The sequence below is a fragment of the Pseudomonas silensiensis genome (genome assembly GCF_050434865.1).
GTDB classification, from domain to species: domain Bacteria; phylum Pseudomonadota; class Gammaproteobacteria; order Pseudomonadales; family Pseudomonadaceae; genus Aquipseudomonas; species Aquipseudomonas fluorescens_W.
Window position 1 is genome coordinate 112,044 of the sequence record NZ_JBNDJH010000014.1, and the last position, 57,671, is coordinate 169,714.

Genomic DNA, 57,671 nt, shown 5'->3' on the forward strand with positions numbered 1-57,671 from the left:
TCTGGCGGATGCCCATTCGCAACTGGTGGTACTGGTGACCAGCTACGTGCTTTGGGCATTTTCCCTACCGGTGGCGTTCAGCATTCTGACCATTCTGTTGCTGCGCATGGCGCTGCATAAATTGCCCCACGAAAACATGGCCGCCTCCAGCTGGCTGGCGCTTGGCCCGATTGGCACCGGGGCGCTGGGCATGTTGCTGTTGGGCGCCGACGCGCCGGCGATCTTCGCTGCCAACGGCCTGCCGGGCATCGGTGAAATCGCCGCAGGGCTAGGGTTGGTGGCCGGAATCACCCTGTGGGGCTTTGGTCTGTGGTGGATGTTGATCGCGGTGCTCATCACCCTGCGTTACCTGCGCGTCGGCATCCCTTTCAACCTCGGCTGGTGGGGCTTCACCTTCCCGTTGGGCGTCTATTCCCTGGCGACGTTGAAACTGGCCAGCACCTTGAATCTGACATTTTTCAGCGCCTTCGGCTGCGTGCTGGTGGTGTTGCTGGCGGTGATGTGGCTGATCGTCGCGAAACGGACAGTGCAGGGCGCCTGGCGGGGCGAGCTATTTGTCTCGCCGTGCATTGCAGGTTTAAAGAAATAACCTGCAACTTTTAGGTAATGTGTGGCCTTGATCGTCGTTGGATATTCCAATCACTGCATCCACGCCACTCTCTACCCAAGATCAGGGACACACGGAAGATGAGTCACCCCTCACAGTTCACCTTGCTTCGCACCCGGCGCTTCCTGCCGTTCTTCGTCACGCAGTCGCTCGGGGCGTTCAACGACAACATCTTCAAGCAGTCGCTGATCCTCGCCATTCTCTACAAGCTGACCATCGACGGTGATCGCTCGATCTGGGTCAACCTGTGTGCGCTGCTGTTCATCCTGCCGTTCTTCCTGTTCTCGGCGCTGGCCGGGCAGTTCGGGGAAAAGTTCGCCAAGGACGCGCTGATTCGTCTGATCAAGCTTGGGGAAATCGCCATCATGGCGGTGGGTGCGGTCGGATTCATGTTCGATCACCTGTCGCTGATGCTGGTGGCGCTGTTTGCCATGGGCACGCACTCGGCGCTGTTCGGGCCGGTGAAATATTCGATCCTGCCCCAGGCCTTGCATGACGAAGAGCTAGTGGGTGGCAACGGCCTGGTGGAAATGGGCACCTTCCTGGCGATTCTCGCCGGGACCATCGGTGCCGGGATCATGATGTCGTCCAGTCATTACGCGCCGATCGTCTCCACGGCGATCATCGGTGTTGCGGTGCTCGGCTATCTGGCCAGTCGCAGCATTCCTCGGGCCGCGGCCGCCTCCCCGGAAATGCGTCTGAACTGGAACATTTTCAGCCAGTCCTGGGCCACATTGAAACTGGGCTTGGGGCAGACCCCCGCAGTGTCGCGCTCGATTGTCGGCAACTCGTGGTTCTGGTTTGTCGGGGCGATTTATCTGACGCAGATCCCAGCCTATGCCAAGGAGTGGATGCACGGCGACGAAACCGTGGTGACGCTGATTCTTACGGTGTTCTCGGTCGGCATCGCACTCGGTTCGATGCTTTGCGAGAAACTGTCCGGACGCAAAGTCGAGATCGGTCTGGTGCCGTTCGGCTCTTTCGGTCTGACCGTGTTTGGTTTGCTGCTGTGGTGGCATTCCGGTGGAATTCCGGACAGCGTTACCGGCCACGGCTGGATCGAAGTCCTGGGTTTTGGCCACGCCTGGCTGGTGTTGATCGACATTCTGGGGCTTGGGGTGTTCGGCGGTTTCTACATCGTGCCGCTGTACGCGCTGATTCAGTCTCGTACCCCCGAGAACGAGCGGGCGCGGGTGATTGCCGCCAACAATATTCTCAACGCGCTGTTTATGGTGGTCTCGGCGATTGTCTCGATCGTCTTGCTGAGCATGGTCAAACTGTCGATCCCGCAGCTGTTCCTGGTGGTGTCGCTGCTGAACATCGGCGTCAACGCCTACATCTTCAGCATCGTCCCCGAGTTCAGCATGCGCTTCATGATCTGGCTGCTCAGCCATTCCATGTACCGCGTGGAGCATCGCAATCTGCAGCTGATCCCCGATGAAGGTGCGGCATTGCTGGTGTGCAATCACGTGTCCTTCGTCGATGCCTTGCTGATTGGCGGCGCGGTGCGTCGGCCGATTCGCTTTGTGATGTATTACAAGATCTACAACTTGCCAGTGCTGAACTTCATCTTCCGCACGGCCGGGACCATTCCGATCGCGGGGCGTGAGGAAGACATTCAGATCTACGAAAAAGCCTTCACGCGCATTGCTCAGTATCTGAAGGACGGCGAGTTGGTGTGCATCTTCCCTGAGGGAAAATTGACCGCCGATGGCGAGATCAACGAATTCAAGGGCGGGCTGACGCGGATTCTCGAGGAGACGCCGGTGCCGGTGATTCCGTTGGCATTGCAGGGTTTGTGGGGGAGCTTCTTCAGCCGCGATCCGCAAAAGGGCGTGTTTCGCCGGTTATGGTCACGGGTGACGCTGGTGGCAGGGCCTGCGGTGTCGGTTGAGGCGGCAGAACCAGCCCGGCTGCAAGGGTTGGTGGGGGAATTACGCGGCGCTGTGCGCTAACGCCTTTCGCTGCGGGCCGCTAACCAAGCGTGCCCGCGCCGGGCGTTCAACCCGCCATCGCCAACCGGTTGCGCCCCTCGCGCTTGGCCACATACAACGCACTGTCGGCTCGTCGCAACAGGCTGTCGGCAGACTCGCCGGGCAATAGCGTCGAGCAGCCAAGGCTGACCGTCAGCTCGATCGCATGGCCGTCGGCCGAATATTCCTCTGTTTGCACCGCAAATCGTAGCCGCTCGCCGATCATGGCTGCCGCATCACGAGTCGTGTTGGAAAGCAGGATCATGAATTCCTCGCCACCAAAGCGGAAGACCATGTCCACGTTACGCAACTGGTTTTTGATCGAGGCAGCAACGGCCTTAAGCACGCCATCCCCGGCGCTGTGCCCGTGGTTGTCGTTGATGTGTTTGAAGTGATCGATGTCCAGCATCAGCAGCGACAAGGGTTGCAGATGCCGACGCGACATCTCGACTTCCCGTTGCAGGGTCTGATCCATGGCAATGCGGTTGCCGGTGTCCGTGAGCGGATCACGCAAGGCACTTTGGGTCGCGGCGCGGTAGAGCAGGGCATTGCGCATCGGATACATCAATGCGGACAGCAGCGACTCGAGGTTGCCTTGTTCCTGCTCACTGAAGCGATGATTGCGGCGGAATATCAGTTCACCCAGGTGCTCGCCTTCATGGCTGAGGTTGTAGCTGATCGAGTGATGGCCGTGAAGGCCGAACTCCAGGCGCAAATCGCTGACCTTGTGCTGGTAGATCAAGGCGTCGAGCGGTACAAGTCGTTGAATCTCGCGGAAAAAGAGCCCAAGAATGCGTTGCGGCTCGAGACTGGTTTGTAGCTGCAGGCTCAACTTCTGGCGTAGCTGCGCAAGGTTGACAGGCCTCTCCCGAAGGGGAACCTGCTGACCAAAGCCCAGGCGTTGCAATTTGGCAACATCGAAGTCAATTGCGTTGGTCTGGGAAGGTGATTTCATATGGCGTGCGCCCCTAAGCAGTAAGGCTGTCTTACAGGCTGGGTGAGAGCGGCTTTGGGCTGCGCGTCATACTGATCCATCAGTCCCGTAGGACGTTTGGCGCAAGTTTAGTCCGCTTTGCCGAGGATGAGTAACTCATCGGCTCAGGCGTCCGCCCGTTTGCTTTCACACTGCGTGTCTGAGCAAATTTAGAGCGAAAGTCGTGCCATCAGTTCAGTCTAATAAAAAACGTTATAAATCAATGCGTTGAATGTTCTTTTGAATTTTTTCCCGAAAACGGTGACAGTTGTTTGACTTGCCGACGGTGTGGTTGCGACGCACTTCGAATGCCGCGACGAGAAGCCGTCGCGGCATAAAAGCGACGCGCGGGCGTTACTGAGCGTTGAACGCCTGGCCATTGATGCCGGTGCTGTCCGGACCCATCAGGTAGAGGTAGACCGGCATGATCTCCTCGGGCGTCGGGTTGTTCAGCGGGTTTTCACCCGGGTAAGCCTGGGCGCGCATGCTGGTGCGTGTGGCGCCCGGGTTGATGCTGTTGGAGCGCACCGGTGCCACGGTGTCGACCTCATCGGCCAGGGTTTGCATCAAGCCTTCGGTGGCGAACTTGGACACGCCATATGCGCCCCAATACGCACGACCCTTGCGGCCGACGCTGCTGGAGGTGAACACCACCGAGGCGTCCTGGGACAGCTTGAGCAGCGGCAGCAGGGTGCTGGTGAGCATGAACATGGCGTTGACGTTGACGTGCATGACACGCATGAAGTTTTCGCCGGACAGTTGCTCGATCGGCGTACGCGGGCCAATGATCGATGCGTTGTGCAGCAAACCGTCGAGATGGCCGAATTCGGTTTCGATCATCGCTGCCAACTCATCGTATTGATGGGGCAGGGCGGTTTCCAGGTTGAACGGGATCACGGCCGGTTGTGGATGGCCGGCGGCTTCGATTTCGTCGTAGACCTGAGTCAGGTTGGCTTCGGTCTTGCCCAGCAACAGCACTGTGGCACCGTGCGCGGCAAAGGTTTTCGCGGCGGCGGCGCCGATGCCACGGCCAGCACCGGTGACCAGGATGACCCGGTCCTTGAGCAATTCTGGACGGGCGGAATAATCAAACATAAAAAACCCTCAACACTATTAAGACGGACACCGGAACTGTGGCGAGGGAGCTTGCTCCCGCTCGGGTGCGAAGCAGCCGTAAAACCAGCAAGTGCGGTCTACCTGATCAGAATGCTGTTATAGATAGAGGGGACGCTTCGCGCCCCAGCGGGAGTAAGCTCCCTCGCCACAAAAGCCTCTGTAATCAGCAGCCACACAAGGCGCTATCCAGCACCTTGCGCAACTCCAGCGGATGATCGACCACCACATCCGCGCCCCAATGCCGCGGGTTATCGTCCGGATGAATGTAGCCGTAGGTCACGGCGGCCGTCTTGGTGCCGGCATCGCGACCGGATTCGATATCGCGCAAGTCATCACCCACAAACAGCACGCTGGCCGGATCCAGGTCGAGCATTTTGCACGCCAGGATCAACGGCTCGGGGTCAGGTTTGCTGTTCTTCACATGGTCCGGGCAGATCAGCAGCGCCGAGCGCTCGGCCAGCCCAAGTTGCTGCATGATCGGCTCGGCGAACCGCAGCGGCTTGTTGGTAACCACGCCCCAGATCAGGTTGGCCTTCTCGATGTCGGCCAGCAGTTCGCCCATGCCGTCGAAGAGTTTGCTGTGAACCGCGCAACCGGCGAGGTAACGCTCCAGAAACTCCAGGCGTAATTCCTCGAAACCCGGTGATTCCGGGTCCATGGAGAAGGTCACGGCGACCATCGCCTTGGCGCCGCCGGAGATCTCGTCGCGAATGTGTTTGTCGTTCATTGGCGGCAAGCCGCGATCGGCGCGCATCGCCTGACAGATCGCAATGAAGTCCGGCGCGGTGTCGAGCAGGGTGCCGTCCATGTCGAAAAGAACTGCTCTGATACGCATCGGCTTACTCCTCGCGCAGGGTCTGGATCATGTAGTTGACGTCCACGTCGGAGGCCAGTTTGTAGTGCTTGGTCAGCGGGTTGTAGGTCAGGCCGATGATGTCCTTGACGGTCAGGCCGGCCATGCGGCTCCAGGCACCCAGCTCGGACGGGCGGATGAATTTCTTGAAATCGTGAGTGCCGCGCGGCAGCAGCTTCATGATGTATTCCGCGCCGACAATGGCGAACAGGTACGCCTTCGGGTTGCGGTTGATGGTGGAGAAGAACACCTGGCCGCCGGGCTTGACCATACGGAAGCAGGCGCGGATCACCGAGGATGGATCCGGCACGTGCTCGAGCATTTCCAGGCACGTGACCACGTCGAACTGCTCAGGCATTTCTTCTGCCAGGGCTTCGGCGGTGATCTGCCGGTATTCGACGCTCACGCCGGATTCCAGTTGATGCAGTTGCGCAACCGCCAGCGGCGCTTCGCCCATGTCGATGCCCATCACAGTAGCGCCGCGCTGGGCCATGGCTTCGCTGAGAATGCCGCCGCCGCAACCGACGTCGAGGACTTTCTTGCCGGCCAGGTTGACCCGCTCGTCAATCCAGTTGACCCGCAGCGGGTTGATGTCGTGCAGCGGTTTGAACTCGCTTTCGCGGTCCCACCAGCGATGGGCCAGGGCTTCGAATTTGGCGATTTCGGCGTAGTCGACGTTGCTCATGGTTAAGTCCTCTAAAACTTGAAAAATCCTGTTGCCCCGGTGGTGAGTCCGGGGGGCTTACGATTCGGTATGGCCGCTGATGCGCTGGCCCCAGGCCTTGGCGGTGGCGCACAGCTGTTGTTCATCCAGGCGAGTCAGGCGACGGTCGTCGAGCAGTTGCTTGCCGGCGACCCAAAGGTGTTTCACGCAGTCACGGCCGGTGGCATATATAAGCTGCGAAACCGGGTCGTAGACCGGTTGCTGCGCCAGGCCGGAGAGGTCGAATGCGACGATGTCTGCCGCTTTGCCGACTTCCAGCGATCCCACTTCGGATTCAATGCCCAGCGCGCAGGCGCCATTGAGCGTGGCCATGCGCAAGGCGCGATGAGCATCCAGCGCAGTGGCCGAGCCGGCGACGGCTTTGGCCAGTAAAGCGGCGGTGCGGGTTTCGCCGAGCAGGTCCAGGTCATTGTTGCTGGCCGCACCATCGGTGCCGACCGCCACATTGACGCCAGCCTGCCACAAGCGCTCCACCGGGCAGAACCCGCTGGCCAGCTTCAGGTTGGATTCCGGGCAATGAATCACGTTGGTGTTGCTTTCTACCAGCAGCACCAGGTCTTCGTCGCTGATCTGAGTCATGTGGACGGCCTGGAAGCGCGGCCCCAGCAAACCCAGGCGACCGAGACGGGCCAACGGGCGTTCGCCGCGCTGCTCGACGGACTGCTGCACTTCATGAGCCGTTTCATGCACGTGCATGTGGATCGAGGCGTCCAGTTCTTCGGTGATCACCCGGATTTTCTCCAGGTTCTCGTCGCCCACCGTGTAGGGTGCATGGGGGCCGAAGGCGACTTTGATGCGCTCGTGGTGCTTGAGATCGCCAAATAATTCGACGCCCTGACGAATGGCTTCATCCGCCGTGCTGGCGCCCGGGATAGGGAAATCGAGGATCGGAATCGCGATTTGCGCGCGAATGCCGCTGTTGTGGACGCGCTCGCTGGCAACCTTCGGGAAGAAATACATGTCAGAGAAACAGGTGATGCCACCTTTGATCTGCTCGGCGATCGCCAGATCGGTGCCTTCACGTACAAAAGCTTCATCGACCCACTTGGCTTCGGCCGGCCAGATGTGGTTCTCCAGCCAGGTCATCAGCGGCAGATCATCGGCCAGGCCACGGAACAGCGTCATCGCCGCATGCCCGTGGGCATTGATCAAACCGGGGCAGAGCAACATGTCCGGCAGTTCGCGGACTTCGGTTGCGTTAAGCTTCAGCGCTGCCGAGCGTGGGCCGATGAATACGATGCGTCCGTCGCGGATGCCCAGGGCGTGCTCTTTGAGGACAACGCCAGCGGGTTCGACGGGTACCAGCCAGGTCGGCAGCAATAGCAAGTCGAGCGCAGCGGCAGTGTTCGGCATCGAGAATCGGTTCCAGAGCTTTTGTAAAGGATGGCGAAGTATACCCGAGCGTCTTCGCAGGGGGATCGCTATAATCGACGGCTTTTGTTCATGAGTACGGGGTGACGGATGCGCGATCGACTGTTGGCTGCGGAGAAGGTGAAGGCCATCGATTGGCGTGATGACGCCCTTTACCTGCTGGATCAGCGTATTTTGCCGTTCGAAGAAACATGGATCGCCTACACCAGCGCTGCTGGCGTGGCCGAGGCCATTCGTTCGATGGTGGTGCGCGGCGCGCCGGCGATTGGCATCAGTGCCGCCTACGGTGTTGTGCTGGCGGCCCGCGCGCGGTTTGCCGAGGGCGGTGACTGGCAGGCGGCGCTGGAAGAGGATTTCGCGCTGCTGGCCGACTCCCGTCCGACCGCGGTGAACCTGTTCTGGGCCCTGGGCCGCATGCGCGACCGGCTTGAGCGTCTGAAGCATCACGCCGATCCGCTGTCGGTGCTGGAGGCGGAGGCTATCGCCATTCACGAGAGTGATCGCGAAGCCAACCTGACCATGGCGCAACTGGGTGTGGACCTGATCCGCAAGCACCAGGGCAACGCCCAGGCGATTCTGACCCACTGCAACACCGGCGCTCTGGCCACCGGCGGTTTTGGCACGGCGCTCGGCGTGATTCGTGGCGCTTTCATTGAAGGCATGGTCGAGCGCGTCTATGCCGACGAAACCCGCCCCTGGCTGCAAGGTTCGCGGCTGACCGCATGGGAACTGGCCAACGAAGGCATTCCCGTCACGCTCAACGCGGACTCCGCCGCCGCCCACATCATGAAGACCAAGGGCATTACCTGGGTAATCGTCGGCGCTGACCGGATCACCGCCAATGGCGACGTGGCCAACAAGATCGGCACCTATCAGCTGGCGGTAAACGCCATGCACCACGGCGTGCGTTTCATGGTGGTGGCGCCGAGTTCGACCATCGACATGAACCTGGCCAGCGGCGATGACATTCCGATTGAAGAACGCGATGGTCGCGAGTTGCTGGAAGTCGGCGGCAAGCGGGTCGGGGCGGATGTCGATGCGTTCAACCCGGTATTCGACGTGACCCCGGCTGACCTGATCGATGCGATCGTCACCGAAAAAGGCATCGTCGAGCGCCCGGACACTGCGAAAATGGCGCAGTTGATGTGCCGTAAGCGTCTGCATTGATGTCCTTTGGTGCCTGATAAATCGCCATCGCGGGCAAGCCCGCTCCCACAAGGTTCTGTGTCGTACCGAAAATCTCGGGCATATCCTGAACCCTGTGGGAGCGGGCTTGCCCGCGATGGGGCCCGCAAAGTCAACAAATCAGCCTGAATTCTGTATTCGGCAACTCTCTAAGCCTCTCTCGTCCCCTTCAAGCCTGTCACCGGTCAACTAACTATGCTCCATGCGCATCAGGGGGATAGGTGCGTGGCGGCTCTTGTGATAACATCCGGCGGTTTCCAAGGTAGCCCGATGTGGCTGCCTTTACTGCGCAGATCCATGGCATAACTCGTTGATTTGTCGTAAGTCGGTGCATGGCACTCAGCCTGCAGCGGCGAGCTTCGTTCGTCCCATATGGATGTGACGAAGTTTCACCAGAAAAAGGAATCAGGCTTCTCATGGGCGAACTGGCCAAAGAAATCCTCCCGGTCAATATCGAAGACGAGCTGAAGCAGTCCTACCTCGACTACGCGATGAGCGTAATTGTCGGGCGGGCACTGCCGGATGCGCGCGATGGCTTGAAGCCCGTGCACCGGCGTGTGCTGTTCGCGATGAGCGAGCTGGGCAACGACTTCAACAAGCCGTACAAGAAATCTGCCCGTGTTGTCGGTGACGTGATCGGTAAGTATCACCCTCACGGTGATACCGCGGTGTACGACACCATCGTTCGGATGGCGCAGCCATTCTCGCTGCGTTACCTGCTGGTAGACGGTCAGGGCAACTTCGGTTCCGTGGACGGCGACAACGCCGCCGCCATGCGATACACCGAAGTGCGCATGACCAAGCTGGCGCACGAGCTGCTGGCTGACCTGCACAAAGAAACCGTGGACTGGGTGCCGAACTACGACGGCACCGAAATGATCCCGGCGGTCATGCCGACCCGTATTCCCAACCTGTTGGTCAACGGCTCCAGCGGTATCGCCGTGGGCATGGCGACCAACATCCCGCCGCACAACCTCGGTGAAGTCATCGACGGTTGCCTGGCTCTCATCGACAACCCTGAGTTGACCATCGATGAGCTGATGCAATACATCCCCGGTCCGGACTTCCCGACCGCCGCGATCATCAACGGTCGCGCCGGCATCATCGAAGCCTACCGCACCGGTCGTGGCCGCATTTACATGCGCGCCCGCTCGATGATCGAAGACATCGACAAGGTCGGTGGCCGTCAGCAGATCGTCATCACCGAACTCCCTTACCAGCTGAACAAGGCCCGTCTGATCGAGAAGATCGCCGAGCTGGTAAAAGAGAAGAAGCTCGAAGGCATCACCGAACTGCGCGACGAGTCCGACAAGGACGGTATGCGCGTTGTGATCGAACTGCGTCGCGGCGAAGTGCCTGAGGTGATTCTCAACAACCTCTACGCCCAGACCCAGCTGCAAGCGGTGTTCGGTATCAACATCGTCGCGCTGATCGACGGCCGTCCGCGGATCCTGAACCTCAAGGACCTGCTGGAAGCCTTCGTTCGTCACCGTCGCGAAGTCGTTACCCGCCGTACCGTGTTCGAACTGCGTAAAGCCCGCGAACGTGGTCACATCCTGGAAGGCCAAGCGGTTGCCCTGTCGAACATCGACCCGGTCATCGCCCTGATCAAAGCCTCGCCAACGCCGTCGGAAGCCAAGGAAGCGCTGATCAAGACGGCGTGGGAATCTTCCGCCGTGGTCGCGATGGTTGAGCGTGCCGGTGCCGATTCGTGCCGTCCAGAGACCCTGGACCCGCAATACGGTCTGCGGGAAGGCAAGTACTTCCTGTCGCCAGAACAGGCGCAAGCCATTCTGGAACTGCGTCTGCACCGTCTGACCGGACTGGAACACGAAAAGCTGCTGGCCGAGTATCAAGAGATCCTCAACCAGATCGGCGAGCTGATCCGCATCCTCAGCAGCGCCACGCGCCTGATGGAAGTGATTCGCGAAGAGCTGGAAGTGATCCGCGCCGAATACGGCGATGTGCGTCGCACCGAGATTCTCGATGCCCGTCTCGACCTGACCCTGGGTGACATGATCCCGGAAGAAGAGCGGGTCGTGACCATTTCCCACGGTGGCTACGCCAAGACCCAGCCGTTGGCTGCGTACCAGGCTCAGCGCCGTGGCGGTAAAGGCAAATCGGCTACCGGCGTCAAGGATGAGGACTACATCGCTCACCTGCTGGTCGCCAACAGCCACACCACGCTGCTGCTGTTCTCCAGCAAAGGCAAAGTGTACTGGCTGAAAACCTACGAAATCCCGGAAGCCTCCCGCGCGGCCCGTGGTCGTCCGCTGGTCAACCTGCTGCCGCTGGACAGTGATGAATACATCACCACCATGCTGCCGGTCGACGAGTACACCGAAGGTCACTTCATCTTCATGGCCACTGCCAAAGGCACCGTGAAGAAGACCCCGCTGGAATCCTTCAGCCGTCAACGCAGCGTCGGTCTGATCGCGCTGGAGCTGGACGAAGGTGACGTACTGATCTCTGCCGCCATTACCGATGGCGAGCGCGAAGTCATGCTGTTCTCCGACGGCGGCAAGGTCACTCGCTTCAAGGAAACCGACGTTCGCGCCATGGGCCGTACCGCTCGCGGTGTCCGCGGCATGCGTCTGCCGGAAGGCCAGAAGCTGATTTCCATGCTGATCCCGGAAGAAGGCAGCCAGATCCTCACTGCTTCGGCCCGTGGTTTCGGCAAGCGCACGGCGATCACCGAGTTCCCTGAGTACAAACGTGGCGGTCAGGGCGTTATCGCCATGGTCAGCAACGATCGTAACGGCCGTCTGGTCGGTGCAGTCCAGGTGCTCGACGGTGAGGAAATCATGCTGATTTCCGACCAGGGCACTCTGGTTCGTACTCGCGTCGACGAAGTCTCCAGTCTGGGTCGTAACACCCAGGGCGTGACCCTCATCAAACTGGCCAGCGATGAAACGCTGGTAGGTCTGGAGCGGGTTCAGGAGCCGTCGGAAGTCGAAGGTGAAGAGCTGGAAGAAGGTGAAGAGGGTGCAGTGTTCGACGGCGAAGTCGTGATCGACGAGGTTGTTGAAGATCAGCAACTCGACGCCGCCGCTGACGAAGAACCGCAGGAATAAGCGGACAAACGGGGGGCGGATGAGAATTCGCCCCCTTGTTGTTTGTCCGTAAAGAAATATCGACACCCATGGAGATCTCTGTAGGAGTGAGCCTGCTCGCGATCGCATCACCGCGAAGTTTCAGACATACCGCGGGCGCCTGCATCGCGAGCAGGCTCACTCCCACAAAAGCTGTGCTTCAGCAGGGACCCCTGTGTCGATTGATGTTGTGATTTATTGCGTGATTACCACCAAATCAGAGCGAGATTGGATGTGAGCAAGAGAGCCTATAACTTCTGTGCCGGTCCTGCGGCACTTCCCGAAGCTGTCCTGCAGCGCGCCCAGGGTGAACTCCTTGATTGGCACGGCAAGGGCCTGTCGGTTATGGAAATGAGCCATCGCAGCGATGAGTTCGTGTCCATCGCCACCAAGGCCGAGCAGGATCTGCGTGATCTGCTGAATATCCCCTCGAACTATAAAGTGCTGTTTCTGCAAGGTGGCGCCAGCCTGCAATTTGCTCAGATTCCTCTGAACCTGTTGCCGGAAAGCGGCACCGCCGACTATATCGATACCGGTATCTGGTCGCAGAAAGCCATCGAAGAAGCTTCGCGCTACGGAAACGTCAACGTTGCCGCTACCGCCAAGCCTTACGACTATTTCGCTATTCCCGGTCAGAACGAATGGAAGCTGTCGAAAGATGCGGCCTACGTTCACTACGCGCCGAACGAAACCATTGGCGGCCTGGAATTCAACTGGGTTCCGGAAACCGGTGATGTCCCGCTGGTCGCCGACATGTCTTCCGACATTCTCTCGCGTCCGATCGATGTTTCGCGCTTCGGCATGATCTACGCCGGCGCCCAGAAGAACATCGGCCCGAGTGGCATCGTCGTCAACATCGTTCGCGAAGACCTGCTGGGTCACGCCCGTTCCCTGTGCCCGACCATGCTCAACTACAAGGTCGCGGCTGACAACGGCTCGATGTACAACACCCCGCCAACCCTGGCCTGGTACCTCTCGGGTCTGGTGTTCGAGTGGCTGAAAGAGCAGGGTGGTGTTGAAGCCATCGGCAAGCTCAACGAAGTGAAACAGCGCACGCTGTACGACTTCATCGACGCCAGCGGCTTGTACAGCAACCCGATCAACAAGTCGGATCGCTCGTGGATGAACGTGCCGTTCCGCCTGGCTGACGACCGTCTCGACAAGCCATTCCTGGCCGGTGCCGACGAGCGTGGCCTGTTGAACCTCAAGGGTCACCGTTCCGTGGGTGGCATGCGTGCCTCCATCTATAACGCCGTCGACATCGTTGCGGTCAACGCACTGATTTCGTACATGGCAGAGTTCGAGAAGGAACACGGCTAATGTCTGAGCAAGAACTCAAGGCACTGCGCCTGCGCATTGATGCCCTGGACGAGAAAGTCCTGGAGCTGATCAGTGAGCGCGCACGCTGCGCCCAGGAAGTTGCGCGAGTAAAGATGGCCTCGCTGGCCGAAGGCGAAGTGCCGGTGTTCTATCGTCCTGAGCGTGAGGCTCAGGTGCTCAAGCGTGTCATGGAGCGCAACAAGGGGCCGCTGGGCAACGAAGAGATGGCGCGGCTGTTCCGCGAAATCATGTCCTCGTGCCTGGCCCTCGAGCAGCCGTTGAAAGTGGCGTACCTCGGCCCTGAAGGCACCTTCACCCAGGCCGCCGCGATGAAGCACTTCGGTCACGCCGTGATCAGCAAGCCGATGGCAGCGATCGACGAAGTGTTCCGTGAAGTGGCGGCCGGTGCGGTGAACTTTGGCGTGGTCCCGGTGGAAAACTCCACCGAGGGCGCGGTCAACCACACCCTCGACAGCTTCCTCGAACACGACATGGTGATCTGTGGCGAAGTCGAGTTGCGGATTCACCACCACCTGTTGGTCGGGGAAAACACCAAGACCGATAGCATCAGCCGTATCTATTCCCACGCCCAGTCCCTGGCCCAGTGCCGCAAGTGGCTGGACGCCCATTACCCGAATGTCGAGCGCGTGGCGGTGTCCAGCAACGCCGAAGCGGCCAAGCGGGTCAAGGGTGAGTGGAACTCGGCGGCGATTGCCGGCGACATGGCGGCAGGCTTGTACGGGCTGACCCGTCTGGCCGAGAAAATCGAGGATCGCCCGGATAACTCCACGCGATTCCTTATGATCGGCAGCCAGGAAGTGCCGCCGACCGGCGACGACAAGACGTCGATCATCGTCTCCATGAGCAACAAGCCCGGCGCACTTCACGAGTTGCTGGTGCCGTTCCACGACAACGGCATCGACCTGACGCGAATCGAGACGCGTCCTTCGCGCAGCGGTAAATGGACCTACGTGTTCTTCATCGACTTCGTCGGCCACCACCGTGATCCGTTGATCAAGGGTGTGCTGGAAAAGATCAGTCAGGAAGCAGTGGCACTCAAAGTGCTGGGTTCCTACCCGAAAGCAGTTCTCTAAGGGCGGTAGCAAATGAGTGGTGACTTCCTCGCTCTGGCACAGCCGGGCGTGCAACAACTTTCGCCTTACGTTCCGGGCAAACCCGTGGACGAACTGGCGCGCGAGCTGAACATCGATCCGGCCAACATCGTCAAACTGGCCAGCAACGAAAACCCGTTGGGCGCCAGTCCCAAGGCGCTGGCGGCGATTCGCGAAGAATTGGCCGAGCTGACTCGTTATCCGGACGGCAACGGTTTTGCGCTCAAGACCCTGCTGGCCGATCAGTGCCGCGTCGAGCTCAATCAGGTGACGCTGGGCAACGGTTCCAACGACATTCTGGAACTGGTCGCCCGTGCCTATCTGGCGCCGGGCCTGAATGCGGTATTCAGCGAACACGCGTTTGCGGTCTATCCGATCGTGACCCAAGCCGTCGGCGCTACGGCCAAAGTGATCCCGGCCAAAGACTGGGGTCATGATCTGCCGGCCATGCTGGCCGCGATAGATGCCGATACCCGCGTAGTCTTTATCGCCAACCCGAATAACCCGACCGGGACCTGGTTCGGCGCCGAAGCGCTGGACGAATTCCTGCAGGACGTACCAGAACACGTGCTGGTGGTGCTGGACGAGGCCTACATCGAATACGCCGAAGGCAGCGACTTGCCGGATGGCCTGGACTTCCTGGCGGCTTACCCGAACCTGCTGGTTTCGCGCACGTTCTCCAAGGCTTATGGTCTGGCGGCGTTGCGGGTCGGCTACGGCTTGTCCACGGCGGTGGTTGCGGATGTGCTGAACCGCGTGCGTCAGCCGTTCAACGTCAACAGCCTGGCCCTGGCCGCGGCGTGCGCTGCGCTGCAAGACACCGAGTACCTGGCCGAAGGCCGTCGCCTGAACGAATCCGGCATACAGCAGCTGGAAGCGGGTTTCCGTGAGCTGGGGTTGGGCTGGATTCCGTCCAAGGGCAACTTCATCTGTGTCGATCTGGGTCGTGTTGCGGCGCCGGTCTTCCAGGGTTTGCTGCGCGAAGGCGTGATCGTGCGTCCGGTGGCCAATTACGGCATGCCGAACCACTTGCGCATCACCATCGGTCTGCCGGCGGAAAACAGCCGCTTCCTCGAAGCGTTGACCAAGGTTCTGGCTCGTGGTTGATGTCACTGCACTGCAATCTGCTGAACCTATGATCGGTCGCCTGGTGGTGGTCGGTCTGGGGCTGATCGGCGGTTCGTTTGCCAAGGGGTTGCGTGAAAGCGGTCTGTGTCGCGAAGTGGTCGGGGTCGACCTCGACCCGCAGTCGCGCAAACTGGCGGTTGAGTTGGGTGTGGTGGATCGCTGCGAAGAAGACCTGGTGGCTGCTTGCCAGGGCGCTGACGTGATTCAGCTGGCCGTGCCGATCCTCGCCATGGAAAAAATGCTCGGCCGCTTGGCCAGCATGGACCTGGGCCAAGCGATTCTGACCGACGTCGGCAGCGCCAAAGGCAATGTGGTGCGGGCGGCAACCGAAGCGTTTGGCGGCATGCCGTCGCGTTTCGTGCCGGGTCACCCGATTGCCGGTTCTGAGCAGAGCGGGGTGGAAGCCTCTAACTCAGAGCTGTTCCGTCGCCATAAAGTGATTCTGACACCGCTGGATCAAACCGATCCGGCAGCCCTGGCAGTGGTCGACCGGTTGTGGCGCGAATTGGGCGCTGATGTCGAGCACATGCAGGTCGAGCGTCATGACGAAGTGTTGGCGGCGACCAGCCATTTGCCGCACTTGCTGGCGTTCGGTTTGGTCGATTCGTTGGCCAAGCGCAATGAAAACCTTGAGATCTTCCGTTACGCTGCCGGCGGTTTCCGCGATTTCACAAGAATCGCGGGGAGTGACCCGGTCATGTGGCACGACATCTTCCTCGCCAACCGCGAAGCTGTCCTGCGCACACTCGATACATTTCGCAGCGACCTCGACGCCTTGCGCGACGCGGTCGATGCAGGGGATGGGCACCAATTGTTGGGCGTGTTCACTCGCGCCCGGGTTGCCCGCGAACATTTCAGTAAAATCCTGGCCCGCCGGGCTTATGTGGACGCTATGAATTCCAACGACCTGATTTTCCTGGCACAACCTGGTGGCCGCCTGACTGGGCGGATTCGAGTACCGGGCGACAAATCGATTTCCCACCGTTCGATCATGCTCGGCTCCCTGGCTGAAGGCGTTACCGAAGTGGAAGGTTTCCTCGAGGGCGAAGACGCCCTGGCAACCTTGCAAGCCTTCCGCGACATGGGCGTCGTGATCGAAGGTCCGCACCACGGTCGCGTGACCATTCACGGCGTCGGCCTGCATGGCCTGAAGCCAGCGCCGGGCCCGATCTATCTGGGCAACTCCGGCACTTCGATGCGTCTGCTGTCTGGCCTGTTGGCTGCGCAGAACTTCGACAGCACGCTGACGGGCGATGCTTCGCTGTCCAAGCGTCCGATGAATCGCGTGGCCAATCCGCTGCGTGAAATGGGCGCTGTGATCGAGACCGCTGCTGAAGGTCGTCCGCCGATGACCATTCGCGGCGGCAACAAGCTCAAAGGCCTGACCTACACCATGCCGATGGCCAGTGCCCAGGTTAAATCCTGCCTGCTGCTGGCGGGTTTGTACGCTGAAGGCAAAACCACCGTCACCGAGCCGGCTCCAACCCGCGACCACACCGAGCGCATGCTGCGTGGCTTCGGCTACCCGGTTACCGTCAACGGCGCGACCGCGTCGGTCGAGTCCGGCCACAAGCTGACCGCGACCCACATTGAAGTGCCGGGCGACATCTCGTCTTCCGCGTTCTTCCTGGTGGCAGCATCGATCGCCGAAGGTTCGGAGCTGGTGCTTGAGCACGTCGGCATCAACCCGACCCGTACCGGTGTGATCGATATTCTGCGTCTGATGGGCGCTGACATCACCCTGGAAAACCAGCGTGAAGTCGGCGGTGAGCCGGTTGCGGATCTGCGCGTACGTGCAGCTAAACTCAAAGGTATCGAGATTCCGGAAGCGCTGGTTCCGCTGGCCATCGACGAATTCCCGGTGCTGTTCGTGGCCGCCGCCTGTGCCGAAGGGCGCACCATCCTGCGCGGCGCCGAAGAGCTGCGGGTTAAAGAGTCGGACCGGATTCAGGTCATGGCGGATGGCTTGCTGGCGCTTGGCGTCAAGTGCGAGCCGACCCCGGACGGGATCATCATCGACGGCGGCCAGATCGGCGGCGGCGAAGTGCACGGTCACGGCGATCACCGGATTGCCATGGCCTTCAGCGTGGCTTCGTTGCGCGCCACTGCACCGATCCGCATCCATGATTGCGCCAACGTCGCGACGTCGTTCCCGAACTTCCTCGCGCTGTGCGCGCAGGTCGGTATCCGTGTTGCACAAGAGGCTCAGTCGTGATTATCAAGCCACCGGTCATCACCATCGACGGGCCTAGCGGTTCGGGCAAAGGCACTATTGCCGGGATTCTGGCCAAGCGCCTGGGCTGGTGTCTGCTGGATTCCGGTGCGCTGTACCGTCTGCTGGCATTCGCCGCGCGTAACCATGGCGTCGATCTGACCAATGAAGAATCGCTGAAGCTGTTGGCCGCTCATCTGGACGTGCAGTTCGTCGGCGCGACCGAAGGTCATCCACAGCGGATCATTCTCGAAGGTGACGATGTCACTGATGATTTGCGCAACGAGCAAGTCGGCGCCTGGGCTTCCCAGGTCGCTGCGCTGCCGGCCGTGCGTGATGCGCTGCTCCAGCGCCAGCGGGCGTTTCAGGAGGCTCCGGGTCTGGTGGCCGATGGCCGCGACATGGGCACGGTGGTTTTTCCCGATGCACCGCTGAAGATATTCCTCACTGCCAGTGCCGAGGAGCGTGCGCGCCGTCGATACTTGCAGTTGAAGGGCAAAGTCGATGGTGTTAGTCTGTCGAGTCTGCTAGATGAGATACGTGTCCGCGATGAGCGTGACACCCAGCGAGCGGTAGCCCCGCTCAAACCGGCGGCTGACGCCATACAGCTGGATTCCACGGAATTATCCATCGAACAGGTGCTGGAACGCATCATGAGCGAGATCGCCATTCGCGATATCGCCGGGTGACCAAGAAACTCCGTAGGGGACCAGTCATAGTCTTGCGGTGTTTCTTCTAATGAACATAACCCACGTCGTCTGGGACGTGGAGATGGGCGTATCCTTCGCCCTTATTCAACAGGAATTAAAATGAGCGAAAGCTTTGCGGAACTCTTTGAAGAAAGCCTAAAAACCCTGAACCTTCAGGCAGGCTCCATCATCACCGGTGTTATCGTTGATATCGATTACCAAGCTCGCTGGGTAACCGTTCACGCTGGCCTGAAGTCTGAAGCACTCATCCCGCTTGAGCAGTTCTACAACGACGCTGGCGAACTGACTATCAACGTCGGTGACGAAGTTCACGTTGCTCTGGACTCGGTTGAAGACGGCTTTGGTGAAACCAAGCTGTCCCGTGAAAAAGCCAAGCGCGCTGAATGCTGGATTGTTCTGGAAGCAGCCTTCGCAGCCGAAGAAGTGGTCAAGGGCGTTATCAACGGTAAGGTTAAAGGCGGCTTCACTGTCGACGTTAACGGCATCCGTGCGTTCCTGCCAGGTTCTCTGGTTGACGTCCGTCCTGTGCGCGACACCACGCACCTGGAAGGCAAAGAGCTGGAATTCAAGGTCATCAAGCTTGACCAGAAACGCAACAACGTTGTCGTTTCCCGTCGTAGCGTCCTCGAAGCCGAGAACTCCGCTGAGCGTGAAGCTCTGCTGGAATCCCTGCAGGAAGGCCAACAAGTCAAAGGTATCGTCAAAAACCTCACCGATTACGGCGCATTCGTCGATCTGGGTGGCGTCGATGGCCTGCTGCACATTACCGACATGGCTTGGAAACGTATCAAGCATCCTTCCGAAATCGTCAACGTTGGCGACGAGATCGATGTCAAGGTTCTGAAGTACGATCGCGAACGCAATCGTGTTTCCCTGGGCCTCAAGCAACTGGGCGAAGATCCATGGGTTGCTATCAAAGCCCGTTACCCAGAAAGCACTCGCGTTACCGCTCGTGTAACCAACCTGACCGACTACGGCTGCTTCGCTGAGCTGGAAGAAGGCGTTGAAGGCCTGGTACACGTTTCCGAAATGGACTGGACCAACAAGAACATCCACCCTTCGAAAGTCGTACAAGTCGGCGACGAAGTGGAAGTTATGGTTCTGGACATCGACGAAGAGCGTCGTCGTATCTCCCTCGGCATCAAGCAGTGCAAATCTAACCCATGGGAAGATTTCTCTGGCCAGTTCAACAAGGGCGATAAAATCTCCGGCACCATCAAGTCGATCACCGATTTCGGTATCTTCATTGGTCTGGACGGCGGCATCGACGGTCTGGTTCACCTGTCCGACATCTCCTGGAACGAAGTGGGCGAAGAAGCCGTTCGCCGCTTCAAGAAGGGCGACGAGCTGGACACCGTTATCCTGTCGGTTGACCCAGAGCGCGAGCGTATCTCCCTGGGTATCAAGCAACTGGAAAGCGATCCGTTCTCCGAGTACGTTCAAGAGAACGACAAAGGCGCAATCGTTAAAGGCATCGTGAAAGAAGTTGACGCTAAAGGCGCCATCATCACTCTGGCCGACGATATCGAAGCGACTCTGAAAGCCTCCGAAATCAGCCGTGACCGCGTTGAAGACGCGCGCAACGTTCTGAAAGAAGGCCAGGAAGTAGAAGCCAAGATCATCAGCGTTGACCGCAAGAGCCGTGTAATCCAGCTCTCCATCAAGTCGAAAGACGATGCTGAAGAGAAAGAAGCAATCCAGAGCTTGAAAGACAAGCCTGCTGCTGACATCGCTGCTGGTCCTACCACTCTGGGCGACCTGTTGCGTGCACAAATGGAAAAACAGAACTAAGTTCTGTCAGACCATAGAAAAAGGGCGACTTCGGTCGCCCTTTTTTGTGCCTGCGATTTGGTGATTTTGATGATTTCGCGGCGCTGCGATTGTTTGTCGTGAAACCAATCCTGCTGACAAGTTGTCTCTTTCTTTAATCGGATCAATCGTTTATTTACGGCTAGTCTTTAGCTTGAAGCGAGCGACCGTCAGGCGGCGTGTCCTGCCTAAGGAAGTGAATGAACAAGCTCATTGTCTTAATAGCAGTACTGACATTGGCGGGCTGTACCACTAATGCCAAGACTCATGCAGTGCGTGGGGTCAGTGGCATCGAGATCGATTGTTCAGGGCTGGGGTCGGGGTGGGAGAAGTGTCGCAAGCGAGCTAGCAAGGAGTGCAAGGCGGCGGGCTATAAAGTTGTAGCCCGGTCCGATGATGCCAAAGATGAGGATGAGTATCCCTTTGGCTTCAATCCTGCGGGCTATCTGACACGCACCATGCTGGTTATCTGCAGGTGAGTCCGAAAGGGCATGATCAGCGTTCCAGTGCTCTGAAATCGAGCATCTCTTTGTGGGTAAAGATATGTCAAAACTCGGGCTGTTCAAATTCATCCGGGCGTGCTAAAACCTTTGAAGCGCTGATCTAGCTGCTTGAAAAAGAAGGGAAAAATATGACGAAGTCGGAGTTGATCGAACGAATTGTCACCCATCAAGGGCTGCTCTCATCCAAGGATGTGGAGCTGGCCATCAAGACCATGCTCGAACAAATGTCCCAATGTCTGGCCACCGGTGATCGCATCGAGATCCGTGGGTTTGGCAGCTTCTCCCTGCACTACCGCGCACCGCGCGTAGGTCGCAATCCAAAAACCGGTCAGTCCGTCAGTCTCGACGGCAAGTTCGTGCCGCATTTCAAACCGGGCAAAGAATTGCGCGATCGTGTGAATGAAGACGAGGAGGAAGGGCTTTGACGGGCTCTGTGATTCAAGGAGCCGCTCATGCGTAACCTCAAGCGCGTACTTCTCGCCGTATTCGTCCTGTTGCTGATTTTGGCGATCTTGGCGTTCGTTCTCGAGAATCAACAATCGGTTTCCCTGCTGTTCCTGGGTTGGGCGGGGCCTCAGTTACCAGTTTCGGCGATTACGGTAATTGCGTTGTTAGTGGGTATGTTGATCGGGCCTTGTATTGGTTGGTTGCTTGGTCGCACCTCCCGGGTTCGTCGCAGGCGTATGGTCTAAATGGCTCTCTCTGGTGGCATAGGTGAGTAATGGGTCAAAAATGCCGTGTGAAGGTATTGCTTGAAAAGTCGTTGCTCTCCAGTGCTGCTGGTTCGATCCTTGCGCGTGTAAGGTAAACATGCGAAGCTCACCGACCAGCTAGGTCGTGTCAAGAATTAGGCTTGTCATCGTGATCCTTGACGAAGCATGCCGTGCCTTTGCAATTCGTTGATAGCCCGGTCGGATGAGTGAATATGCAATCAAGTATGCTGTGCTTGTCTTGTTTTTCTGCCGAAGTCTCAAGGTTTCGAATGTTGAGGCTTGCCTGTTTTAAGGTGATCTCCCATATATTATGTGGTCGAGGTCTAGATCAGCGGCAAACTATTTTAATGAGTTATGGGATAGTAATATCATTGGTTGATCGATGAATAATAACGCATTTCTATCTAAGTTTCTTTTATATGTTCCGGTAAAATTAATTCCTGCTTTTATGGGGATTTTTTTCGTTTTTTTTCTGTATAAGTTTTTTCCGGATGGGCAGTACGTAAGTTATTCTGTTTGTGTGACTTGCGCATTGATAGCTGCGCAACTATTTGCAGGGTGGGTGGGTAATTCATATGTCTATTATTTTTCAGGAAGTGATGATAAGAAAAGTTTTTTTTCAAGTTCTTTAGCAATAATATTGCTTATAGCACCAGTGGCAGGGGTAATGGCTGCCTCTGTTTGCTTATTTTTTATTGGAGGTGACTTTGTTTTTGTTTGCGTCTGGGGCTTGTGCGTCAGCCAGATATTGTTTTTCTTTTTATCGTCAGTTTGTCAGGCCGATTTTTTGGTATGGCTGCAGTTGAGGGCTGCCGTTCTTCAGGCGGGTGTGCAGGCGATATTGATTTTTACGTTATTTGATAGGTTGGGTGTTGATTTTCGATACGCATTAATCGCTTTGTCAGCTGGATATATTTCTGCCTCCGCTCTTCTTTTATTTAGCGTTGTAAGGAAGCTTGGCTTCTCTAATCCATTAATGTTTCGTGAGAAGTTTAAAAGCATCCTGGAATCTTTATATCAGTATGGCGCGGCCCTGTCGCCTTGGATCTTTGGTATGTTGGTGATGGCCGCAGCGGATCGATTTGCGATTGGATATTACGATATTGAACATGGTGATACGTATCTATCTCTGAAGGACTTGTTTGCCGGAGGGGCTGGTTTGTTGAGCATGCCACTGTTGATGGTGGTTCACCCGTTGTTGATTAGAAAGTTCAGGGAGAAACGCTTTGCTGCTAGTATAATAGAAAGCTCGTTTGGCTTCCTCGTAGTTACTTTCTCTCTCTTGTGGTGCGCTTTAAGTTTTGTAGGGTTCGATTTTTTTGAGCGACTGACTGGCAAAACTATCGATGTGTCTCTGTGGGTTGTGTTTTTCTCCTTTGTGAGCGTGTTTCTCAACTCTTCCTCTGTGTACATACAAAAAAGATTGGAAGTGCATCGCAAGATGAGGTTGTTAGCAGCATTGTCTGTTGGTTCGGCGTTGGTCTCAATTGTCTTTTCATGCGTGGGCGGAAGGTTCTGGGGGATCTATGGTGTTTCAATTGGGCTAATGCTTGCACAAGGTCTTTATTTTTTGCTTGTTGCTTACAGTATCCAAAAAAAAATAAGCCTTTATCGCTGTTTTGTAGCGCCGCTAATCGTGTCTTTTTTGGTCGCGATAATAGGTTCTGTTTATTATTATGCGTTGGGCGATTGGTTAGGATTGAGTGATTGGCGAGTGAAGGCAATAGTGTGGCTAGTAGGGTTTTCTGCTATTAGCCTCTTGGCGCTCTGGAGGGGTGTCAGGTGGAAAGGGTTAACCGGAGGGGCTGTTTAATGGTCAATAATATAATTGAGCACGCCTTCTGGGTGGCGGCAGTTGATTGTATGACTCGGCAGGCGGGCGAGGTGTGTAGGTTAATTATAATGGGCGGGCAGATAAAGCAATGAAATTATTAGATGAGTTTAGAGTCTGGGTGTCCAGAAATTTAGCTCCGATTATATTTCTTTCAGCTTATTTTTTTACCGTGGTGCTGGGTAATATAATTTATAGCTTTCCTTTCGGAAAGGTTCAGCTTTTAAGAAGCGAGTACACTGCTGATATCCTGAGTTTCGATACGCTGTTTAGCTCGGGGTATTGGGTGCTGCTTTTTCTCCCCTTTGTGCTCACGCCTCTTGTGGTTGTATTGGTGAGAAAGGTGTTGGGCGGGGTTGTTCTTAAATTATCGAGTTTTGTAATTCAGTTTTCGAAAGTCGAATACCTTTTCATATTGGTTGCTTGCTATGGCATTGTTTTGTTCGCTTTGTTGAAAGCAGACGCTTTTTTGCTGTTTTTAAATGGTGCTGATGCGGTTGCTTCTGTTGTGGCGCGTTTCAAGATCAGAAGCCAGGTCGGTTTTATCCCCTTGATGGTACTGATGTCTCTCCTTCATTTTTTATCTATCTATTCCTTCGTGCGATGGATGCGGGAAAGAAGTTGGTTTTGGGGGGGCGCAAGTGTTTTCAACAGTGTAGTTATGTCCGCTTTTTTAATTATGCTGAATATGAAATGGCCTATCCTTATATTTTATGCTGGTTTGGTTCTTGCAATCTTCGTGTACGCCAAACGATACGCTTATCTGAAGACCGCGCTCGGGGGAGTTCTACTGATAACCGTTTATTTCTTGATTTCGGCATTCGTGTTCCGTCTTGCAGCAACCGAGTCAACCGAGTCAACCGAGTCAAGCGTGTCGACCGGGTCGACCGGGTCGGCCGTTGAGGCTTCAGCTATTCCATCTGGTCCGCGAACTAAAATTGTAGATGTTGGCGCAGCAGCAGCAACAAATGCGCCAATGCTCATATTTGCTGCGGTTAATCGTATGGCTATTATTTACCCCTACTACTATGAGGTCTTTACGCGGGAAGGTGCCGTGTGTGGTGGTATTCTCGCTCAAGCGAAGATAGGACCTGCATGTCGTCCAAGTACTTTTATTTATACCCGGATGTTTAATGACAGTTTTAACGGGCGGGGCACTGCTCCTGCAGCTGTTCATATTTCAGGGTATGCATTGGGTGGCTGGCCGGTAGCGATCGGTTTTCTTGTTTGCGCTTCGTTGGTTTTGGGGTTGTTTACGTGTCTTCCGTTGCAGTTGAATGCCGTGACTGGATCACTGGCAATCACTGGTGCGATAGCTGGGTATCATTATTCGCAGTTACCGTTGGAAGGTCCGATTATCTATGATCATGGACTGCTTTGGGTCTTCCTGTTGTTGTTTGTTTTTGTTGGCTATCGTTACCTCCTTGGTGTTTTTAGAGGGTCGTCGGCGAGCTTGGAAAAACAGAATCTGCGATGAACGTCAGTGCGCTCTTCGGGGCGCATTGTTACTTCTCGTACTGTTAGTGGCTGCTGAGAGTGTTTATGCGTTTTTCATGGAGTCGCGAGGAGGAGGTGATGGGTAAGAGAGTAGCGTTGTTAGGATTCTATGTAGGAGATCGGTACTTTGAACAGTTCTCAAAGAATGATCCTTTTCCACAAGTGGCCGCTTATAAGCTAGAAGGGCGATTTCGGGATGCCTTGAGCATAGGCGGTGTCGACGTCGAGTCAGTCGCCAGTCTAGCGGTTTCAACTTACCCGCGAAACAAGAGGATTTATTTCCCTGGTGCGCGCTTTGTCGATGAAGCCGGTATCCGAGGCATCGTGACTCCATTGTTGAATTTGCCGATCCTGAAGTTATTCTCACGCTTCTTGGGAGCCATCTTGGCACTCAGTCAGGTAAAGGGCAGAAAACTTGATGCGGTATGCGTGTACGCTGCCCATACGCCTAATTTATTGGCCGCTTACATATTTAGGAAGTTTTTCAAAGTACCATTCTTTGTGTATGTGCCGGATCTTCCTTCCTTTATGGATATGGGGATGAAGAGGTCGTCCTTGTTGAAGTTTTTTAAAAAGGTTGATGGGGGTATTATTGATTATCTAATAAGCGCGTCCTCAGGGCTCTTTGTAATCAGTAAATATATGGTTGAAGATAATCCGGCATGGCGCAAGAAACCATATTGGGTGCTTGAGGGGATCGCAGGGGGCACGCTTACGGATAAATGCGTCAAACCAACCCCTGAGCCGGAGGTGCCTGCCAAGAAAATTATTTTCTACGGTGGAGGTTTGAACAGGGCTTACGGTATAGCGGAGCTTGTCGAGGGTTTTATCCAGTCTGATTTGGATTATGAACTTTGGCTTTGCGGTCGCGGCGACTTGGAGGAGTTTCTCATGGATGCCTCGAAAAGATGCCCCGCCGTTAAATACCTGGGAAATATCACTCCCTCAGAAGTTTCATCTATACAGTCTCTATCTGCGTTGTTGGTTTTAAGTCGTGACCCGCAGGAAACTTATACACGCTACTCTTTTCCTTCTAAGTTGCTGGAGTATATGGTTAGTGGCGTTCCGGTGTTGACCACGCGCTTGGGTGGAATACCCGATGAGTATTTTGAGTTTTTCAATGTGATTGAGGAGTTTTCGATTTCCGGGATCAGCGCTGCCCTGCGGGCAATTGATAACGCAGACCACCAGCTTTTGTTGCAGAAGGCCGCATGTGGTAAAGTTTGGGCTTTGGAACGCAAATCTAGCGCCGCTGTCGGTCGAAAAATTGTAGATTTTATGGAGAAATATAGTTGACTATTTTTAGCGATAAAAAATTGTTGATCACCGGCGGTACCGGTTCCTTTGGCAACGCGGTGCTGAAGCGCTTTCTTGACTCTGACATTGCTGAAATTCGGATTTTCAGTCGCGATGAAAAGAAGCAGGATGACATGCGTAAGCATTACGCCAATTCGAAGCTCAAATTCTATATTGGCGATGTGCGCGACTACCAAAGCGTCTTGAACGCTACCCGAGGTGTTGACTACATTTTCCACGCGGCGGCTCTCAAGCAGGTCCCTTCCTGCGAATTCCATCCAATGGAAGCAGTCAAAACCAACGTGATTGGTACCGAAAATCTGCTCGAGGCCGCTATCCAGAACGAGGTCAAGCGGGTTGTCTGTCTGAGTACCGATAAGGCGGTTTACCCTATCAACGCTATGGGCATATCCAAAGCGATGATGGAAAAGGTCATGGTCGCCAAATCGCGTAATGCCGATGACGATAAAACCGTTATCTGTGGGACCCGTTACGGAAATGTTATGGCGTCAAGGGGTTCGGTTATCCCTCTGCTTATTCAGCAGATTCGCGACGGTAAGCCATTGACGCTGACCGATCCGAACATGACCCGTTTCATGATGACGCTAGCTGATGCAGTCGATCTGGTCTTGTATGCGTTCGAGCACGGAAACAATGGTGATCTGTTTGTGCAGAAGGCTCCTGCCGCCACCGTTGAGATTCTGGCCAAGGCACTGACTCAAATGCTCAAAAAGCCTGAACATCCAATTCAGGTTATCGGCACTCGCCACGGCGAGAAGTTGTTTGAGGCACTTCTAAGCCGTGAAGAAATGGCGTGTGCCGAAGATCGTGGCGAATACTACCGTGTACCACCAGACTTGCGCGATTTGAACTACTCGAAGTTCGTTGAGCAAGGTGAAGAGAAGATTTCGCGAACTGAAGATTATAACTCCCATAATACAGAACGCCTGGATGTTGAAGGCATGAAACAGTTGTTGTTGAAGCTGGATTTCATGCGGGCCATTCAGCGTGGCGAACATGCAACGCCGGAGGAATGATCGATGAAAGTATTGATCACGGGCTCCAACGGTTTTGTCGGTAAGAACCTCATTGCGCATCTGAGTGAGCGGCCGGATGTGGAAGTCATACCGTTCACTCGGGACGACAACATTTCACAGCTTCCCGAGCTGGTACGTGATGTGGATTTCGTCTTTCATCTTGCTGGTGTAAATCGACCTCAGAGCCCAGAGGAGTTCAAAACCGGCAATACAGATCTGACCAAGGCTTTGTGTGACGCTATAACCGCTGGTGGCAGATCGGTACCCGTGCTTTACACTTCGTCCAGTCAAGCGGAGTTGAATAATCCATATGGCAGTAGCAAACGAGGAGCCGAAGACGCCTTGCTTGCCTTGACCGAACACTCTAGTTCTCCAGTGTATTTGTTTCGCTTGCCGAATGTTTTTGGGAAGTGGGCGCGTCCAAATTACAACTCTGCAGTTGCTACCTTTTGCCATAATATCGTCCACGATTTGCCTATACAGATCAATGATCCGCAGGCACTCATAAATCTTGTTTATATTGATGATGTCATTGCTAAGTTTATCGCTGCCATGGACGGGCAACTGTCCCGTGAGACGTTTGTTGCCGTCGAGCCGCAATACAGTATTACTGTAGGTGCATTGGCCGATCAGTTGCGAGCGTTTCGTCATAGTCGGTCTAGCCTGATTACGGAAGCCGTTGGAACAGGGCTGATTCGCGCCCTTTACTCAACTTATGTCAGTTACCTGCCTCCAGAATCTTTTAATTATTCGATACCTAAATATGGTGATCCCCGCGGTACATTCGTGGAGATGCTCAAGACCGTTGACAGTGGTCAGTTTTCCTACTTTACGGCGCACCCTGGTGTTACTCGTGGGGGGCATTACCATCACTCGAAAACCGAGAAATTTTTGGTTATCAGGGGCAAGGCTTGCTTCCGGTTCCGGCATATCTTGTCTGGTGAGTTCTATGAGCTTTTCACTACTGGAGAGCAGCCAGAGGTCGTTGAGACGGTAACGGGTTGGACGCACGACATCACCAACGTCGGAGATGATGAAATGATCGTTATGCTTTGGGCTAATGAGATTTTTGATCGCGAGCGACCTGACACGTATGCGCGCCCGGTGGGAACTCAGGCGTAGATATCACAATCTTGGTTAGTGCCGGATAACGGTAGGCCGCTTCAGTGAAGAAGTTGCGGGCGTCCTAAGCCTCCGGCTCGTTTTGATAGATTAGGTAGAATTTGAAATGAAAAAAATGAAAGTTGTCACGGTAGTAGGTACCCGTCCAGAAATTATCCGTTTATCACGGGTGATGGCCAAGCTCGATCAGTATTGTGACCACGTACTGGTTCACACAGGTCAGAACTATGACTATGAACTGAATGAGATTTTTTTCCAGGACCTGGGTATTCGCAAACCTGATTACTTTCTCAACGCTGCGGGGGCAACGGGCGCAGAAACCATCGGCAACGTGATCATCGCTGTCGATCGGGTACTGGCCGAAGTGCAGCCCGAAGCACTGCTGGTGCTGGGTGATACCAATAGCTGCATGGCAGTGATACCTGCCAAGCGCCGCAAGATTCCAACCTTTCATATGGAAGCTGGCAACCGCTGTTTCGACATGCGCGTACCTGAAGAGATCAATCGTCGCATTGTCGATCACACCGCAGACATCAATCTGACTTACAGCACGATAGCTCGTGATTACCTGCTACGTGAAGGCCTGTCTCCCGACATGGTCATCAAGACAGGCAGTCCGATGTTCGAAGTACTCAATCATTACCGTGAAGGTATTGAGGCATCGGATGTGCTGGAACGTCTAGGGTTGGAGGCAGGCAAGTTTTTTGTTGTTAGCGCACACCGTGAAGAGAACATTGATTCCGATACTAACTTTGGCAAGTTGGTGGAGGTACTGAATACCGTGGCAGAACATTACGACTATCCGGTCATTGTTTCGACTCACCCTCGTACCCAGAAACGCGTTGATGCGATGGGTGTGACGTTTCACAAAAACGTACGGCTACTCAAGCCCCTAGGCTTTAAGGACTATAATAAACTGCAGCTTGAATCCAAGGCTGTTCTGTCCGATAGCGGCACGATCAACGAAGAATCCTCTATTCTGAACTTTCCTGCATTGAATATTCGGGAAGCGCATGAGCGTCCGGAAGGTATGGAGGAGGCCGCTGTGATGATGGTCGGTCTGGAGGTTGAGCGTGCGATGCAGGGCTTGCAGGTCTTGGAGGGTCAAAGCCGGGATGAGGAACGCAGCCTGCGGCTGGTAGCAGACTACAGCATGCCGAACGTAGCTGAAAAAGTGGTGAGGATTGTCCATAGCTATCGTGATTATGTAAATAGGGTCGTTTGGAAAAAGTACTAAGTTGAGTTTCGGGATGACTGAAAATAAATTAAGGATCTTGGTGGTTACTCAATATTTCTGGCCGGAGAATATGCGAATCAACGATTTAGTTCGTGATTTTGCTGATGCCGGCCATGAGGTTACTGTGCTTACAGGATTGCCCAATTATCCTGAGGGCAGCGTTTTTCCTGACTACAAGACGAATCCTGATAATTTCAAGGAGTACTTCGGTGCCCGTGTGGTCCGGGTCCCGCTTGTGCCGAGAGGTACGCGAAGCCTTACTCTCATTTTTAATTATGTTTCTTTCTTTTTCGGCGCTTCAACGTTAGGTGTCATAAAACTTCGAAATCAGAAGTTTGACGCTATTTTCGTTTATGCAGTGTCTCCTATTATGGCTGCGATTCCTGCAGTGATTTTAGGGCGAATGAAAAAGGTTCCGGTTTTTCTCTGGGTTCTCGATCTTTGGCCAGAGACTCTCAGAGCTGTTGGCGTACTTCGGCATCCCACGTTGTTGGCCATGGTTGGGCGAATGGTTTCTTGGATCTATAACCGCGCAGATTATTTGCTATTACAATCAAAAGGCTTTGCTGACAACGTAAAGCAATACTGCACCAAAGAAATCTCTCCAGAGCGGCTGGTCTATTTTCCAAGCTGGGCGGAGGATGATTTTTCAGTTTCATCGCCAATATCTTCGAATTTGCTCGAGCGCGATGACTCCGTTTTCACAGTCGTTTTCGCCGGGAATTTGGGTGAGGCGCAAGACTTTCCTGCGGTGTTACATGCTGTGGAGTCATTGAAAGATAGAGTTTCTGTCCGTTGGGTGATTGTGGGAGACGGGCGCATGAGTAAATGGTTGAGCGAGCAAGTAGTATCAAGAGGCTTGAATAACGTATTGCTTTTGGGACGCCATCCATTGAGTGCCATGCCAGGCCTATTTGCTTGTGCGGACGCGCTTTTGGTTTCATTGAAAACCAATGATGTGTTCGAGAAAACCATACCCGGCAAAGTCCAGGCCTATTTGGCTTCGAGCAAACCAGTTTTGGGCATGATCAATGGTGAGGCCGCACGGATAATTGAAGAGTCCGGGGCCGGTTTCGCCTGTTCCTCAGGTGATACCCAAGGGCTTGCAAGAATTACGCTGAAGTTGGCAACCACTGATGTCGCTCAACGAGAAATTATGGGCCAAGCCGGCCGCTCCTATTACTTGAAACACTTTTCGAAGCCGACCCTTTTGCTCCGCCTGGAAAAGCTATTTCGCGATGCGACTTTACGAAAGGCTGCCAAATAATGTCGCACTCTGTATTTCTAACCGGTGCAACCGGTTTCGTGGGTGGGGCAACGCTGAAGCGCTTGGTTGCCGAAAACTGCACAGTTGTTGCCGCTTTACGTAACGGGTCGAAATTACTCGAGGGTAATGTCAAGACTGTCCACGTTGACAGTTTTGATGGAGCTACATCCTGGAAGGAGTGCCTTGGCGGTGTAGATGTCGTCATACACGCTGCGGCTCGTGTTCATGTAATGAATGATACTGAGGCTGCCCCCCTGGCGGCCTTTCGAAAGATCAATGTCGAAGGTACGTTGAACCTGGCACGCCATTCCGTCAAAGCCGGTGTCCGGCGTTTTATTTTTATCAGTTCCATCAAAGTCAATGGAGAGGGCACACCTGCGGGTGTCGCCTATACGCCGGAAGATATTCCAGCGCCCGCAGACCCGTATGGAGTCTCAAAGATGGAGGCAGAGCAGGGCCTGCGTGAACTTGCCGCTGAAACCGGGATGGAGGTCGTTATCATACGGCCAGTGTTGGTTTATGGCCCCGGGGTCAAGGCCAATTTTCGGAGTATGATGAATTGGCTTGATAAAGGTATTCCTTTGCCTTTTGGAGCGATCCACAACAATCGCAGTCTTGTAGCGTTGGATAATCTGGTGGATTTAATCATCACGTGTATCAGTCATCCAGCGGCCGCTAATCAGACTTTCCTGGTCAGTGATGGTGAAGATCTTTCTACAACACAGCTGCTGCGAAAAATGGCATCGGCTCTTGGTCGACCGGCGCGTCTTTTACCAGTACCTTCCTGGGTTTTACGTGGCGCCGCTGCATTACTAGGTAGAAAGTCGCTATCAAACCGGCTGTGTGGGTCGTTGCAAGTCGACATCAGTAAGACGCGTTCCCTGCTGGGATGGTTGCCTCCAGTCTCGGCAGAAGATGCATTGAAAGCCACGGCACAAAATTTTCAGGAAAGTAAAAAGCAATGATCTATTGGTGGCTGATTCCGGTAGTGGCTGGTGTTTCGTTAGTATTGACTGCGGCTTTGCGACGCTATGCTTTGGCTCGCAGCATTATTGATATTCCGAACGAGCGAAGCTCTCACTCTGTACCCACCCCTCGCGGGGGAGGTGTCGCCATTGTCCTGGCGTTTTTGATGGTACTGCCAATTCTTGCCTGGGCTCAGTTGGCAACCGTGCCGGTATTAGTCGCAATAGGCGGTGCGGGTGCATTGGTAGCGATCGTCGGTTTTATGGATGATCACGGTCATATTGCTGCTCGTTGGCGCTTACTTGGACATTTTTGTGCCGCAGCCTGGTCCTTGTTCTGGTTGGGAGGCTTACCCCCAGTTGCCGTGTTCGGCATGAGTCTCGACCTTGGTTGGATCGGTTGTATTCTGGCCGCGTTCTATCTTGTCTGGATGCTCAATCTGTACAACTTTATGGACGGCATCGATGGTATTGCCAGTGTAGAGGCGATCTCGGCCTGCCTCGGCGCTTGTCTGCTTTATTGGTTAGGCGGATACGAAAGCCTGATGTGGGTTCCGGTGTTGTTGGCTATGGCGGTCGGAGGATTTCTGTTCTGGAACTTCCCTCCCGCACGCATTTTCATGGGGGATGCAGGAAGCGGGTTTTTAGGTGTGGTGCTCGGTGTGATCTCGATCCAGGCCGCTTGGGCTTCGCCGCAGCTGCTCTGGGCCTGGTTGATCCTGCTAGGGGTATTTATTGTTGACGCGACCTTCACCCTGATTCGGCGCCTTGTGCGTGGCGATAAGGTTTATGAGGCGCATCGCAGTCATGGCTATCAGTTCGCTTCACGCAAGGTAGGCCGTCATCTGCCGGTGACGCTGGGCGTTGTGGTGATAAATCTGGTATGGCTGCTTCCGATCGCCCTCTGTGTCGGAGTATTGGGCCTCGATGGTTTGCTCGGCCTGGTGTTAGCCTATGTCCCTCTCGTTTTGCTCGCTGTCAGGTTTCACGCTGGCGAACTGGAGAAAGCAAATTAATGTGCGTTTCTTTTCAGTTGATAAGGTCATGACAGCTGACCCAGTGTTTAAATATCTGGATATCTGACATTAGGTATTCAGTGCGAGAAGCTTTTAGGAGTGCGAAAGAGGTTTATGGATAAGATACGGGTATATTTGTTAAGCCTTCCGCGTCGACGTAAACGCATTTTGCAAGTCATCACAGACTGCCTGCTTGTCTGGGTTGCCTTGTGGATGGCATTCATCGTTCGCTTGGGTATTGACGAGATGGTCAATCCGTTTACTCAGCACTTTTGGCTGTTTGTGGCCGCTCCGATTGTATCGATCCCTCTCTTTATCCGTTTCGGAATGTACAGAGCGGTGATGCGTTACTTCGGGAATGATGCGTTGATAGCGATTATCAAAGCGGTCACCCTTTCCGCGCTAATTCTCGGGATTGTCGTGTATTGGTACAGCAACCATCAAAACGTAGTGCCTCGTTCAGTCATTTTTAACTACTGGTGGCTAAGCCTGATCATGGTCGGCGGATTGCGCCTGGCCATGCGCCAATATTTTTTGGGGGACTGGTTTTCGGCCGTTCAACACGTGCCATTTACCAATCGGGACGATGGGCTGCCTCGCGTCGCAATCTATGGTGCCGGTGCCGCTGGCAATCAATTGGTTGCAGCCCTGCGCATGGGGCGGGCCATGCGCCCGGTCGCATTCATTGATGATGACAAAAGCATTGCCGACCGCGTGATTTCCGGCTTGCAGGTGTATAAGCCCAAGCATATTCAACGCATGATAGACGTCACTGGAGCACAAGAAATACTGCTGGCGGTGCCGTCGGCGAATCGCGGACGCCGCCGTGAAATTCTCGGCTTTCTGGAAAGATTTCCGCTGCACGTACGCAGCGTTCCCGGCTTCATGGATCTTGCCAGCGGCCGGGTCAAGGTAGATGACATTCAGGAAGTCGATATCGCGGACCTGCTTGGCCGCGACTCAGTGCCGGCACAGGGCGACCTACTTGAGCATTGCATCAAAGACCAATCGGTTCTGGTCACGGGAGCCGGTGGTTCCATCGGTTCCGAGCTTTGTCGCCAGATTTTGGCATTGCAACCCACCACGCTTTTATTGTTCGAGCACAGTGAATTCAATCTTTACAACATTCTGTCGGAGCTGGAGCAACGTATCGCATGTGAGTCGCTATCGGTGCGTCTGTTGCCGATTCTCGGTTCTGTACGTAATCAGGAAAAGCTGCTGGATGTAATGAAAACCTGGCATGTGGATACTGTATATCACGCTGCCGCGTACAAGCATGTCCCGATGGTCGAGCATAATATCGCCGAAGGGGTGTTGAACAATGTAATTGGCACGCTGAATACCGCTCAGGCTGCACTTCAAGCTGGTGTGTCGAACTTCGTTCTCATCTCCACAGACAAGGCTGTTCGTCCCACTAATGTGATGGGCAGTACAAAACGCTTGGCAGAACTGACGTTGCAGGCATTGAGCCGGGAAGTGGCACCGGTGATGTTTGGTGACAAGACCAATGTGTCTCAAGTTAACAAAACGCGGTTTACCATGGTGCGCTTTGGCAATGTACTGGGGTCGTCCGGCTCGGTCATTCCGCTGTTTCATAAACAGATCAAGTCAGGTGGGCCGTTGACCGTTACCCATCCGAAAATCACCCGGTATTTTATGACCATTCCTGAAGCCGCCCAGTTGGTAATTCAGGCCGGCTCAATGGGACAGGGGGGGGACGTGTTTGTGTTGGATATGGGCGAGCCCGTTAAAATCGTCGAGCTCGCGGAGAAAATGATCCATCTTTCAGGCTTCAGCGTGCGGTCGGAAAAGAACGTACACGGCGACATTTCCATTCAGTTTACAGGGCTACGCCCAGGCGAAAAGCTTTACGAAGAGTTGCTGATTGGAGATAACGTTGCGGCGACTCAGCACCCGATGATCATGACTGCCAACGAAGACTATCTGAGTTGGGACGTGCTTAAAGTAAGGCTGAGTGAGCTGTTGAAGTCCGTTGAGCAAGACGATTATTCTCACGTGCGACAGTTGTTGCGTGACACTGTTAGCGGCTACACCCCCGACGGCGAAATCGTTGACTGGATCTACCAGCAACGTCGCCTCGAACCCTGATTGTTTCACATCCTGTAACGGACACATTTTTGACAGACTCCAGACATCGCCTAAGTTTAGAAGGCAGCTTCGGAAAAGCTGCTTTCTCAATCGATGTCATGGAGCTTCATTTATGCGTACTGGCTATTTCTACTCTCTGGTTTTTGCCCTGCTCACCAGCGCCTCTATTGCGGCCATTGCTGCGCCGACGGCCAAGCCCGAGGCTGGCAATGCACCCCTGGTGCTGGAAGTTTCTCCCAAGGCACAGTCCGGCAAGGTCGATCTGAATCAGGCCGATGCGCCAACCCTTCAGCGCGAGTTGGCCGGTGTGGGCGAGGCCAAGGCCAAGGCGATTGTTACCTATCGTGAGAGTAATGGGCCGTTTGCGTCCGTGGACGAGTTGCTCGAAGTGAAGGGGATCGGTAAAGCGATTCTGGATAAGAATCGCGAGAAGCTTGAGGTGAACTAAGCTTATACGTCAGCGCCAGGGGCCGGTCATTGATCGGCCTTTTTGCTTTCTGGCGAACGCAGTGAGGGTGCGCCTTTCGTCGACGTGTGAAAAATTACGACTATCATATACAGCCAAGATTATGCCTATAATAAATTGCTTCCCGCCAAGCGCTCTGAGCTTTAGGCGCTTGTCTTTCCCTTAGGCATTTCCCAGGAGCACAGTCATGAATTCTGTCCAGTCCCAAGGTACGGCCCTTGTCACCGGTGCTTCTTCCGGTATCGGTGCGATTTACGCCGAGCGGTTGGCGGCGCGCGGTTTTGATTTGTTACTGGTCGCTCGTGATCAAGAGCGGCTGGAAGCGGCGGCGAGCAAGTTGCGCGCCGAGCATGGCGTTCAGGTCGAGGTGCTCAAGGCGGATCTGACGCAAAAGGATGATGTGCTGAAGCTTGAACAGCGTCTTCGCAGCGATTCGAGTATCAGCCTGCTGCTGAACAACGCCGGTATTGCAGCGGATGGTTTGTTGGCCAATGCCGACTTGGATCAGATGGAACGCTTGATTCAACTGAACGTGACAACAGTCACGCATTTGGCGTCGGCAGCGGCTGCCAGTTTTGCCAAGGCGGGTCGGGGGACGATCATCAATATTGGATCAGTGGTGGCGTTGTTTCCCGAGCGCTTCAATGCGACTTACAGCGCCAGCAAGGCTTATGTGTTAAGTCTGACGCAGTCATTGAACGCTGAACTGGAGGGCACTGGGGTCAAGGTTCAGGCCGTGTTGCCAGGCGTCACACGCACCGAAATCTGGGAACGCTCCGGTATCGACGCTAGCCAGATTCCGGAGGATATGGTCATGGAAGCCGGGGATATGGTTGATGCGGCGTTGTCGGGTCTGGACCAGGGTGAGTTGATCACCATTCCTTCGTTGCCGGATGCGGCCGATTGGGATGCCTTCGTTGCGGCGCGTCTGGTAATGGCGCCGAATCTTTCCAAAAGTAAGGCCGCCTCGCGTTACACGTGAGGCGTCATGAATCGGCTTGAGGTATTTGCGGTATGAGTGATCGTCGAGTGGTTGTAACGGGCATGGGCCTGGTGTCTCCATTGGGTTCTGGCGTCGAAGCCGTTTGGTCGCGTCTGTTGGCCGGGCGTTCCGGGTTGCGCAATTTGCCGGACGAGGTGGTTGCCGATTTGCCGGCCAAGGTCGGGGGCGCAGTGCCGACGCTGGCTGACGATCCCGAGGCGGGTTTTGACCCGGACCGGGCGACGGCGCCCAAAGAGCAGAAGAAGATGGACCGTTTCATTATGTTTGCCATGGAAGCGGCGCGTCAGGCGCTGGAGCAGGCCGGTTGGCAAGCGGCGGACACCGATGCCCAGGAGCGTACGGCAACCATTATCGGTTCCGGCGTGGGTGGTTTCGGTGCGATAGCGGATGCGGTGCGCACCACGGACAGCCGTGGGCCGCGACGCCTGTCGCCGTTCACCATTCCTTCATTTCTGGTCAACCTCGCCGCGGGGCATGTGTCGATCCAGCACGGTTTCAAGGGCCCGTTGGGGGCGCCGGTGACAGCTTGCGCCGCCGGGGTCCAGGCGATTGGTGATGCGGCGCGGTTGATTCGTTGTGGCGAGGCAGACATCGCGGTATGTGGCGGCGCGGAAGCGGCGATCGATCGCGTCAGTCTCGCCGGGTTTGCCGCTGCTCGCGCCTTGTCCAGTGGTTACAACGACACCCCGGAACGTGCCTCGCGGCCGTTCGACAGTGGCCGCGATGGCTTTGTCATGGGAGAGGGCGCAGGCCTTCTGGTGATTGAATCCCTGGAGCATGCCCTGGCTCGTGGTGCTCAACCGCTGGCGGAGTTGGTCGGTTACGGCACCAGTGCCGACGCCTATCACCTGACGGCAGGTCCGGAGGATGGCAGCGGTGCGCGACGGGCGATGTCGCTGGCATTGGCCCAGGCAGGCATTTCGCCGGCACAGGTGCAGCATCTCAATGCTCATGCAACCTCGACACCGGTCGGCGACCTGGGAGAGTTGGCGGCCATCAAGGCGTTGTTCGGCACGGATAACAAAATCGCCGTGACATCGACCAAATCGGCCACCGGGCATTTGCTCGGGGCAGCGGGCGGTATCGAGGCGATTTTCACGTTATTGGCGATTCGCGATCAGGTCGTGCCGGCCACCCTCAATTTCGATAACCCGGACCCCGCCGCCCAAGGCGTGGACATCGTCCATGGTCAGGCGCGGCCGATGGCCATCAAATACGCGCTGTCCAATGGCTTCGGGTTTGGTGGGGTGAATGCCAGCGTGCTGTTCAAGCGCTGGGAGGGTTAGTCCCGGGGCTGTTTGAGATAGGCGCGAGTCACGTCGAGAATCCGCTGAGCCAGCTCGGGATTCTCGACACTGCGTGACAGCAGTAGAGCCCCGACCAGCGTCGACATGATGACGACGCTGGCATCGGCAGCGTTGTCGCCTTCAAGGGTGCCTTGCACTTGTGCGAGCCGTGCGTTGAGCACCACGTCAGTGGTCGGGCTTTGCTGCCCGCGCAGGCCGAGTTCCGATGACATGGTCGGCAACGGGCAACCCTCATCGGGTGAAGTCTGGTGCCATTCGGACAAATAGGTGTCGATGAACGCTTCCAGCGGACGATCCTGAGCGAAGAGCTCGGCGCAAATGATGTCGACCTGCTCGCCGGCGGCTTGCAACGCCTTTTCCACCAGTTCGTCTTTGGACTTGAAATGCGAGTAGAAACCACCGTGAGTCAGGCCCAGTGCTTTCATCAGCGGTTGCAGACCTGTCGCGCCAATGCCATCGCGGCGAAAGCGCGCTGACGCTTCCTTGATGATGCGTTGGTGGGTCTGGGCTTTATGGTCCTGCGAGTAACGCATCGGGGATCTCCGCAACAATGCGCCATATTAACCAATGAAAATGGGATGGTGATTGTACTTCTACTTCTAAAAAGCATGCAGATGCGTCGATCTTGGTAGAACGTCGTTTCAACAAGTGGCACGAATAGTGATTACTCATTACCTGACGATTGTTGAACAATCACGAGGCAATGAGTATGAACAGCGGACTGTCCCTGGCCGACCACATCACACTTGAGTTGCGCGCCGACATCATTGGCGGTCGTTTGCTGCCCGGTATGGCATTGGTGGAAAACGATCTGGTGTCTGCCTACAACGCATCCCGCAATACCATTCGCGAAGCGCTGCATCGTCTGGGGCAGGAAGGTCTGACCCGTTATGTGCGCAACAAAGGCGTGATGGTGCGCCGGCTGGGCGTCGAGGACGTGCGAGATCTGTTCAAGGTCAGGCGCACCCTGGAGTTGCAGGCCATCAGCGCGAGTCAGCCGCTGCGCGACTATCAATCCGACCGGATGCTCGAAGCCCTGGAAGCCACCGAGCTTGCCCGCGAACGCGAGGACTGGCGCGCCGTCGGCACCCACAGCCTGGCCTTTCATCAACACATCGTCGGATTGCTGCGCAGTCCGTTGTTCGACGAGTTCTTCACCAACGTCGTCGCGCAATTGCGCCTGGTGTTTTGCACCACTCCCGATGAATCACGTTTTCAGGCGCCCTGGCTGGCGCGCGACCGGCAGATCCACGAGTTGTTGGCCGAGGGCGACAAACGCGCGGCCGAGGACGCCATGAGCCTGTATCTCGACGATTCCGAACACCTCCTGTTGCAAATGCTTGCTCCAGTTTCCCATCACTGATCGAGGATTCGTGCCATGTACAAAGACTATCCGGCGGCCTATCAAGTTAGCAAAGGCTCAGCCTTGCAGGTGGACAAAGCCTTCTACGAACGGATCCGCGATGAGAAGGAGGGACGCACGTTAATTGAGGAGTTCGAGGTGCCGATCCGCACCGGTCGCGCCTGGAAGGTGCCGGCCGGGCATGTGTTCCGCGTGACCACCCCCGTCGGCCCGCAAGTCGGGGATTTCAACGTGTGGAATGCCAACGATCCACGGGAGCGTTTGTGGGCGGCACGGACCCGTCAGTTACAGGGTGCACACGTCAGCACCCATGACCGGCTCTGGTCGAACCTGCCTTTTCTGCGGCCGCTGGTGACCATCACCGATGACAGCCTGGCCGGTTACGGGATCGATGAACATGGCGGTCGCTTGCACGATTTGCTCGGCACCCGCTGCGACCCTTATGTGAACAAAATGCTCACCGGCGAAGATTTCCATCATCACTGCCATTCGAATCTGACCCGTGCGGTGCTGCCTCATGGGCTGTCCGAGTTCGACGTGCATGACGTGCTGAACATCTTCCAGTGCACGGGCCTGAACCACGACGACATGTACTTCATGAAAGCCTGTCCTGCGCAGAAGGGCGATTATCTGGAGTTTTTTGCCGAAATCGATCTGCTCTGTGCGCTTTCGACCTGCCCGGGCGGCGATCTGTCGCTGGCCATGTGGGGGCCGGATGCACAGGACCCGCTAAGCGTGTGCCGCCCGCTCGGGGTGGAGATTTATCGGTTGGAGGAATCGTTGCTTGAGGGCTGGAGCCAGCCGGAACGCGCGGCATACAAAGGGTTGCATGGCTTGCACATCGCCAAGGCGGATTGGGAGAAGTAAAACGCAAAACCCTGTCATTCAATGAGAATGACAGGGTTTTGTTTTAGCGGTCCTGCGCATCCTTGGAATCCGCTTCGGCGTTGCGTTCAGCGACGCGTTTGCGTTGCTCCTCGGTCAGTTCGACCTTGTTGGCGGTGTCACGCAACATCATCAAACCACCAACGATCGAGCCGATTGCAACGATCAGAATCAACCAGGCATACCAGGGCATAGGGCTCTCCTTGAGGGCAGGCCGATTGGCGGGTTTTGCCAATCGATCGTGCATACCACTTTGAGCGATTAACTTTCGCAGTGGTTCCATTCTATGCCTGTTCTGACAGCTGCACTTCGCCTGTTTAGAGCCCGGTCAGCATCGCGTCCGCCGGCGCATCGGCACGCAATTGCGCCGTGAGCATGAAGTACACGAAACCCACTGCCATAAAGCCCAGGAAGATCAACCCGATCAGCGTATTGAACCAGGCCATCGCCACCAGGCAGACCACCGCCAGCACCAGTGCAATGAACGGCACCAACGGATAGCACGGCGCGCGAAAGGTGCGTTCCAGATTCGGTTCGGTTTTACGCAGTTTGAACAGGCTGAGCATGCTCATGATGTACATCACAATCGCCCCGAAGACCGCCATCGTGATCATCGCCGCCGTCAGCGTCATGCCGCCCAGGTTGATCAAACCATCACTGTAGATCGCGGCGATGCCGATCACGCCACCGGCGATGATTGCCCGGTGCGGGGTCTGGAAACGCGACAATTTGGCCAGGGACGCCGGCAGGTAACCGGCCCGGGCGAGGGCGAAGAACTGCCGCGAGTAGCCGAGAATGATCCCGTGGAAACTCGCTACCAGGCCGAACAGGCCGATCCACACCAGCATGTGCAGCCAGCCCGAACTTTCGCCAACCACGGTTTTCATCGCTTGTGGCAGCGGGTCGTTGATGTTCGACAAGGTGCGCCAGTCACCGACGCCGCCGGCAAAGAACATCACGCCCATCGCCAGCAATACCAGAGTCAGAATGCCGCTGATGTAGGCCTTCGGAATGGTGCGTTTCGGGTCCTTGGCTTCTTCGGCGGCCATGGCGGCGCCTTCGATGGCCAGGAAGAACCAGATGGCGAAGGGTATCGCCGCGAACATCCCGGCAATTGCCGGTGCGCCGAACACATCGGAACCGGCCCAGCCGTTCAGCGCGAAGTTACTGAAGCTGAACGCCGGGGCGACCACGCCCATGAACACCAACAGTTCGGCCACTGCGAGAACGCAGACCACCAGTTCGAAGGTTGCGGCCAGTTTCACCCCGAGGATGTTCAGGCCCATGAACACGATGTAGGCACCAACCGCTGCGTGTTTCGGATCAAGCGCTGGAAACTGCACGTTCAGATACGCGCCAATCGCCAGAGCGATGGCCGGCGGGGCGAAGACAAATTCAATCAGTGTCGCCAGCCCCGCGATCAATCCGCCTTTCTCGCCAAAGGCGCGGCGGCTGTAGGCAAAGGGACCACCCGCGTGAGGAATCGCGGTGGTCAGCTCGGTGAAGCTGAAGATGAAGCAGGTGTACATCGTGGCGACCATGAAGGACGTCACCAGAAAACCGAGTGTGCCTGCCACGCCCCAGCCGTAACTCCAGCCGAAGTATTCACCGGAAATCACCAGCCCGACCGCAATGCCCCACAGGTGCAGCGTGCCCAGCGTGGGTTTGAGTTGTGTGTTCATGCGTTGCTCCCTGAACGGTTTGGAAAGCTCGGGGAGGGCGTTTGCAGTGGGCGTGCCAGTGTTGTGATGGCGGTCGTAAAGTGCAGAAAGACGTCGTATCGGGGATGTTTGCCGCTCGATGCGCGCAAATGGGGTGCTCCAGTGGGAGGCGCTGGTGGCGGTTTTGCTGTCTTCGAGGGCAAGTCTTGTTTGCAGGTTTAACCTTGCTCGGCAAGACATTCGCGTAGCGCAATTTGCCAGTCAGGTTGCCTGACGCCCCATTCACGTTGCAGGCGACTGCAATCAAGACATGAGTTGAGCGGTCGGGCCGCCGGTGTCGGATAATCGCTTGAGGGAATGGGCAGCAGGTTTGCGCAGGGCTTTCCCTGTTGCCGTAACGCTTCGCCAATGGCCTGGGCGAAGCCGAACCAGGAGGTTTTCCCCTGAGCGGTCAGATGATATGTACCCCAGGTAACGGCCTCACCTGCCTGCCAGCGTTCGATCAGGGCGAGGGTGCTATTGGCAATAGTGCCTGCCCAGGTAGGTGCGCCGATCTGATCGGCGACAATGCGTACTTCCGGTCTCTCTTGCAGCAGGCGTTGCATCGTCAGCAGGAAATTGCGTCCATGGGTCGAATAGACCCAGCTGGTACGCAGGATAAGATGTTTGCCTTGCACATCAGTGATCGCCCGTTCACCGGCCAGTTTGCTCTTGCCGTAAACCCCGAGCGGGTTTGGCGTGTCGTCTTCGTTATAAGGCCCGACCTTCATGCCGTCGAATACATAATCGGTGGAGTAGTGAATCAGCGGGATGCCAAGCTTCAGTGCTTCTTCGGCAAAGATGCCAGGGGCCACGGCGTTGATGGCAAAGGCTGTTTCCGGCTCGCTTTCAGCCAGGTCGACCGCTGTGTGGGCCGCCGCGTTGATGATCAGATCCGGACGAACCTTTTGTACCTGTTGGCGAATCTGCTCGGGTTGTGCCAGATCGAGTTGATCGCGACCAAGCACGATCAACTCGCCGACACCCCCCAGTCGACGCTGCAGTTCGCGTGAGACCTGACCATGCTGGCCGCTGATGAGAACTCTCATGGGAGCAGATCAACCTCTTGCAGGCTTTTACCGATGATCCCTGCACCGCGCAGATCGGTTTCATTCACATCCATTGTTCATCCCCGGCGAGCTGGGCCAGGTACTGGCCATACCCGGTCTTGCCGAAGTAGCGGGCACGCTCCAGCAGCTGTTCGCGGTTGATCCATTTCTTTTCGTAAGCAATCTCTTCGAGGCAGGCGACTTTCAAGCCTTGTCGATGTTCGATGGTCTGCACGTACTGAGAGGCATCGAGCAAGCTGTCGTGAGTGCCGGTGTCGAGCCAGGCGAAACCGCGGCCGAAGCGCTCGACCTGCAGGTCTCCCCGTTTGAGATACGCATTGTTGACGTCGGTGATTTCCAGCTCGCCGCGAGGCGAAGGCTTTACCGCTTTGGCGATCCTGATGACATCGTTGTCGTAGAAATACAGGCCGGTAACGGCATAGCTGGATTTCGGTATTTTCGGCTTTTCTTCGATCGACAGGGCACGGCCCTGGCTGTCGAAATCAATCACGCCGAATCGCTCCGGGTCTTTGACCCAATAGCCGAATACGGTAGCGCCAGAAGTGCGTGTTGCCGCGTTTTGCAACTGCTCGCCAAAGTGTTGACCATGGAAAATGTTGTCGCCGAGGATCAGGCACACTGGATCATTGCCAATGAACGTTTCGCCAATCAGAAAAGCCTGGGCCAGACCATCCGGTGACGGCTGCTCGGCATAGCTGAAATTGACCCCGAACTGACTGCCATCACCCAGCAGATTGCGGTACTGGGGCAGATCCTGGGGAGTAGAGATCACCAAAATGTCTTTGATGCCGGCCAGCATCAGGACCGAAATCGGGTAATAGATCATCGGTTTGTCGTAGACCGGCAACAGCTGTTTGGACACCCCGAGCGTGATCGGATGCAGGCGTGTGCCCGATCCGCCTGCCAAAACGATACCTTTCATCATGCATGAAGCTCCTGGGGGTTGATGGCACCAAGACGTTCACCCTGGTAGCTGCCATCCTGAACGCGACGGCACCACTCAAGGTTGTTCAAGTACCACTGAACAGTTTTGCGGAGGCCGGTTTCGAAGGTCTCTTCGGGTACCCAGCCCAGTTCGTGTTCGATCTTGCTGGCATCGATCGCGTAGCGCAGGTCATGGCCGGGACGATCCTGGACGAACGTGATCAGGTCGGCGTAGTGCGCGACACCCTCGGGCTTGCGTGGTGCCAGTTCTTCAAGCAGGGCGCAGAGGCCACGCACCACGTCGATATTCTTTTGTTCGTTGTGCCCGCCGATGTTGTAGGTCTCGCCGACGATACCGGTGGTCACCACTTTAAGCAGCGCCCGGGCGTGATCTTCGACGAACAGCCAGTCGCGGATTTGCAGGCCATCGCCATACACCGGCAGCGGCTTGCCGGCCAAGGCATTGAGGATGACCAGCGGAATCAATTTTTCGGGGAAGTGGAACGGCCCGTAATTGTTCGAGCAGTTGGTCAACAGCACCGGCAGGCCATAGGTGCGCTGCCACGCACGGACCAGGTGGTCGGACGCCGCTTTGCTGGCGGAGTACGGCGAACTCGGGGCGTAGGGCGTCGTTTCCGTAAACAGATCATCGGCGCCATGCAGGTCGCCATAGACCTCGTCAGTGGAGATGTGATGGAAACGGAAGGCGCTTTTTTCCGGCTCGGCGAGAGTTTGCCAATAGGCGCGGGTGGCCTCCAGCAGGCTGTAGGTGCCGACGATGTTGGTCTGGATGAAATCCGAGGGTCCGTCGATGGATCGGTCGACGTGGGATTCCGCTGCCAGGTGCATGATCGCGTGCGGCTGGAAACGTGTCAGCACCGCGCTGACGGTCGCCTGATCAACGATATCGGCTTGAACGAACTCGTAGCGAGTGTCGTTGGCAATGCCGGTCAGCGATTCGAGATTGCCGGCGTAGGTCAGCTTGTCCAGGTTGAGCACTTCATGCTCGGTGTGCCGGATCAGCTCGCGAATTAAGGCAGAGCCAATGAAACCGGCACCGCCGGTGATGAGAATACGCATGTTGGCCAGCCTTTTTCAGTAGTCGAAACGCAAACGGTCATATCTTGTCGGCAGGAGCAGGGTGGTGCAATAGGTTGTTCATCCCGCTTTGGTTTTGTGGAGTCTTATCCATCGATGCAGGACGATAGAGACGCCTGATAAAACCCGAAAGGTGTTGTATGCCCCCAGACACCACCGTAACCCTAGCGTAAACCCACTCTTTACGCTTTCTTTATGCCCAGCCAACCCCCTCGATCTCGTTCCTTTACAGCCTTCCTTCCGACAATGGCTCCACACGCGGCAATACGCCGTAACACGGAGAATTTTCATGAGCGTTCTGGACGGGGTGTCACTGCTACTGGCAGTGGGGCTGTTCATTTATCTGTTGGTTGCGCTGTTGCGCGCGGACCGGAACTAGGAGCGGCTATGCACAGTTATGACTATTGGCTGATCCTCGCCTTCTTCGCCCTGGTGCTGATTCCGGCACCGTTTCTGGGGCGCTTCTACTACAAGGTGATGGAGGGGCAGCGCACCTGGCTTTCGCCGATTCTCGGACCGGTGGAGTGCGGGTGTTATCGGGTGGCCGGCGTCGATCCGCAGGCCGAACAGAGCTGGCAGAAATACACCCTGGCCTTGTTCGCCTTCAACCTTGCGGGCTTCTTGCTGTTGTTCGCGATTCTGTTGTTCCAGGACCACTTGCCGCTGAACCCGCAAAACCTGCCGGGTCAGGAGTGGACGCAAGCGTTCAACACCGCCGTCAGCTTCATGACCAACACCAACTGGCAGTCCTACAGCGGCGAAGCGACCCTGAGCTACCTGAGTCAGATGGTCGGCCTCACCGTGCAGAACTTCGTCAGCGCCGCCACCGGCCTCGCCGTGTTGGTTGCCCTGTGTCGCGGTATTGGTCGCAAGTCGACCAAGACCCTCGGCAACTTCTGGGTCGATATGACCCGCGCTACCCTCTACGGCTTGCTGCCGCTGTGCCTGTTGCTGGCGCTGTATCTGGTCTGGCAGGGCGTGCCACAAACCTTTGCGCAGTACGTGAATGCCGTGACCATGCAAGGCGTCGATCAGGTGATCCCGCTCGGCCCGGCCGCCAGCCAGATTGCAATCAAGCAACTGGGCACCAATGGTGGTGGCTTCTTCGGCGTCAACTCGGCGCACCCGTTCGAGAACCCGACGGCGTGGAGCAACTTGTTCGAAGTCGGCTCGATCATTCTGATCCCGGTGGCGCTGGTGTTCACCTTCGGCCACTACGTGAAAGACCTGCGTCAGAGCCGCGCGATCATCGCCTGCATGCTGGCGCTGTTCCTGATCGGCGGCGCGACGTCGCTGTGGGCTGAATACCAGCCGAACCCGACCCTGAACAATGTCGCTGTCGAACAGACCGCGCCGCTGGAAGGCAAGGAAGCTCGCTTCGGCACGACCGCCACGGTGCTGTGGTCGGTGACCACCACCGCGGCGTCCAACGGTTCGGTCAACGGCATGCACGACAGCCTCAACCCGCTGAGCGGCATGGTCGCGCTGGTCAACATGATGGTCGGCGAAGTGATCTTCGGCGGCGTCGGTGCCGGGCTCTACGGCATGTTGTTGAACGTGTTGATCGCGGTGTTCCTCGCCGGCCTGATGATCGGCCGCACCCCGGAATACCTCGGCAAAAAACTCCAGGCTAAAGAAGTGCAACTGTTAGTCGTGACCTTGCTGGTGATGCCGGTCGGCGTGCTGGTACTCGGCGCGATTGCCGCGAGCCTGCCTGGCCCCGTTGCAGCGGTGAGTAACCCTGGCGCTCACGGTTTCAGCCAGTTGCTGTACGCCTACACCTCGGCCAGTGCCAACAACGGCTCGGCGTTCGGTGGCTTCGGTGCCAACACCGCGTTCCACAACCTGATGATGGGCCTTGGCATGTTGATCGGTCGCTTCGGTTACATCCTCCCGGTACTGGCGTTGGCTGGCAGCCTGGCGATGAAGAAAACCGCACCGATCGGCCAGAACAGCTTCCCGACTCACGGCCCGCTGTTCGTGACTCTGCTGACCGTGACCATTTTGCTGGTGGGTGGTTTGACCTTCCTGCCGACATTGGCGCTGGGTCCGATTGCTGAACATTTGAGCATGGGCTTCTGAGCCGCTTTTTTAGGAGCACGATGATGAATATGCCCGTAACTAAAGCCGCCACCGTCAAGGCGCCGGAACAACCGAAAACCGCGATCTCGGCCCTCTGGCGCCCAGCGCTGGTGCAAGCCTTCGTCAAGCTCGATCCACGGCAATTGCAACGTGCGCCAGTGATGCTGGTGGTCGAACTGACCGCGATCCTGACCACCGTGCTGTGCTTCATTCCCGACTCGGCGGTGCCGACTTTTGTCGCCGCGCAAATCGCCTTGTGGCTGTGGTTCACCGTGCTGTTCGCCAACTTCGCCGAAGCCTTGGCCGAAGGTCGTGGCAAGGCTCGCGCCGACAACCTCAAGGCCGGTAGCGAAGGTCTGAGTGCTCGCCGCAAAACCAGCAACGGCACCTTTCAAGTGGTGCCGGCCACCAGCCTGCGCAAGGGCGATGTGGTCCGCGTTGAAGCGGGGGAAATGATCCCCGGTGACGGCGAGGTGATTGAAGGGATCGCCGCGGTCAACGAAGCGGCGATTACCGGTGAATCCGCGCCAGTGATTCGCGAATCCGGCGGCGACCGTTCGGCCGTCACCGGCAACACCCGACTGGTGTCCGACTGGCTGTTGGTGCGCATCACCGCCAACCCCGGCGAGTCGACACTGGACCGCATGATCGCTTTGGTCGAAGGCGCCAAACGCCAGAAAACCCCGAACGAAGTGGCGCTCGACATCCTGCTGATCGGCCTGACCCTGATCTTCCTCCTGGTGGTCGTCACCCTGCAACCGTTCGCCCACTTCGCCAACGGCAGCCTGCCGCTGGTGTTCCTGGTGGCGTTATTGGTCACGCTGATTCCGACCACCATTGGCGGTCTGTTGTCGGCCATCGGTATCGCCGGGATGGACCGTCTGGTGCGCCTGAATGTGATCGCCAAATCCGGTCGCGCCGTGGAAGCGGCGGGGGACGTACACGTCCTGCTGCTGGACAAGACCGGCACCATTACCTTCGGTAACCGTCGTTGCACCGCGGTGTACGCGGCGCCTGGCGTCACGGCGAAGGAACTCGCCGAGGGTGCCTTGTTCGCCTCGCTGGCCGATGACACGGCTGAAGGTAAATCCATCGTCGAGTACCTGCGTGGCACTCAGCCACAACCTGAGCCGGCCACTGAGTTGCTGACAGCCGTACCTTTCAGCGCCGAGACGCGTCTGTCCGGTGTCGACTATCAGGGCCGCGTGTATCGCAAAGGCGCGGTGGATTCGTTGCTGGCCTTCGTTGGCCTGAAACGCGCCGACCTGGCCGCGCCGCTGTCCCGGGAAATCGACAAGATCGCCCAGAGCGGCGGCACCCCGTTGCTGGTCTGCGCCGACGGTAAATTGCTCGGCGCGATTCACCTCAAGGACGTGGTCAAGCCTGGTATCCGCGAGCGATTCGCCGAGTTGCGCAAACTGGGTATCCGCACCGTCATGGTGACCGGCGACAACCCACTGACCGCTGCAGCGATTGCGGCTGAAGCGGGCGTTGATGATGTGTTGGCCGAAGCCACTCCAGAGAAAAAACTGGCGCGCATTCGTCATGAGCAGAACGACGGTCGCCTGGTCGCCATGTGCGGCGACGGCGCCAACGACGCACCGGCCCTGGCCCAGGCGGACGTGGGCATGGCGATGAACGACGGGACGCAAGCGGCCCGCGAGGCGGCGAACATGGTCGACCTCGACAGCGATCCAACCAAGCTGCTGGACGTGGTGCAGATCGGCAAGGAATTGCTGGTGACCCGCGGTGCGCTGACGACGTTCTCCATCGCCAACGACGTGGCCAAATACTTCGCGATTTTGCCGGCGTTGTTCGCCTCGATCTACCCGCAACTGGGTGTGCTGAACGTCATGCACCTGAGCAGTCCGCAGAGCGCGATTCTCTCGGCGATTGTGTTCAACGCCTTGATTATTGTGGTGCTGATTCCACTGGCATTGCGCGGCGTGCGAGTGCAGGCGGCGAGTGCGGCGGCGTTGCTGCGACGCAATCTGTTGATCTATGGATTGGGCGGGATTCTGGTGCCGTTTGTGGGGATCAAGGCGATCGACATGCTGCTCACTGCACTGCATTTGGTTTGACCTTGAGATCGACCCCTCACCCTAACCCTCTCCCCAGGGGGTAGAGGGGACTGACCGAGGTGTTCTTGGAGCTACATCGACCTGAAAAACCGAGTCGAACTCAGGTATTGAACAGCACAAAGATCGGCCCCCTTTCCCCCTCTCCCCCGTGGGGAGAGGGCTGGGGTGAGGGGTGGATCTCCATGACACACCATAGTTTTAAACTCCCCAAATTCGAGGATTCTGAAATGTCCACAATGATACGTCCGGCCCTGAGCCTGCTCGTCCTGATGACCCTGATCACCGGCGTCGCCTATCCACTGGTGGTTACCGGTGTCGCCCAGGTCGCATTCCCCGATCAAGCCAATGGCAGTCTGGTCCACGACGCCGATGGCAAGGTCCGCGGCTCGTCGCTGATTGCGCAAGATTTCGTCGGCGACGCCTGGTTCCATCCACGGCCATCGGCCGGTGCCTTTGCCACCGTGTCGAGCAGTGCCAGCAACCTCTCGCCGAGCAACCCGGCCCTGGCTACTCGGGTGATCGATGATGCCAACAAGTTACTGGTGCCGGGCCAGGGTCCGGTGCCATTGGCGATGGTTACCACCTCTGGCAGCGGCCTCGATCCGCACTTGCCACCGGCCGCGATTGCCTATCAACTGGCGCGTGTTGCGGCGGCGCGCAATCTGCCGGTGTCTACGCTTCAGCAGTTGATGGACGCGCACATCGAGCAGCCACTCGTTGGCCCGCCGGTGGTGAATGTGTTGGCGCTGAATTTGGCGCTGGAAAACCTGTAGCAAATGATCGTTCCCACGCAGAGCGTGGGAACGATCAATAGAGAGAGCTTCAACCATGAGTGACTCCGGCCGCGCCGACGCGCTGTTAGCAGACCTGCCTCGGGATGGCCGTGGCCGGCTCAAGGTTTTTCTCGGCGCCGCGCCCGGTGTCGGCAAGACCTACGCCATGCTGCAAGCAGCCCACACCCAACTGCGCCAGGGCGTGAAAGTCATCGCCGGCGTGGTCGAAACCCACGGTCGCGCCGAGACTGAAGCGCTGCTAGGCGGCTTGCCGCAGCAGCCGTTGGTGCGCTCGGAATACCGTGGCGTGATGCTCGAAGAAATGGACCTCGACGGTCTGCTCGCAGCCAAACCGAAACTGGTGTTGGTGGACGAACTGGCCCACAGCAACGCCCCCGGCAGTCGCCACACCAAACGCTGGCAAGACATTCAGGAATTGCTCGCGGCAGGCATCGACGTGTTCACCACGGTCAACGTCCAGCACCTGGAAAGTCTTAACGACAAAGTGCGTGGCATCACGGGCGTCCAGGTCCGCGAAACTCTGCCGGACTGGGTGCTGCAAGAAGCCTATGAACTGCTGCTGATCGACCTCCCACCGCGCGAGCTGCTCGAGCGTTTGCGCGATGGCAAGGTCTACGTGCCGGAACAGGCGAGGGCGGCGATTGATGCCTTCTTCACCCAGACCAACCTCACGGCCCTGCGGGAACTGGCGATGCAAACCGCCGCCGCTCAGGTCGATGATGATTTGGCCCAGGGCTATCGCCAGCTCGGCCAAGCGGCGCCGGCGGTGCGTGGTCGCCTGTTGGTCGGCGTCGATGGCGATGCACAGGCCGAGCGCCTGGTGCGTCACGCCAGTCGCGTCGCCCAGCGTCGGCATTTGCCGTGGAGCCTGGTGCATGTGGACAACGGCAGTTTGCGTGACGAGCAGTCGCGCCTGCGTCTGCAAAGTGCCCAGCAATTGGCCGAACGCCTCGGCGGCGAAGTGGTACTGTTGCGCGCCGGCGAAGTGGCAAAAACCCTGATCCAGCACGCCGCCGAACGCCGCGCGAGTCTGGTGTTGGTCGGTCAGTCCCGGCAGCGTTTGCGTCGACGTTTGTTCGGCGGCGGACTGGCGTCGCGTTTGCTGCGCGATGCGCGCGGGCTGGAAATCAACGTCCTCGACAGTGATCAAGAACAGCATCAGCCGCGTCAGCGTTCGGCGCAGGCACTGGTGTGGTTCGACTACGCGTTGGCGCTGGTGGCGACGGTGCTCGCCAGTGCGTTGGCCTGGGCGGTGGCGAGTGTCTTGCCGCTGCCCAATATCTCGCTAGTGTTCCTCGCTGCGGTGTTGCTGGTGGCGGTGCGCAGCAGCCTCGGCCCGGCGCTGGCCTGTGCGGCGTTGTCGTTTCTGACCTATGACTTTCTGTTCATTCCGCCGAATTTTTCCTTCAGCATCCAGCGCGAAGAAGACGTGCTGACCTTGCTGTTCTTTCTGCTGATGGCGGCACTTACCGGCAACCTCGCGGCCCGACAACGGCGGCAATTGCAGGCGCTGCGCGACACTCAGGAAGAGACTACCGAACTGCTCGACCTGTCGCGCAAACTCACCGCCGCCACCGACCGCCAGGCAGTGGTCAGCGCAGCAGCCCAGCACCTCGATGGCTGGAGTGATCTGCAAGTCTGCCTGCTCAATCAAGACGGGCAGGGCGGCTGGAAAGTCGAAACCGGTGGCCCGCTGGAGTTTTCCGAAGCCGAGCGCGCTGCCGCCGATTGGGCCTGGCAACACGATCAACCGGCCGGCGCGGGCACCGGCACGCTGCCGTTCGGGCGTTGGTGGTGGTGGCCGTTGTCGGTGGAAGAGGGGCCGCTGGCATTGCTCGGTGTGTGTGCCAAAGAGGGCCAGACCTTGGGCGGTCAGCGTCGGCGTTTGTTGACCGCGCTGAGCCAACCGCTGGCCCAGGCGCTGGCGCGGGCGCAATTGGCCGAAGACCTGGAAGCCGCCCGCCTGCACGGCGAAACCGAGCAACTGCGCAGTGCCTTGCTGGCCTCGGTGTCCCATGATTTGCGCACGCCGCTGACCTCCATGCGCGGCAGCATCGACAGCCTGTTGGCCCTCGGTGAGGCGATCCCGCTGGAGGATCGCCGCGAACTGCTTGAAGGCACTCGCGATGAAGCCGAGCGCCTCGATCGCTACATCCAGAACCTGCTGGACATGACCCGCCTCGGGCACGGGGCACTGAAACTGGCGCGGGACTGGGTATCGCCGGCCGATATCGTCGGCAGCTCGCTCAATCGTCTGCGCGCCGTGCTGGCGCCGTTGCAGGTGACCACCGAAGTGCCGCCGGAGTTGCCGCTGCTGTATGTCCACGCCGCGCTGATCGAACAGGCGCTGGTCAACGTGCTGGAAAACGCTGCGCGGTTTTCACCGTCTCACGGTCGCCTGCAATTGCGTGCCGGAGCCGACGACAGCGAGCTGTTTTTTTCGGTGAGCGATGAAGGGCCGGGGATTGCGCAGGAAGATCGGGCGAAGATTTTCGACATGTTCTACACCGCTGCGCGCGGTGATCGTGGCGGGCAAGGGACCGGGCTGGGGCTGGCGATCTGTCGGGGCATGATCGGTGCTCACGGCGGGCGGATCAGTGTCGCCGATGGCATCGAAGGGCGCGGCACCTGCATCACCTTGCACCTGCCGTTGCAGGCTCAACCGGCCCTTGAAAATTAAGAGCCGAAAGTGAAGCCTGATCGCGCTTGCGCTACTCTCTTGCCACTTCTTTGTGTTGATGTGAATTCATGAGCCAGACCGCGACCATTTTGGTCATCGACGACGAACCGCAGATCCGCAAATTCCTGCGCATCAGCCTCGCGTCCCAAGGCTACAAAGTGCTGGAGGCCGGCACCGGCACCGAAGGCCTGGCCCAGGCTGCACTGAATAAACCGGACCTGCTGGTACTCGACCTCGGTTTGCCGGACATGGACGGCCAGCAAGTGCTGCGCGAGTTTCGCGAGTGGTCAACGGTGCCGGTGCTGGTGCTCTCGGTGCGCGCCAGTGAAGGGCAGAAAGTCGAAGCGCTCGACAACGGCGCCAACGACTACGTGACCAAACCGTTCGGCATTCAGGAGTTTCTTGCGCGGGTGCGTGCCTTGTTGCGTCAGGCTCCGGCGGGTGAAGCTCAACAAGCGGCGCTGACGTTCGGCCCGTTGACCGTGGATCTGGCGTATCGCCGGGTGTTGCTCGACGGCACCGAAGTCGCGCTGACCCGCAAGGAATACGCGGTACTGGCGCAACTGGCGCGGCATCCGGGACGGGTCATCACCCAGCAGCAACTGCTCAAGGATATTTGGGGGCCGACCCATACCGAGGACACTCACTATTTGCGGATTGTGGTCGGGCACTTGCGGCAGAAACTGGCGGATGATCCGACTCAGCCGCGGTTTATCGTCACCGAGGCTGGGGTCGGGTATCGGCTTTTGAGTGAGGGCAGCCTTTAATTTTTGTGCTGACTGATTGGGCCTCATCGCGGGCAAGCCCGGCTCCCACAGGATCAGAGTCGTTCACAAATGTTGTGTGCACCTCAAAACCTGTGGGAGCCGGGCTTGCCCGCGATGAGGCCAGTTGCTTCACTCGAGAACCTCAGGAATCCCGTTCATTCTCATACCGATCCAGCGTATCCCGCGCAATTTCCCGTCCCAGCGCGATCAATTCCGGCGCCTTGTAGAACTCGAAAAACCGGCATACCCGTTTCGGCACGTTGATCAAAATATCCGGCGGATAACCAGCGATCTTGTACTGCGCCAACGACGTCTGCATCACCTCGAAACTCTGGTTGATCAGGTCCAGCAAAGACGCCGGGCCGACGTTGTCGATGATGAACGAACCGGTGGCGGACTTCGGCGCGCCGTCGCGTTCGGGGGCGGCGGCCGGCTGCTGGGCTTCGGGTTCGGCGGATTCGATCCACGGGTTGATCTCGGCCGCTTCTGCCATCAACGCTTCCTTTTCCAGCAGCAGCAATTGTTCCGCCTGTTTGCGGCGGAAGGGCAATTTTGAACCGAGCGAGCTGATCAGGCTGTCGAAGCGGGTCTTGAACGCTGCCGGGCGCTGGATCACTGGCAGTTGATAGTGGCGCTGGTTGGTGGAGTTGAGGTTGACCGCGATGATCAGGTCGCAATGACTCGACACCACCGGCACGATCGGTAAAGGGTTGAGAATGCCGCCGTCCACCAGCATGCGGTTGCCCTGCATCACCGGGGTGAACAGGCTGGGAATCGCCGCCGAGGCACGCATGGCCTGGTGCAGGCAGCCTTCCTGAAACCAGATTTCCTGTTGGTTGGTCAGGTCGGTGGCTACCGCCGTGTAAGGGATGCGCAAGTCTTCAATGTTGATCTCGCCGACGATCTTGCGGATCTGCCCGAAAACCTTCTCCCCGCGAATCGCGCCCAAACGAAAACTGACGTCCACCAGGCGCAGGACGTCGAGGTAATCCAGGCTTTCGATCCAGTTGCGATACTCGTCGAGTTTGCCGGCGGCATAGATCCCTCCGACCACTGCGCCCATGGAACATCCGGCGATGCAGGCGATGTCGTAGCCACGCCGTTCGATCTCCTCAATGACCCCGATATGGGCGTAGCCCCGGGCCCCACCTGAGCCCAGCACTAGCGCGACACGCTTTTTCATGAATCGCCCTCGTCTGACAAGGTTCAACAATGCACCCTTCGAGGGGCGTGCTTCAATCGCTAAGGTCGTTCCGCGAGGCGAGGGCGTCGTTTTTTCGACACTCTTTGGCTGCAGATGGGTATTCTCGCGAGCACTAGATTTTCCGAGACGGGGCCAAGGCACTTTTCACGCGCCAGACCGTCTTAACTGCACGATTGTTTACCTATCTTTGAGGTGTCATTAATGAAAGCCTGGATCTGTGTGCCTTTGCTTGCCCTGGCACTTGCCGGTTGCGCCGGAAAAACCGCTTACCGTGATAGCTGCGGTAGCGGGCTTGATGCGGCGTGGCATGAACTGGATCTGGCCAAGGCCGAAGGTTTTGCCGGAACCGTCAGCTACTCCAAGGCCCTGTCGCTGTTGACGGCGGCCAAAACTCAGCAGCAATTTGAAGGGTTCGAAGGCTGCGCCAAGAAGGCCGAGAAGGCGCGTTTTTATATTCGTGAATCGCGCGCGGGGCGCTGAAAGGAGCTCTAAGCTCTTAGCTGCAAGCAATAAGTCGGTCGCCCCGGATTTCGGCTGGCGGCTTGCAGCTGTTTACGGAGTAAACCCCCATGATTAACCGGTTGGTGGCCCATGTCCTGGGTCTGGAAGTCCGTGTGCTGGCCTGTCAGGCACGCTTGAATGCGCGCACCGACCCTGAAGCGCTGCACGATCTGCGTACCACGGTTCGCCGTTTACGCAGTCTGCTGCGGCCATTGCGCGGTTTGCCCGGAGTCGAACAGCTGGAAGCAGCCGCGTCCCGGGTCGGCGACCTGACCACGCCGTTGCGCGACCGCGAAGTGCTGGCGGCGTACCTGCTCGAACATGATCAACCCGAGGCTGCCCATCGGCGTATGGCGCAGATGGCCGAGGCTTATCCGGCGGTCGCGACGAGTCCTGAAGTGGCGCAGTTGCTGATGATCCTCGACGCCTTTCCGCGTTTTCTGCGGGCCTCCCAGCGTCAAGGCTTGCTCAAGGGCTTGCGTCAGCGCATCGAAAAACGTTTGGCCAAACAGTGGAAGAAACTCGACAAAGCCCTGCACGATCCGGCGCATGATCGCCACCGTTTGCGCCTGCTGATCAAGCGCGTGCGCTATGGCATCGAAGCCTATCCCGAACTCGATCGACTGCCGAAAGCAGCGATGCCGCGCTTGAAGTCCGCGCAAGGTGCCTTGGGCGATTGGCACGATTGCTGGCAATGGCTGGCCATCGCTGAGAAGGAAACCGATTTGCAGCCCTGCGTCGAGGCCTGGAAAACCGAAATGGCCAAGGCCGAAGGCTGCGCCGACCGCGTCCTCGACAAACTCAGCGCTGCCTGTTTCAAATCCTGAAACAACCACAAGACAGATCTCTGTAGCAGCTGCCGAAGGCTGCTACAGAGATGGCGGTGCTATCCGGCCTATCTGTCAGCCTCTTTGGCCGGAATAAGCGCTGTGCCATCCCCGCAGGCTGGTTAAGATCCCTTCATCCTTTTCCCGCACCGAGGTTTCCATGCGTTTTTCCGATCTGCTCGACGCTGTCCGCCGCCAGCCGTTGGAGCTGTCTATCCCGGCCGAATGGGCTCAGGGGCGTGCCAGTTTCGGTGGCCTGGTGGCCGCCTTGCAGTACGAAGCCATGCGCGCGAAGGTCCCGGCGGATCGTCCGGTGCGTTCGCTGGCGATCACCTTTGTCGGTCCGGTCGAGCCTGAAGTGCCGGTCAGCTTTGAAGTCGATGTGTTGCGCGAAGGGAAGGCGGTCAGCCAGGTGCTGGGTCGGGCGATGCAGAAGGGGCAAGTGGTGACGTTGATCCAGGGCAGTTTCGGCGCCTCGCGACCATCGGAAGTGGCGGTGATCGCCGAACCGGCACCCGAGATGAAGCATTGGGAAGAGTGTCAGGAACTGCCGTTCATCAAAGGCGTACTCCCGGAGTTCATGCAGCATCTGGCGATGCGCTGGAGTGTCGGCGGTCTGCCGTTTACGGGTAACAAATCCCGCGAGATGGGCGGCTGGGTGCGCTTGCGTGGGGACGTGAAGGAAGAAGCGGTCAGCGAAGCGCATATCTTGGCGCTGGTCGATGCCTGGCCACCGGCCCTGATGCCGCACCTGAGTAAACCGGCGATGGGCAGCACGCTGACCTGGACCATCGAATTCGTCCAGCCGTTGCTTGAACTGAGCACGCTGGACTGGTGCAAATACCTCGTCGAAACCGAACATGCCGCTGACGGCTACGGTCATGCGGCCGCGAAATTGTGGAACGCGGACGGTCAGTTGATTGCCATGAGCCGGCAGACGGTGACGATTTTCGCCTGATCAGTGACGACGGTGGCGCTCACGCCAGGCGCGCCACCAGCCGCCGCTCAGGAAGTACCGTGGGAAGGTCAGAAACTGCTCGACCAGCAAGCGCGACACGGCATCTTTGCGATCACTGAACGGCTCGGCGGTTTGCGCCTCCAGGCTATGACCGTGGCGTTGCAAGCCGAGGGCGGCGAGCAGACCGATGACGCCAATCGCGACATTGGCAAAACTCAGACTGAACACCCCCGAGACAATCAGCAGAAACGCCACGATGAACAGCGGCACGGCAATCAGGTGCAGCACCAGATTGGTCGGGTGCTGGTGATTGTTCGGGTACGCTCGCCATTGCCAGGCGGGGAGGTTGGGGTGACGTTTGCCCATGATGGTAATCCTTGGTTCGTTGAGGCTCTTGAACAAAGAATAGGCCGGGGCAAACCAGTCGGCGAATCAAGGCTGGCTATCGAAGTGATAGGTGTCATGTCCAAATTTGATGTTGGCCGGGCTGACGCTATCGCGAGCAAGCTCGCTCCCACAGGTAATGCGCAAATATTGAAATGGCGCTAACCCTGTGGGAGCGAGCTTGCTCGCGATGAGGCCCTTACAGCTTGAGCTGACCGATAGCCTTGCTCAACTCCCCGGCCAACGCCGCCAGCTCATTGCTGGTCGTCGCCGAATCCACGGTCTGTTGCACGGTGTTCTCGGTCACATCCCGAATGCTCACCACCGCCCGATTCATCTCTTCCGCCACGTGGCTCTGCTGCTCGGCCGCCACCGCGATCTGCGTATTGCTTTCGCGCATCTGTGCCACCGCGCTGGTGATCTCCGCCAAGGCTGCGCCGGCCTCCTGAGCCTGCTGCACGCAATCGTCGGCCTTGAACGAGCTTTCCTGCATGAAATCCACCGCGTCCCGAGTCCCGGCCTGCAGCGCGGAAACCATGAGGGTGATCTCGTCAGTGGAGATCTGGACACGTTTGGCCAGGTTGCGCACTTCATCGGCAACCACCGCAAACCCGCGGCCCATTTCACCGGCGCGGGCCGCTTCAATCGCCGCGTTCAGCGCCAGCAGATTGGTCTGCTCGGCGATGCTGTGAATCACACTGACCACGCCGTTGATCTTCTGACTGTCCTCGGCCAGACGCTGAATCATCTCGGCAGTCTGCTGCACGCCGCTGGACAAGCCGGCAATCGACTTCTGCAC

The 57,671-nt window shown here is 57.2% G+C and carries 51 protein-coding genes (2 of these 51 cut by a window edge); 37 read left to right on the forward strand and 14 right to left on the reverse strand.

The genetic code is table 11. The features are described from left to right. Both QF010_RS20415 and QF010_RS20420 read left to right on the forward strand, forming a co-directional pair. Positions 1-589: the 3' portion of a TDT family transporter gene (locus QF010_RS20415; RefSeq protein ID WP_033055829.1), read on the forward strand. It extends 563 nt beyond the left edge of the window; 589 of the gene's 1,152 nt are visible here — the last part of the coding sequence; the start codon falls outside the window, past its left edge; it ends in the stop codon at positions 587-589. A gap of 98 nt (positions 590-687) precedes the next feature. Continuing rightward, positions 688-2,562 (forward strand): MFS transporter, encoded by a 1,875-nt coding sequence (locus QF010_RS20420; protein WP_429533802.1) that lies wholly within the window; start codon positions 688-690, stop codon positions 2,560-2,562. Between the two features lie 46 nt (positions 2,563-2,608). Here QF010_RS20420 and QF010_RS20425 read toward each other — a convergent pair whose 3' ends face one another. From QF010_RS20425 to QF010_RS20445, 5 genes are all read right to left on the reverse strand, one after another. Further along, positions 2,609-3,535, reverse strand: a complete 927-nt coding sequence (locus tag QF010_RS20425; protein WP_033055826.1) for a GGDEF domain-containing protein — start codon at positions 3,533-3,535, stop codon at positions 2,609-2,611. A gap of 372 nt (positions 3,536-3,907) precedes the next feature. Further along, complete coding sequence (locus tag QF010_RS20430) at positions 3,908-4,648, reverse strand: YciK family oxidoreductase (protein WP_033055825.1); 741 nt, start codon at positions 4,646-4,648, stop codon at positions 3,908-3,910. A gap of 184 nt (positions 4,649-4,832) precedes the next feature. Continuing rightward, positions 4,833-5,504 carry an N-acetylmuramic acid 6-phosphate phosphatase MupP gene (gene mupP, locus QF010_RS20435; protein WP_033055824.1) on the reverse strand — a complete coding sequence of 224 codons (672 nt, stop codon included), beginning with the start codon at positions 5,502-5,504 and terminating at the stop codon, positions 4,833-4,835. Positions 5,505-5,508: 4 nt separating this feature from the next. Continuing rightward, the gene (ubiG, locus tag QF010_RS20440; RefSeq protein WP_033055822.1) at positions 5,509-6,207 is read right to left on the reverse strand and encodes a bifunctional 2-polyprenyl-6-hydroxyphenol methylase/3-demethylubiquinol 3-O-methyltransferase UbiG; all 699 of its coding nucleotides are present in this window, start codon (positions 6,205-6,207) and stop codon (positions 5,509-5,511) included. A 57-nt stretch (positions 6,208-6,264) separates the two neighbouring features. Beyond that, positions 6,265-7,599 (reverse strand): TRZ/ATZ family hydrolase, encoded by a 1,335-nt coding sequence (locus tag QF010_RS20445; RefSeq protein ID WP_429533803.1) that lies wholly within the window; start codon positions 7,597-7,599, stop codon positions 6,265-6,267. A 108-nt stretch (positions 7,600-7,707) separates the two neighbouring features. On the opposite strand from QF010_RS20445, the gene mtnA reads away from it, so the two are divergent. The 24 genes from mtnA to fabF all read left to right on the forward strand — a co-directional run bounded on the left by mtnA (position 7,708) and on the right by fabF (position 37,533). Next, positions 7,708-8,784 (forward strand): S-methyl-5-thioribose-1-phosphate isomerase, encoded by a 1,077-nt coding sequence (gene mtnA / locus QF010_RS20450; protein ID WP_429533804.1) that lies wholly within the window; start codon positions 7,708-7,710, stop codon positions 8,782-8,784. 434 nt (positions 8,785-9,218) lie between these two features. Continuing rightward, on the forward strand, positions 9,219-11,876 hold the full coding sequence (gene gyrA, locus QF010_RS20455) for a DNA gyrase subunit A (RefSeq protein WP_429533805.1): 2,658 nt from the start codon (positions 9,219-9,221) through the stop codon (positions 11,874-11,876). Between the two features lie 252 nt (positions 11,877-12,128). Next, positions 12,129-13,214: a 3-phosphoserine/phosphohydroxythreonine transaminase gene (gene serC / locus QF010_RS20460; protein WP_429533806.1), complete on the forward strand. Its 1,086-nt coding sequence runs from the start codon at positions 12,129-12,131 to the stop codon at positions 13,212-13,214. After that, positions 13,214-14,308: a prephenate dehydratase gene (pheA, locus tag QF010_RS20465; RefSeq protein WP_033055815.1), complete on the forward strand. Its 1,095-nt coding sequence runs from the start codon at positions 13,214-13,216 to the stop codon at positions 14,306-14,308. The genes serC and pheA overlap by 1 nt, the downstream gene beginning before the upstream one ends. A gap of 12 nt (positions 14,309-14,320) precedes the next feature. Then, positions 14,321-15,433, forward strand: coding sequence for a histidinol-phosphate transaminase (gene hisC / locus QF010_RS20470; protein ID WP_429533807.1), 1,113 nt, complete (start codon positions 14,321-14,323; stop codon positions 15,431-15,433). A gap of 28 nt (positions 15,434-15,461) precedes the next feature. Beyond that, a complete protein-coding gene (locus tag QF010_RS20475; RefSeq protein WP_429533838.1) occupies positions 15,462-17,669 on the forward strand; it encodes a bifunctional prephenate dehydrogenase/3-phosphoshikimate 1-carboxyvinyltransferase in 2,208 nt (735 codons plus the stop codon). Then, complete coding sequence (gene cmk / locus QF010_RS20480) at positions 17,666-18,355, forward strand: (d)CMP kinase (RefSeq protein ID WP_415770470.1); 690 nt, start codon at positions 17,666-17,668, stop codon at positions 18,353-18,355. Before QF010_RS20475 ends, cmk begins: the two co-directional genes overlap by 4 nt. A gap of 120 nt (positions 18,356-18,475) precedes the next feature. Further along, complete coding sequence (rpsA, locus tag QF010_RS20485; protein WP_033055812.1) at positions 18,476-20,167, forward strand: 30S ribosomal protein S1; 1,692 nt, start codon at positions 18,476-18,478, stop codon at positions 20,165-20,167. Between the two features lie 218 nt (positions 20,168-20,385). Beyond that, positions 20,386-20,664: a hypothetical protein gene (locus QF010_RS20490; RefSeq protein WP_429533808.1), complete on the forward strand. Its 279-nt coding sequence runs from the start codon at positions 20,386-20,388 to the stop codon at positions 20,662-20,664. Between the two features lie 152 nt (positions 20,665-20,816). Beyond that, a complete protein-coding gene (gene ihfB, locus QF010_RS20495) occupies positions 20,817-21,113 on the forward strand; it encodes an integration host factor subunit beta (protein ID WP_003369729.1) in 297 nt (98 codons plus the stop codon). A 27-nt stretch (positions 21,114-21,140) separates the two neighbouring features. Further along, a complete protein-coding gene (locus tag QF010_RS20500; RefSeq protein ID WP_429533809.1) occupies positions 21,141-21,380 on the forward strand; it encodes a lipopolysaccharide assembly protein LapA domain-containing protein in 240 nt (79 codons plus the stop codon). A 403-nt stretch (positions 21,381-21,783) separates the two neighbouring features. Further along, positions 21,784-23,214: a sugar transporter gene (locus QF010_RS20505; protein WP_429533810.1), complete on the forward strand. Its 1,431-nt coding sequence runs from the start codon at positions 21,784-21,786 to the stop codon at positions 23,212-23,214. A gap of 109 nt (positions 23,215-23,323) precedes the next feature. Next, positions 23,324-24,709: a hypothetical protein gene (locus QF010_RS20510; protein WP_429533811.1), complete on the forward strand. Its 1,386-nt coding sequence runs from the start codon at positions 23,324-23,326 to the stop codon at positions 24,707-24,709. 98 nt (positions 24,710-24,807) lie between these two features. Continuing rightward, positions 24,808-26,025 carry a glycosyltransferase gene (locus QF010_RS20515; RefSeq protein WP_429533812.1) on the forward strand — a complete coding sequence of 406 codons (1,218 nt, stop codon included), beginning with the start codon at positions 24,808-24,810 and terminating at the stop codon, positions 26,023-26,025. A 2-nt stretch (positions 26,026-26,027) separates the two neighbouring features. Beyond that, a complete protein-coding gene (locus QF010_RS20520; RefSeq protein WP_429533839.1) occupies positions 26,028-27,062 on the forward strand; it encodes a polysaccharide biosynthesis protein in 1,035 nt (344 codons plus the stop codon). 3 nt (positions 27,063-27,065) lie between these two features. After that, positions 27,066-28,184, forward strand: coding sequence for a UDP-2-acetamido-2,6-beta-L-arabino-hexul-4-ose reductase (wbjC, locus tag QF010_RS20525; RefSeq protein ID WP_429533813.1), 1,119 nt, complete (start codon positions 27,066-27,068; stop codon positions 28,182-28,184). Positions 28,185-28,290: 106 nt separating this feature from the next. Continuing rightward, on the forward strand, positions 28,291-29,421 hold the full coding sequence (gene wecB / locus QF010_RS20530; protein ID WP_429533814.1) for a non-hydrolyzing UDP-N-acetylglucosamine 2-epimerase: 1,131 nt from the start codon (positions 28,291-28,293) through the stop codon (positions 29,419-29,421). A 13-nt stretch (positions 29,422-29,434) separates the two neighbouring features. Continuing rightward, positions 29,435-30,688 (forward strand): glycosyltransferase family 4 protein, encoded by a 1,254-nt coding sequence (locus QF010_RS20535; RefSeq protein WP_429533815.1) that lies wholly within the window; start codon positions 29,435-29,437, stop codon positions 30,686-30,688. Beyond that, on the forward strand, positions 30,688-31,653 hold the full coding sequence (locus QF010_RS20540) for a UDP-glucose 4-epimerase family protein (RefSeq protein ID WP_429533816.1): 966 nt from the start codon (positions 30,688-30,690) through the stop codon (positions 31,651-31,653). The genes QF010_RS20535 and QF010_RS20540 overlap by 1 nt, the downstream gene beginning before the upstream one ends. Then, on the forward strand, positions 31,650-32,669 hold the full coding sequence (locus QF010_RS20545; protein WP_429533817.1) for an MraY family glycosyltransferase: 1,020 nt from the start codon (positions 31,650-31,652) through the stop codon (positions 32,667-32,669). Before QF010_RS20540 ends, QF010_RS20545 begins: the two co-directional genes overlap by 4 nt. A gap of 114 nt (positions 32,670-32,783) precedes the next feature. Further along, positions 32,784-34,778, forward strand: coding sequence for a polysaccharide biosynthesis protein (locus tag QF010_RS20550; protein WP_429533818.1), 1,995 nt, complete (start codon positions 32,784-32,786; stop codon positions 34,776-34,778). 112 nt (positions 34,779-34,890) lie between these two features. Beyond that, positions 34,891-35,226, forward strand: coding sequence for a ComEA family DNA-binding protein (locus QF010_RS20555; protein ID WP_033055774.1), 336 nt, complete (start codon positions 34,891-34,893; stop codon positions 35,224-35,226). A 205-nt stretch (positions 35,227-35,431) separates the two neighbouring features. Further along, positions 35,432-36,226: an SDR family NAD(P)-dependent oxidoreductase gene (locus QF010_RS20560; protein ID WP_033055773.1), complete on the forward strand. Its 795-nt coding sequence runs from the start codon at positions 35,432-35,434 to the stop codon at positions 36,224-36,226. Between the two features lie 32 nt (positions 36,227-36,258). After that, entirely contained in the window at positions 36,259-37,533 is a 1,275-nt protein-coding gene (fabF, locus tag QF010_RS20565; RefSeq protein ID WP_033055772.1) for a beta-ketoacyl-ACP synthase II, read from the forward strand. Here fabF and QF010_RS20570 read toward each other — a convergent pair. Continuing rightward, positions 37,530-38,087 (reverse strand): TetR/AcrR family transcriptional regulator, encoded by a 558-nt coding sequence (locus tag QF010_RS20570; protein WP_429533819.1) that lies wholly within the window; start codon positions 38,085-38,087, stop codon positions 37,530-37,532. The two genes, fabF and QF010_RS20570, sit on opposite strands and share 4 nt — an antisense overlap. A 176-nt stretch (positions 38,088-38,263) precedes the next feature. Here QF010_RS20570 and QF010_RS20575 point away from each other — a divergent pair, with 176 nt between their 5' ends. Together QF010_RS20575 and QF010_RS20580 are read left to right on the forward strand one after the other, a co-directional pair. Beyond that, positions 38,264-38,917, forward strand: a complete 654-nt coding sequence (locus QF010_RS20575) for a GntR family transcriptional regulator (protein WP_429533820.1) — start codon at positions 38,264-38,266, stop codon at positions 38,915-38,917. A 15-nt stretch (positions 38,918-38,932) separates the two neighbouring features. Next, complete coding sequence (locus tag QF010_RS20580; RefSeq protein WP_033055768.1) at positions 38,933-39,784, forward strand: urea carboxylase-associated family protein; 852 nt, start codon at positions 38,933-38,935, stop codon at positions 39,782-39,784. 43 nt (positions 39,785-39,827) lie between these two features. On the opposite strand, the gene QF010_RS20585 is transcribed toward QF010_RS20580, so the two are convergent. From QF010_RS20585 to rfbB, 5 genes are all read right to left on the reverse strand, one after another. Continuing rightward, a complete protein-coding gene (locus QF010_RS20585; protein WP_082459029.1) occupies positions 39,828-39,995 on the reverse strand; it encodes a DUF2897 family protein in 168 nt (55 codons plus the stop codon). Between the two features lie 124 nt (positions 39,996-40,119). Further along, on the reverse strand, positions 40,120-41,484 hold the full coding sequence (eat, locus tag QF010_RS20590; protein ID WP_033055766.1) for an ethanolamine permease: 1,365 nt from the start codon (positions 41,482-41,484) through the stop codon (positions 40,120-40,122). A gap of 197 nt (positions 41,485-41,681) precedes the next feature. After that, positions 41,682-42,551, reverse strand: coding sequence for a dTDP-4-dehydrorhamnose reductase (gene rfbD / locus QF010_RS20595; protein ID WP_429533821.1), 870 nt, complete (start codon positions 42,549-42,551; stop codon positions 41,682-41,684). A gap of 64 nt (positions 42,552-42,615) precedes the next feature. Next, positions 42,616-43,497, reverse strand: a complete 882-nt coding sequence (rfbA, locus tag QF010_RS20600; protein ID WP_429533822.1) for a glucose-1-phosphate thymidylyltransferase RfbA — start codon at positions 43,495-43,497, stop codon at positions 42,616-42,618. Beyond that, positions 43,494-44,576, reverse strand: coding sequence for a dTDP-glucose 4,6-dehydratase (gene rfbB / locus QF010_RS20605; protein ID WP_429533823.1), 1,083 nt, complete (start codon positions 44,574-44,576; stop codon positions 43,494-43,496). Before rfbB ends, rfbA begins: the two co-directional genes overlap by 4 nt. A gap of 307 nt (positions 44,577-44,883) precedes the next feature. Between rfbB and kdpF the strand changes: the two genes are divergently transcribed. From kdpF to QF010_RS20635, 6 genes are all read left to right on the forward strand, one after another. Further along, entirely contained in the window at positions 44,884-44,973 is a 90-nt protein-coding gene (gene kdpF / locus QF010_RS20610; RefSeq protein ID WP_007899818.1) for a K(+)-transporting ATPase subunit F, read from the forward strand. A gap of 8 nt (positions 44,974-44,981) precedes the next feature. Next, positions 44,982-46,676, forward strand: a complete 1,695-nt coding sequence (gene kdpA / locus QF010_RS20615; protein WP_429533824.1) for a potassium-transporting ATPase subunit KdpA — start codon at positions 44,982-44,984, stop codon at positions 46,674-46,676. Positions 46,677-46,699: 23 nt separating this feature from the next. Next, positions 46,700-48,757, forward strand: coding sequence for a potassium-transporting ATPase subunit KdpB (gene kdpB, locus QF010_RS20620; RefSeq protein WP_429533825.1), 2,058 nt, complete (start codon positions 46,700-46,702; stop codon positions 48,755-48,757). A gap of 227 nt (positions 48,758-48,984) precedes the next feature. Further along, positions 48,985-49,530, forward strand: a complete 546-nt coding sequence (gene kdpC, locus QF010_RS20625) for a potassium-transporting ATPase subunit KdpC (protein ID WP_429533826.1) — start codon at positions 48,985-48,987, stop codon at positions 49,528-49,530. A 55-nt stretch (positions 49,531-49,585) separates the two neighbouring features. Then, positions 49,586-52,231 (forward strand): sensor histidine kinase, encoded by a 2,646-nt coding sequence (locus QF010_RS20630; protein WP_033055761.1) that lies wholly within the window; start codon positions 49,586-49,588, stop codon positions 52,229-52,231. 68 nt (positions 52,232-52,299) lie between these two features. Further along, positions 52,300-52,998 carry a response regulator gene (locus QF010_RS20635; protein WP_033055759.1) on the forward strand — a complete coding sequence of 233 codons (699 nt, stop codon included), beginning with the start codon at positions 52,300-52,302 and terminating at the stop codon, positions 52,996-52,998. Positions 52,999-53,140: 142 nt separating this feature from the next. On the opposite strand, the gene QF010_RS20640 is transcribed toward QF010_RS20635, so the two are convergent. Continuing rightward, positions 53,141-54,181: a patatin-like phospholipase family protein gene (locus QF010_RS20640; RefSeq protein ID WP_033055757.1), complete on the reverse strand. Its 1,041-nt coding sequence runs from the start codon at positions 54,179-54,181 to the stop codon at positions 53,141-53,143. Positions 54,182-54,403: 222 nt separating this feature from the next. Between QF010_RS20640 and QF010_RS20645 the strand changes: the two genes are divergently transcribed. From QF010_RS20645 to QF010_RS20655, 3 genes are all read left to right on the forward strand, one after another. After that, positions 54,404-54,682 carry a hypothetical protein gene (locus QF010_RS20645; protein ID WP_033055755.1) on the forward strand — a complete coding sequence of 93 codons (279 nt, stop codon included), beginning with the start codon at positions 54,404-54,406 and terminating at the stop codon, positions 54,680-54,682. An 89-nt stretch (positions 54,683-54,771) separates the two neighbouring features. Beyond that, positions 54,772-55,530: a CHAD domain-containing protein gene (locus QF010_RS20650; protein WP_033055754.1), complete on the forward strand. Its 759-nt coding sequence runs from the start codon at positions 54,772-54,774 to the stop codon at positions 55,528-55,530. Between the two features lie 160 nt (positions 55,531-55,690). Next, positions 55,691-56,488, forward strand: a complete 798-nt coding sequence (locus QF010_RS20655; RefSeq protein WP_033055753.1) for an acyl-CoA thioesterase — start codon at positions 55,691-55,693, stop codon at positions 56,486-56,488. Here the strand turns inward: QF010_RS20655 and QF010_RS20660 are convergent, their stop codons facing one another. Together QF010_RS20660 and QF010_RS20665 are read right to left on the reverse strand one after the other, a co-directional pair. Continuing rightward, a complete protein-coding gene (locus QF010_RS20660; RefSeq protein ID WP_033055752.1) occupies positions 56,489-56,854 on the reverse strand; it encodes an Mpo1-like protein in 366 nt (121 codons plus the stop codon). Positions 56,855-57,071: 217 nt separating this feature from the next. Further along, positions 57,072-57,671, reverse strand: the 3' portion of a protein-coding gene (locus QF010_RS20665) for a methyl-accepting chemotaxis protein (RefSeq protein ID WP_429533827.1). The gene runs 882 nt beyond the window's last position; 600 of the gene's 1,482 nt are visible here — the last part of the coding sequence; the start codon falls outside the window, past its right edge; the stop codon is at positions 57,072-57,074.

Coding starts and splice junctions, on each gene's coding strand:
- QF010_RS20420 (WP_429533802.1), top strand. CDS start 688: ATGAGTCACCCCTCACAGTTCACCTTGCTTCGCACCCGGCGCTTCCTG.
- QF010_RS20425 (WP_033055826.1), bottom strand. CDS start 3,535: ATGAAATCACCTTCCCAGACCAACGCAATTGACTTCGATGTTGCCAAA.
- QF010_RS20430 (WP_033055825.1), bottom strand. CDS start 4,648: ATGTTTGATTATTCCGCCCGTCCAGAATTGCTCAAGGACCGGGTCATC.
- mupP (WP_033055824.1), bottom strand. CDS start 5,504: ATGCGTATCAGAGCAGTTCTTTTCGACATGGACGGCACCCTGCTCGAC.
- ubiG (WP_033055822.1), bottom strand. CDS start 6,207: ATGAGCAACGTCGACTACGCCGAAATCGCCAAATTCGAAGCCCTGGCC.
- QF010_RS20445 (WP_429533803.1), bottom strand. CDS start 7,599: ATGCCGAACACTGCCGCTGCGCTCGACTTGCTATTGCTGCCGACCTGG.
- mtnA (WP_429533804.1), top strand. CDS start 7,708: ATGCGCGATCGACTGTTGGCTGCGGAGAAGGTGAAGGCCATCGATTGG.
- gyrA (WP_429533805.1), top strand. CDS start 9,219: ATGGGCGAACTGGCCAAAGAAATCCTCCCGGTCAATATCGAAGACGAG.
- pheA (WP_033055815.1), top strand. CDS start 13,214: ATGTCTGAGCAAGAACTCAAGGCACTGCGCCTGCGCATTGATGCCCTG.
- hisC (WP_429533807.1), top strand. CDS start 14,321: ATGAGTGGTGACTTCCTCGCTCTGGCACAGCCGGGCGTGCAACAACTT.
- QF010_RS20475 (WP_429533838.1), top strand. CDS start 15,462: ATGATCGGTCGCCTGGTGGTGGTCGGTCTGGGGCTGATCGGCGGTTCG.
- rpsA (WP_033055812.1), top strand. CDS start 18,476: ATGAGCGAAAGCTTTGCGGAACTCTTTGAAGAAAGCCTAAAAACCCTG.
- QF010_RS20490 (WP_429533808.1), top strand. CDS start 20,386: ATGAACAAGCTCATTGTCTTAATAGCAGTACTGACATTGGCGGGCTGT.
- ihfB (WP_003369729.1), top strand. CDS start 20,817: ATGACGAAGTCGGAGTTGATCGAACGAATTGTCACCCATCAAGGGCTG.
- QF010_RS20500 (WP_429533809.1), top strand. CDS start 21,141: ATGCGTAACCTCAAGCGCGTACTTCTCGCCGTATTCGTCCTGTTGCTG.
- QF010_RS20505 (WP_429533810.1), top strand. CDS start 21,784: ATGAATAATAACGCATTTCTATCTAAGTTTCTTTTATATGTTCCGGTA.
- QF010_RS20510 (WP_429533811.1), top strand. CDS start 23,324: ATGAAATTATTAGATGAGTTTAGAGTCTGGGTGTCCAGAAATTTAGCT.
- QF010_RS20515 (WP_429533812.1), top strand. CDS start 24,808: ATGGGTAAGAGAGTAGCGTTGTTAGGATTCTATGTAGGAGATCGGTAC.
- wbjC (WP_429533813.1), top strand. CDS start 27,066: ATGAAAGTATTGATCACGGGCTCCAACGGTTTTGTCGGTAAGAACCTC.
- wecB (WP_429533814.1), top strand. CDS start 28,291: ATGAAAAAAATGAAAGTTGTCACGGTAGTAGGTACCCGTCCAGAAATT.
- QF010_RS20535 (WP_429533815.1), top strand. CDS start 29,435: ATGACTGAAAATAAATTAAGGATCTTGGTGGTTACTCAATATTTCTGG.
- QF010_RS20540 (WP_429533816.1), top strand. CDS start 30,688: ATGTCGCACTCTGTATTTCTAACCGGTGCAACCGGTTTCGTGGGTGGG.
- QF010_RS20545 (WP_429533817.1), top strand. CDS start 31,650: ATGATCTATTGGTGGCTGATTCCGGTAGTGGCTGGTGTTTCGTTAGTA.
- QF010_RS20550 (WP_429533818.1), top strand. CDS start 32,784: ATGGATAAGATACGGGTATATTTGTTAAGCCTTCCGCGTCGACGTAAA.
- QF010_RS20555 (WP_033055774.1), top strand. CDS start 34,891: ATGCGTACTGGCTATTTCTACTCTCTGGTTTTTGCCCTGCTCACCAGC.
- QF010_RS20560 (WP_033055773.1), top strand. CDS start 35,432: ATGAATTCTGTCCAGTCCCAAGGTACGGCCCTTGTCACCGGTGCTTCT.
- fabF (WP_033055772.1), top strand. CDS start 36,259: ATGAGTGATCGTCGAGTGGTTGTAACGGGCATGGGCCTGGTGTCTCCA.
- QF010_RS20570 (WP_429533819.1), bottom strand. CDS start 38,087: ATGCGTTACTCGCAGGACCATAAAGCCCAGACCCACCAACGCATCATC.
- QF010_RS20575 (WP_429533820.1), top strand. CDS start 38,264: ATGAACAGCGGACTGTCCCTGGCCGACCACATCACACTTGAGTTGCGC.
- QF010_RS20580 (WP_033055768.1), top strand. CDS start 38,933: ATGTACAAAGACTATCCGGCGGCCTATCAAGTTAGCAAAGGCTCAGCC.
- QF010_RS20585 (WP_082459029.1), bottom strand. CDS start 39,995: ATGCCCTGGTATGCCTGGTTGATTCTGATCGTTGCAATCGGCTCGATC.
- eat (WP_033055766.1), bottom strand. CDS start 41,484: ATGAACACACAACTCAAACCCACGCTGGGCACGCTGCACCTGTGGGGC.
- rfbD (WP_429533821.1), bottom strand. CDS start 42,551: ATGAGAGTTCTCATCAGCGGCCAGCATGGTCAGGTCTCACGCGAACTG.
- rfbA (WP_429533822.1), bottom strand. CDS start 43,497: ATGATGAAAGGTATCGTTTTGGCAGGCGGATCGGGCACACGCCTGCAT.
- rfbB (WP_429533823.1), bottom strand. CDS start 44,576: ATGCGTATTCTCATCACCGGCGGTGCCGGTTTCATTGGCTCTGCCTTA.
- kdpF (WP_007899818.1), top strand. CDS start 44,884: ATGAGCGTTCTGGACGGGGTGTCACTGCTACTGGCAGTGGGGCTGTTC.
- kdpA (WP_429533824.1), top strand. CDS start 44,982: ATGCACAGTTATGACTATTGGCTGATCCTCGCCTTCTTCGCCCTGGTG.
- kdpB (WP_429533825.1), top strand. CDS start 46,700: ATGAATATGCCCGTAACTAAAGCCGCCACCGTCAAGGCGCCGGAACAA.
- kdpC (WP_429533826.1), top strand. CDS start 48,985: ATGTCCACAATGATACGTCCGGCCCTGAGCCTGCTCGTCCTGATGACC.
- QF010_RS20630 (WP_033055761.1), top strand. CDS start 49,586: ATGAGTGACTCCGGCCGCGCCGACGCGCTGTTAGCAGACCTGCCTCGG.
- QF010_RS20635 (WP_033055759.1), top strand. CDS start 52,300: ATGAGCCAGACCGCGACCATTTTGGTCATCGACGACGAACCGCAGATC.
- QF010_RS20640 (WP_033055757.1), bottom strand. CDS start 54,181: ATGAAAAAGCGTGTCGCGCTAGTGCTGGGCTCAGGTGGGGCCCGGGGC.
- QF010_RS20645 (WP_033055755.1), top strand. CDS start 54,404: ATGAAAGCCTGGATCTGTGTGCCTTTGCTTGCCCTGGCACTTGCCGGT.
- QF010_RS20650 (WP_033055754.1), top strand. CDS start 54,772: ATGATTAACCGGTTGGTGGCCCATGTCCTGGGTCTGGAAGTCCGTGTG.
- QF010_RS20655 (WP_033055753.1), top strand. CDS start 55,691: ATGCGTTTTTCCGATCTGCTCGACGCTGTCCGCCGCCAGCCGTTGGAG.
- QF010_RS20660 (WP_033055752.1), bottom strand. CDS start 56,854: ATGGGCAAACGTCACCCCAACCTCCCCGCCTGGCAATGGCGAGCGTAC.